The organism is Labrys sp. Lb11 (genome assembly GCF_057554225.1).
The window spans coordinates 733,190-790,152 of the sequence record NZ_BAAJOT010000003.1; the positions used below are offsets into that span (position 1 = coordinate 733,190).

Sequence of the window (56,963 nt, forward strand, 5' to 3'; positions counted from 1 at the left end):
TTTGCTGCGACTGACCCATGCCGCCACGTCCGGAACGCGGCGGCACCCCGGTCGCAGCTGCGGCAGGCGCAGCGACGCGCGCCTCCATGTCGATGACGGGGCATCGACGCGATCCGATCGTAGGTACCGTCGCAGTCGATCCGGATGATGCGGGCGAGACCGCCATTGGCGGTGGCGACGACGCTCGCGTCCTTGTCCGAGCCGTCCAAGTCGAGGTCCCGCGTCGTCACCGCGGCGTCGCCTGGCGGCGAGATCGCGATCGCCCCGGTCCGGCCGAGCGCGCCGTCGCCGCCAGCCCGGGACTAACGGCGGAGCCGGAACGGCGGGCACGGCGTTCGTCCGCGAGGGATCGCCGCAGCCCGCCGCGATCCTCAGAACGAGCTGCAGCGCTGGCGCGTCTTCGTCACCACCGTGCCGTCGCCCCGCGTCGTCGTGCTTTCCACGGTGTCGCAGTTCTGCGCCGGCTTGTCCTCCCGGCGGCCTGCGTCCGCGGAATTGCGCTGCGTCATCCGTCGCCAGTCCTCGTCCCGCTTGGCTTGCCAGGCCCGGCTCGCCGCCGCCTGCCGGTCCGCCTCGGCGTCCCGCGTCGCGGCCGCCGTCCCCATGCACTCGGCAAGGGCCTGCGAGCCCTCGACGAAGCCCATCTGCTGGCATTGCCGATTGTCGTTGGCCATGTTGATCGCCCGCTGCTGGTCCGGCGTCACGCAGCCGGAGAGCAGGATGGCCAGGCCGGTCGCGGCGCAGGACGCGAGCAGCCGCCGCGAACGCGAAAAGTGTATCATGATACCCCCCAAAGTGTAGAGCTCCTGCACTTCGCACTTTTGTCGGAGGAGTCAAGGTTCCGATAGCCAGCCGCCGGCCTCATCCCCGGTTTTGACGCTCGCTTGCTGCCGCCGGCTGCCCGCGCCGGAGCCGACCGGCCTTCCGTCACTCGTTTCGGAGCGCCGGCCGGCACATCGACACGGTGCAGGCCCGGATCAGCCGCCGACCATCAGCTTGACGATTTCGTCCGGGTTGGTCTCGGCGATCCGCCGCTCGCCGGCCAGGCTGCCGCGGCGCAGCACGACGATGCGGTCGGCGACGGCGAAAATATCCTGCAGGTTGTGCGAGATGAAGATGATGCCGCGGCCCTGCGCCTTCAGCGTCTGGATCAGCGACACGACCTTGCGCTGCTCGGGCACGCCGAGCGCCGCCGTCGGCTCGTCCATGATCAGCACGCGGGCGTTCCAGTAGATCGCCCGGCCGATCGCCACGGCCTGGCGCTGGCCGCCGGAGAAGCGGCCGACCGGCGCGTCGAGGCGGCTGACATGGAAGTCGAGCCGCGCCATGGTCTCCCTGGCGGCCTCGGCCATCAGCGGCCGGTCGATCACCGGCAGGAAGCCGAACAGGCGCTTCGTCGGCTCGCGGCCGAGGAAGATGTTGGCGCCGATCGACAGGTTGTCGGCCAGCGCCAGGTCCTGGTAGATCGTCTCGATGCCGTGGGCGCGCGCCGCCTCGGGCGTGGCGAAGCTGACCGGCTCGCCGTCGAAGCGGATCTCGCCGCCGTCTGGCGCATGCACGCCGGAGATGGTCTTGATCAGCGTCGACTTGCCGGCGCCGTTGTCGCCGGCGAGCGCCACCACCTCGCCGGGATGCAGCGCCATGGAGACGCCCTTCAGCGCCTCGACGCCGCCGAAGCGCTTGGAGACCGAGCGGACGTCGAGGATCGGATCCTGGGAGCCTGTCACTGCCGCTCTCCGCCGAGCTTGCGCTGCGTCTGGTCGACCAGCACCGAGATGATGATGACGACGCCGACCGCGACGAACTGCCAGAACGGCTCGACATTGATGAAGACCAGGCCGTACTGGATGATCGCGATCACCAGCGCGCCGGCGACCGTGCCGAGGATGGTGCCCGAGCCGCCGAACAGGCTGGCGCCGCCGATGACCACCGCGGCGATCGAATCGAGCAGCAGCGGCTCGCCCGCCTGGGCCGCGCCGGCGGTGAAGCGCGCGGCATAGAGCACGCCGCCGAGCCCGGCGCAGATGGCCGAGAGCAGGTAGAGCCTGCGCTTGTGCCGGTCGACGTTGATGCCGGCCCGGAGCGCCGCCTGCTCGCTGGCGCCGATGGCGTAGGTGTGCTGGCCGAAGCGCGTCTGCGACAGGAGGTAATGCATCGCCAGGACGAACAGGATTGCGACGATGACGACGATCGGAACGCCGTAGAACCGGTCGTTGCCGAGCATGGCGAGCCAGGCGTTGCTGACCGGCACCGTCGTGCCGCCGGCGAGGAGATAGGCGACGCCCTTGGCCACGCCGTACATGCCGAGCGTGCCGATGAACGGCGGGACGTTGAGCTTCGAGATCAGCAGCCCGTTGACGAGGCCGGGCCCCAGGGCGATCACCAGGCCGGCCAGGACGCCGACCAGCATGGCGGCGAAGGGCGGCAGGGACTGGCCGGCGAAATTGGTAGCGTGCGCGGCGACGACCGCGGCGAGGCCCATGATGAAGCCGACCGAGAGATCGATCCCGCCGGAAATGATCACGAAGGTGGAGCCGAGCGCCAGCAGCAGCGGCGCCACGGCGAAGACGGCGATGGACTGGGCGTTGTAGCTGGAGAGCACGAAGCTCTGGCCGTAGGCGACGCGCGACCAGACCTCGAAGAAGATCAGCAGCATCGCCAGGAACAGCCACGCCTGCATGGCAGCGACATGGGCGAGCATCTGGCGCACCGGAGAGGACTTCCGGCCGGCATGCGCTTGCGTCGACGTATGGGCGGACATGCGCCACTCCGTGGGATGCGGACCATGGACGCGCCGCCGGGCTGTCCGGCGGCGCCGAGGCAGGTTCTTCCGAGCCCGCCGGTTGATCATGTCGCGCCCGCGGGCAGGGATGACCGCCGGCGTCAGGCGCGACGCGGCCGGCTCAGTCCTTGTAGATGAACTGGGCCACCTCGGGCTTGTCGATGTTGTCCTTGTCCATCACAGTGAAGCCGGTGCCGATCAGGACCGGGATCGACTGGCCGGTGAGATGGGCATAGGCCGACATGAAGCCGAAATAGCCGATCTCGGCCGGATGCTGGGCGATGGCGATGTCGACGAGGCCCGTCTTGATGTTGTCGACGATCGAGGGCGGCGCGTCGAAGGCGACGACCTTGACCTTGCCGGACTGGCCGGCCTGCTTGACGCCGTTGGCGGCGCCGAGAGCCGAGAACAGGTTGGCGCCGAACACGCCGTCGAGGTCCGGGTTGCGGGCGAACACCGACTGGAGCTGGGTCGCCGCCTTGTTGGCGTCGTCGTCGTTGTACTGGGTGTCCAGCACCTGGATGTTCGGATAGTTCTTCATCTCCTCCTTGAAGCCTTCCTCGCGCTGGTCGGTGGTGGAGATGCCGGGCTTGACGTTGGAGACGTAGACCTTGCCCTTCTCGCCGACCGCCTTGGCCAGCGCCCGCGCCGCGATGCGCCCGCCGAGCAGGTTGTCGGACGCGACATAGGCAAGCGGGAAGTCCGCGTCGCCCGCCCCGGTCTGGTACTTGCCGGTGCCGATGAAGGTGTCGACGGTGATCACCGGAATGCCGGCGGCGGCGGCCTTCTTCAGCGGCTCGACCAGTTGCACCTTGTCGGTGGGGGCGATCAGGATCGCATCCGGCTTGCGGGCGATGATGGCATCGAGCACCGGCACCTGCAGCACGGGGTTGAACTCCGGCGCGCCCTGGAACACCAGTTCGGCGCCGACCGCCTTGGCCGCGGCCTCGGCGCCCTTGCGCATGGTGATGTAGAAGCCGTCCGTGGTCAGGCCCGGGATCAGCGCGATCGTCACCTTCTTGTCCTGCGCGGCGGCCGGGCCGGCCAGGACGCTCGCCCCGAGGGCGAGGGCCGCGAGCGCTTTGACGAATTTCCTCATGGTGTTTCCTCTCGTTCGCTTCGGTTCCACGACAGTCCGGCACCCGTGCGACGCCCTTCTGCCGGGGCCGATCGCACGGATGACACCATGCCCGGCCGGACGAAGCATCCGGCTGCGGCCTGATCAGAACTCTCGCTCGAAGGAAAACGCCGCCCGAACGCCGCCGCGGCAGGGGTGGAACCGCAGGCGCTGCGACCCATCCGTCTCCGCCCGTCCTCGACCCGCAACCGTTTCGGCCGCGCCGTCCCTTCCCGTTCCTTGTTGGCAGCGAAGCCTAGAGAGGGGGTGCACATACGTCAATCCGATATTTGACGTGAGACAAATTTCGTGATCCATCGACCTCCGCCGATAGCCGGCGCCGTCTCGCCGACCGCCGGTGCAGGCGCGAGCGGTACTGCTCACCACGTCAACTTCTAAATTTTCCCGCGTAAAATCCTGTGCTAGCCTGACCGGACCGGCGCCCGACGGCACGGACGCGGGCTGGGCGCGCGCCTGCCTGCCGCAGCCGGACCGGTTCCGCTGCCCGCGGCAGGAAAGGTCGCCCGAGAAAGATCGCCAATGACCAACCGCACGATCAGGAACATGGCGGAGTTCTCGGCGCTGAGCGGCATCTCACGGCCGACCGTGTCGAAATATTTCAACGACCCCGGCAGCGTGCGCAAGTCGACCCGCGCCCGGATCGAGCAGGCCCTGGCCGAGCATGAGTACCGGCCCAATCTCTTCGCGGTCAACCTGAACAAGCGGCGGCCGAAGATCATCGGCGTCATCGTTCCCGATACCGGCGACACCTTCTTCTCCGAGCTGCTGCGCCGCATCGAGACACGCTGCGTCGAGCGCGGTTACCTCGCCCTGGTGCTGTCCTCGCGCGGCGATGCCCAGCTCGAGGCCCGCTCCATCGAGACCCTGCTCTCGCTGAAGATCGCCGGCGCCATCGTCGCCCCGCTCGGCATCCATTCCGACATCGCCCTGATGCGCAGCCTCAGGGCGCGCATCCCGATCGTCTTCCTCGACTCCCGCCTCGACGATGACACGCCCTTCGTCGGCACCGACAATTTCCAGAGCGTGCCGCTGATCACCGACTATCTCTGCCGCACCGGCGAGCGGCCGACCTATTTCGACATGCCGGCCGTCAACCACAACGCCGTCGAGCGCAAGCTCGCCTATGTCAGGACCATGGAGCGCCTCGGCCTGAAGCCCGAGATCGTCGCCGTCGCCCCCCAGAACGACTGGCGCTTCGAGGATATCGCCTTCGAGGAGGCGCGGCGCGTGCTCGACGGCCCGGGCTTCCCGACCCGGACGATCCTGTGCGCCAACGACCGCTGCGCCGTCGGGGTCATGGCCGCCGCCTATCAGCGAGGCCTGCGGATCGGCCGCGATCCCGGCTGCGACATCCGCATCGCCGGCCATGACGACCAGCCGCTCAGCCGCTATGGCTGCCCGCCCCTCACCACCGTGGCCCAGGACTTCGACCGCCTCGCCGAGAACGGCGTCGACATCCTGCTGAACCGGATCGAGGCCGACGGCGCCGTGCCGGACGACACCCGGCCGGAACTGGTGCGCCTGGAGGCCCGGCTGATGATGCGGGCCTCGGCGTGATGTCGCTGCGGCAGGCCTCGCCCGTCACGGCCTCGGCTCGAAGCCTTCCCCGGTCGGCGATGCGGCCTCGTCGCCGCGCTCGACGCGCAGCCCCCGCCTCCGTTACGCCAGCGCGTTCTTGTAGATCCGGCCATCCTTCATGATGAGTTTCAGGTTCCTCTCCGGATCGGCCAGCAGCGTGATGTCGGCGATCGGGTCGCCGTCGACCAGCAGCAGGTCGGCATAGGCGTCGGCCTCGACCACGCCGACCTTGGCGGGATAGGGATTGCGCGGACCGGACATGGCCAGCAGCTCCGCATTGGTGCCCGTCGCCATCACCAGGATCTCGTCGGGAGAATACCAGCGCCTCATCGTCGCCAGGATCGCGCCCTGGTTCTTCGTCATCCCGGGTTCGAACAGGATGTCGGTGCCCCAGGCGGTCTTGAGCCCATGCTTCCTGGCGAGTCCATAGGCCGTGTCGGTGCCCTGGAACATCGTCAGCTGCTTCATCCGGTTCGCCGACCCTTCCGGGTAAGGGTTGGCATAGGCGTTGTCGAGGAAGGGCTGGCTGGAGAACCAGATGCCCTTGTCCGCCATCATCCGGGCGGTCTGCTCGTCCATCAGTTGCCCATGGTCGATGCAGCGCACGCCGCCGCGGATGGCGGTCTGGATGGCGCGCGGCGTATAGGCGTGCACCGTCACATAGGTGCCCCAGTTCTCCGCCGCGTCGACCGCGGCGCGGAACTCGGCCTCGGTGTACTGGCTGACGTCGATGGGGTCGTAGTTCGAGGCGACTCCGCCGCCGGCCGCGAGCTTGAGCTGGCTGGCGCCGAGCATCAGTTGCTCGCGCGCCCGCTTGAGGACCTGGTCCACACCGTCGGCGATCATGCCGCCATTGACCATCTCGCCGCGGCTGAGCGGCGCGTCGGGCTGCGCCGGCACCTCGAAGGGCAGCCGGAAATCGCCGTGGCCGCTGGTCTGCGAGATCATCGCGCCCGAGGGCCAGATGCGCGGGCCTGCCGTCAGACCGCTGTCGATCGCCCGCTTGAGGCCGAAGGAGGGCCCCGCCAGGTCGCGGATACTGGTGAAGCCACGCATCAGCGTCCGGCCGGCCTCCTCGGCCGCGACGATGTTGATATAGCCGATATCGGCGGTCATCAGGTCGAGCATGCCGACCGCCGCCATCATCGAGTGCCAGTGCGCATCGATCAGGCCGGGCATCAGCGTGCGTCCGCCGCCGTCGATGACCTGCATCCCCTGGACGACCGGAGCGGATGCCGGCTCGACGGCCTTGATCCGGTTGCCCTCGACGACGACGCGCCGCCCCTCGGCCAGCCTGCCGGCCTTGCCGTCGAACAGCCTGACATTGGCGAAGGCGACAGGTCCCTGCGGCGCCGCCGGAATGCCGGCAGAGGCCCGCTCCGGCCACAGCGCCGCCGCGCCGACGGCGGCGGCCGCGCCGGCGAGGAAGGAGCGGCGCGAGAACCGGCGCTCCACCACGGCGTTGAGGCGGGCGAAGGCCGGGCTGTGGCACAGGCAGGCGAAGGCCGGCGGCTCGGTCGCGTCGGCGGGTGAACAGGTGAACATGACGATCCGGCTCCTCGCGTCGGACGTCCGGCCCGCGACCGGGATGTCACCGACGATCCGACGCGAGCCTAGCGTATCTTCGTATCCGCTTGGTTTCGCCATCGCCGCAGCCGGCGTCCCCTACCCCTTCTCCCGATGCTCCGCCGCTGCCGCGACCGCCGCCCGCTCCAGCGCCAGATGCGCCGGGCTGGCGTCGGCGAGCGAGCGGATCGTCATGATCTGCAGCGGGCCGTTCTCGGGACGGCAGGACAGGAGGCGCAGCCGTCCCGCCTTGATGTCGGCGCGGTAGAGGCGCTCCGGCACATAGGCGAGGCCGAGGCCGGCGATGGCGAGCGAGGCGGCGGTGCGGAAGGTGTTGCACAAAGTGAGGTCGCGGAAATGCACGTCGTTGGCCGTGAGCCAGGCCAGCGTCGAGCCGCGGAACTGCCATTCGCGCGATGTGGCGATGATCGGCAGCTCGCTCAGCGTCTTGGGCGTCAGCACGTCGGGAACACCGGGCAGCGAGGGGCTGCACACCCAGACGAATTCCACCGCCTCCACCGGCACCGACAGGAAACGCGACGGCGGCATCTCGCAGGCGGCGAAGGCCATGTCGAGCTCGCTGGCGTCGAGCTTGTCCTCGATCAGGTGCGACAGCGTCACCTCCAGCTCCAGCTGGATGCGCGGATGTTCGCTGCGGACGGCCCGGATCAGCGCCGGCAGCCAGGTGAGCGCCACAATCTCGGCCACGCCGAGCCGGACATAGCCCACCACCTCCTCCCGGTCGGAGCCGGCGCGCACCAGCCGCTCGGTCGCCAGCAGCACCTCCTCGGCCAGCGGCAGCAGCATCGCCCCGCGCGGCGTCAGGCGCGCCGTGCGCTGCGAACGGTCGAACAGCACCGCGCCGAGCCGCGCCTCCAGCTCCTGGATGCGCATGGACACCGCCGACTGGGTGGCGTTGAGGCGGGCCGCCGCCTGGGCGAAGCTGCCGAGCCGCGCAGCCCAATAGAAGGTCTCGACCTGGCGGTGGTTCATGGCACCCTCCTGCCGGCCCAGCGTACATCAAATTTTCTGAAGTGACCTGTCCTGAATAATTCGATTTTCCTGGAATGTCGGCTGTGAGATCGAATCCGCGAGACGGTCGGCGCGGCGGCGAGGCGCGACGGCCGGACAGATCCGATGCGAGGAACCGTGCCCGACACTTCACCCCAGATCCACATCGATCCCGCGCTCGTGGAACGCTATGTGCTCGACCTCGCGCGCTTCGGCGCCGTCGGCGAGACCGGCGTGTCGCGCACGGTCTACTCGCCCGAATGGGTCGCGGCGACCGATTGCTACGCCGCCTGGTGCGCCGAGGCCGGCCTCGGCGTGCACCGCGACGCCGTCGGCAATGTCTGGGGGCGGCTGCAGGGCAGCGAACCCGGCCCGTCGATCGCCTCCGGCTCGCATATCGACTCGCAGACGCCGGGCGGGCGCTACGACGGCGCGCTCGGAGCCCTGGCCGCGCTGATCGCGCTCAGGGCGCTGCGCGAGCAGTGCGGCCAGCCCCGGCGCACGCTCGAGGCGGTGGCCTTCTGCGAGGAGGAGTCCAGCCGCTTTCCCAATGCCAATTACTGGGGCTCGCGCGCCGTCACCGGCCGCATCGGCCCCGACGATCCCGAGCGCGTCGTCGCCTTCTCCGGCGAGACCATCGCCGAGGCCATGCGCGCGGTCGGGCTCGACCCCGCCCGCATCGGCGAGGCCCGGCGCGACGACATCGACAGCTTCGTCGAGCTGCATATCGAGCAGGGTCCGATCCTCGAGCAGGCCGGCCTGCCGGTGGCGGTCGTCGACGCCATCACCGGCATTCGTCACTACCGCGCCGAGATCCGCGGCACCCAGAACCATGCCGGCGCCTTCCCGATGGATATCCGCCATGATCCGATGGCCGGCTTCGCCGAGATCGCGTCCGGCATCATCAACACAGCCCATCGCATCGGCCGGCCGGCGGTGACCACGGTCGGGCGGGCCGTGGTCGAGCCCAACTTCCCCGGCATCATCCCCGCCCGGGTCGAATTCACCATCGATGCCCGCCATCCCGACGCCGCGGCGCGCCGCCGCCTCTACGCCATGCATGAGGGCCTGATGCGCGAGGTCGCCGACCGGCGCGGCCTGGGCATCGACTGGCAGGTGATGATCGACCACGAGCCGGCGCCCTCCGATCCGCGGATCGTCGCCACGCTGCAGCGGGCGGCGCGCGAGCAGGGCGTGCCGGCCATGACCATGGCCAGCGGCGCCGGCCACGATTCCCAGCAGATGGCGGCCATCGCCAGGGTGGCGATGATCTTCGTGCGCTCCAAGGACGGACGCAGCCACACGCCGGACGAGTTCTCGTCGGTCGAGGACATCGTCGCCGGCATCCGCGTGCTCGCAGCCGGGCTGCACGCCCTCGCCTACTGACCGACAGCCTGAGGAGGATCGCCATGCAGAGCAGAGACCTGGCCGGATATGGCCGCAACCCGCCCGATCCGAAATGGCCGGGCGGCGCCCGCCTCGCCGTGCAGTTCGTCATCAACTACGAGGAGGGCGGCGAGCATTCGGTGCTGCACGGCGACCGCCACTCCGAGGCCTTCCTCACCGAGGAACCGACGCCGGCCTTCGCCAACATCCGCAACGTCAATGTCGAGTCGCAGTACGAGTATGGCAGCCGCGTCGGCTGGTGGCGGTTGCATCGCCTGTTCACGGAGCGGCGCCTGCCGGTGACGGTGTTCGGCATCGCCGCCGCCCTGCAGAAGAGCCCGGAGGCGGTCGCGGCCATGAAGGAGTCCGGCTTCGAGATCGCCAGCCACGGCCTGCGCTGGATCCAGTATGCCGAGATGCCGGCCGAACAGGAGGCGGAGCACATCGCCGAGGCCATCCGCATCCACACCGAAGTGACGGGATCGCGGCCGACCGGCTGGTACACCGGCCGGATGAGCGTCAACACCCGCCGGCTGGTCGTCGCAGCCGGGGGCTTTGCCTATGACGCCGATTCCTTCGCCGACGACCTGCCCTATTGGGTCGACGTCGACGGCCACGACCATCTCGTCGTGCCCTACACGCTCGACAACAATGACGGGCGCTACGTCAACACCTATGGCTACCAGTCGCCGAGCTTCTCCGCCTACCTGATCCAGGCCTTCGACTTCCTGCGGCGCGAGGGCGCGCGCCAGCCGCGCATGATGAGCATCGGCCTGCACACCCGCCTCGTCGGCCGGCCGGGCCGGGCCGCCGATCTCGAGCGTTTCCTCGACCATGTCGCCGCGGCCGACGACGTCTGGGTGACGCGCCGCATCGACATCGCCGACCACTGGCGGCGGGTGCATCCGCCGAAGCGGGACTGACGCCGTGGCGGTCCCCGCATCCGCGCCGGGCGCGCTGCTGGTCACCGGCGCGTCCGGCTTCGTCGGCGGCGCCTTCGCGGCCGCCATGCGCCGCGCCGGCCGCACGGTCCTCGCCCTCGACCGGCAGGCCGATGCGGCAGCCGGGGTGCTGGCCTGCGATCTCGGCGACGCCGGCCGCCTGCGCACCCTGGCCGACGGCGTCGCGATCGCCGCCATCGTCCATTGCGGCGGCATCTCGGGACCGATGCTGGCGCGCGACCGGCCGGCGCTGGTGGCGCAGACCAATATCGGCGGCACGCTCGACCTGCTGGAGCTGGCGCGCGAGCGGTCCATCCCCCGCTTCGTCTTCTGCTCCTCCGGCAGCGTCTATGGCCGGACGCAGCCCGAGACGGCGCTCGACGAGGAACGGCCGCTGCATCCGACCTCGGTCTATGCCGCGACCAAGGTGGCCGGCGAGGCGCTGGTCGAGGCCTATGCCCGCAGCTTCGGCTTCACCGGCGTCAGCCTGCGCATCGCCGCCGTGTACGGGCCCGGACGCCGCACGGCCTGCCTCGTCCGCGACATGGTCGCATCGGCGCTGGCGGGCCGCCTACTCGTCGTGCCGCACGGCCGCGACGAGCGTTACCACCACATCCATGTCGACGATGTGGTGACGGCGCTGGCGGCGGCCGTGTCCGCCGCGATGCCGCGCCGTCCCGCCTATGCGATCGCCGGCGACGACGGCCGCACGCTCGGCGCGATCGCCGATCTCGTGCGCTCGATCGTGCCCGGCGCCGCCATCGCGGTCGAGCCCGGCGAGGATCCGCTCGGCGATCCGCAGGGCCCCTGGCGCATCGCGGCCGCGGCTGCGGACCTCGGCTGGCGGCCGGCCGTTTCCCTCCGCGAGGGGATCGCGCGCTACGCGGCGTGGCTGGCGGCCCAGGATCAAAAATCCTGAAGGATCGGGATCAAATCAATTCGATTGTATGAAGTGTCGGGGAATTCGATGCTGCAGCCGCAAAAGACCGGTCCGGACGGACGAACAGGTCTGAACCGCGATCCGGCACGGGCATCGCAAGGCGCCGAGAAGCGTCCGGCCCGGCCATGACCAGGCATGCCGGGGCGATCCCGCGAACGGGACGCCCGGCGTTCAGAAGGGAACTCTCATGACGACCAACGCAAAGATCCTGAGGACGGCGGCCTTGCTCGGCGGGCTGGCCATGGCCGCGTCGCTGGCGCTCGGCGGCCCCGCGGCGGCGCTCGACCTCGACGCCCTCGCCAAGCGCATCGCCGAGCACCAGAAGCTGCCGGAATTCCAGCCGCCGGGCGCCGCCTTCGATGCCCGTGCCTGCATGAAGGGCAAGAAGGCGATGGTGGTGCCTTTCTCCAGCGCCGTGGAGTTCACCGGCGGCGTCGCCGGCCGCATGGCCGAGATCGCCAAGGAAATCGGGTTCCAGTACGACCACTACCAGACCCAGGGCCAGCCCTCGCAATGGATCCAGGGCATCAACCAGGCCATTGCCCAGAAATACGACCTCGTCGACGTCTTGATGTCCGATCCGCGCGTGCTGGTGCCCCAGGCCGTGCAGGCCGACCAGGCCGGCGTGAAGATCGTCGCCGCCCACGCCGCCGGCTTCGACACCCAGCCGCCGAAGCCCTTCCTCGAAGTGCCGATCGACTATGGCCAGGCCGGCGAGCTGATGGCGAGCTGGGCCGTCGCCAAGACCGGGGGCAAGGCCAACATCCTCGCTATCGTCGCCGAGGATTCCTTCTCCGCCAACTCGCTGATCAACGGCATCAAGCGCGTCACCGACACCTGCCCGGACTGCAAGGTGAAGTACGTCAACGTCCCCGTGACCGACTGGGCGACGCGCATGCAGTCGACCGTGCAGTCGGCGCTGCTGCGCGACCGCTCGATCAACTACATCCTGCCGATCTATGACGGCATGGCCCAGTTCGTGGTGCCGGCGGTCGAGCTGACCCAGTCGGCGGACCGCGTGAAGATCGCCACCTTCAACGGCAGCCCCTACGTGCTGCAACTGGTGCAGCAGGGCCGCGTCGAGATGGATATCGGCGAAAGCATCGACTGGGTCGCCCACGCCATCGTCGACGCCGAGATGCGCCTGGTCTGCGGCCTGCCGCCGGTCAAGGATCCGAAGGTGCCCCTCTACATCTTCGACAAGACCAATGCCGAGAGCGCCGGCGTGCCGCCCAAGATCTCGACCGGCTACGGCGACGCCTACCTCGCCGGCTATCGCAAGCTCTGGGGCCTGCCGTGACCGCGGCCGGCCGGGACGCGGGCGCCGCGGCGCCCGCCCCCAACCTGCGCATCGAGGGCCTGAGCAAGGCCTTCGGCGGGGCGAAGGCGCTGGACGGCGTCGACCTCGCCATCGCTCCGGGCGAAATCCACGGCCTGCTCGGCCACAACGGTTCGGGCAAGTCGACCTTGATCAAGATCCTGTCGGGCGTGCACGCGCCCGACGCCGGGCGCGTCTGGATCGGTGGCCGCGAACTGCCGATGCCGCTGCCGCCGGGCGACTTCAACAGATACGGCATCGCCGTCGTCCACCAGGCCCTCGGCCTGGTGCCGTCCCTGTCGGTGGTGGAGAACCTGTTCGTGCACCGGCTGGTGCGTGCCGCCAACCCGCTGATCCGCTGGGGCAAGGCCCGCGCCGAGGCGGCCGCGCTGTTTGCCGAGCACGGACTGGCGATCGATCCGGACATGCCGGTGGCGGATCTGCCGCCGGTCGAGCGGGCGCTGCTGGCGATCATCCGCGCCTTCCACGAAATCCGCGAGACCGCCGGCCGCGGCGGCCTGCTCATCCTGGACGAGCCGACGCCGTTCCTGTCGCAGGACGACGTGCACAAGCTCTTCGCCCTGGTGCGCAAGGTCGCCGAGCGCGGCACCAGCGTCATCTTCGTCTCGCACGACATCGACGAGGTCATGGAACTGACCGAGCGGGCCACGGTGCTGCGCAATGGCCGCGTCGCCGCCAGCCTCGTCACGAAGCAGGCCGGCAAGGCCGAGTTCGTCACCGCCATCGTCGGCCGCAGCCTCGACCTCAGCCGGCCGCCGCCGCGGCACCGCGGCTTCGATCCCGCCGTGACGATCGAGGGCCTTGCCGGCGGCGGGCTCGAATCGTTCGACCTGACGGTCGGCCGCGGCGAGGTCGTCGGCCTCACCGGCCTGATCGGCTCGGGCTACGACCGGGTGCCCTATCTCGTCTATGGCGCCGAGCCGGCGGCCGGCGGGCGGATCATGCTGGACGGGCATGCTGTCGCCATCTCCCGCCTCGATCCGGCAGCGGCGCTGCGCCTCGGCATGGTGCTGGTGCCCGCCGACCGCCAGGGTGCGGCGGTGATCGACAGCCTGCCGGTTGCGGAGAACGTGGCGCTGCCGATGTTCGGCCGCACCCTGCCGCATCTCGGCGTCACCGCCGGCCGCATCCGCCGCCTCGGCTCGGCGCTGGCCGAGCGCTTCGACGTGCGCCCGCGCGACCCCGACATTCCGGTGCGCGGCCTCTCCGGCGGCAACCAGCAGAAGGTCGTCCTGGCCAAGTGGCTGCAGACCGAGCCGCGGCTGATCCTGCTCGACGAACCGACCCAGGGCGTCGATGTCGGAGCGCGACACCAGGTCTACGCCCTGGTCCGCGCCGCGGCCGAACGGGGCGCCTCCATCCTGTGCGCCAGCTCCGACCATGAACAGCTCGAGACGATCTGCGACCGTGTCCTGGTGTTCAGCCGCGGCCGCGTCGTCGCCAGCCTCGCGGGCGAGGCCATCTCCAAGAAAGCCATCACCGAGCGCTGCCTCACCAGTCTCGACAGCAGCCTCGCCGTCCCCATCCCGTCGAGCCAGGAAACCAGCCATGAGTGAGGCAGCCGGCATGACCGCAACGGGCACCGACAAGACGCTGGCCAGGCCAGGGCGCCGGCCCCTCCTCGTCCAGATCGAGCGCTTCGCCCTGCTCATGGCCTGGCTCGCCATCATCGCCATCTTCGGCTGGCTGGCCCCCGACGCCTTCCTGACCTGGCCCAACTTCTCCACCATCTTCGGCTCGCAGGCCGTACTGGTGATCCTGACGCTGGGCCTGATCGTGCCGCTGACCGCCGGCGACATCGACCTCTCCGTGGCGCAGGTGCTGACCCTCTCCTCCATGGTCATCGCCGTGCTCAATGTCGGCCATGGCTGGCCGCTCGGCTGGACGATCGCCGCGGCACTGGCGATCGGCGTCGCCACCGGCCTGCTCAACGCCTTCTTCACGCTCTATTTCCGCATCCATTCGCTGATCGTGACGCTGGGGACCGGAACCTTCCTGCACGGCCTCACGCTCTGGATCAGCGAGTCCCGCACCATCGGCGGCATCGACTGGTCGCTGGTCAACGCCGTGATCCTGACGCGCCTGTTCGGCATCCCCCTCGCCTTCTACTATGCCCTGGTCCTCGCCCTCCTGCTCGTCTACGCGTCCGAGTTCACCTCGCTCGGCCGCAAGGCGCTGTTCGTCGGCCGCGGCCGCGAGGTGGCGCGGCTCTCCGGTATCCCGGTGACGCGCATGCGCCTGACCTGCTTCGTCGTCTCGGGCGTGCTCGCAGCGGTCGCCGGCGTGCTCTATGCCGGCACCTCCGGCTCCGCCGACCCGAACTCGGGCACGCAGCTGATGCTGCCGGCCTTCGCCGCCGCCTTCCTCGGCGCCACTTCGATCACGCCGGGCCGCTTCAACCCGATCGGCTCGATGATCGCGGTCTATCTCCTGGTGACCGGGATCACGGGCCTGTCCATCCTCGGCATCGACACCTTCGTGCAGGACCTCTTCTACGGCGGCGCCCTGGTGCTGGCGGTGGCCCTGTCGCAGTTGGTGCGCGGCCGCGAGGAATCGCTGACCTGAGGGAGGAGACGCCATGCCGCGCCTCGCCGGCCGGATCGCACTCGTCGTCGGCGCCGCCAGCGGCATCGGCCGCGCCGTCTGCCGGGCCTTCGCCGCCGAAGGCGCCGCCGTGATCGTCGCCGACATCGGCGAGGCCGCGGACAGGACGGCCCTGGCGGCGGAGATCGTCGTGGGCGGCGGGCAGGCTCTCGCCTGCCGCTGCGACGTGCGCGTCGAGGACGAGGTCCGCGACGCCGTCGAGACGGCGCTGCAGCGGTTCGGTCGCCTCGACATCCTGGTCAACAATGCCGGTATCGGCCTGCCGATGCGCGACTTCACCGGGATCGACTGGGCCGACTGGCAGCGCGTTCTCGACATCAACCTGCGCGGGGTCGCCTATGGCATGCGCCACGGCCTGCCGCCGATGCTGGCGCAGGGCTATGGTCGCATCGTCAACACCGCCTCCCAGCTCGCCCACAAGCCGGCCGCCGGCGCGGCGGCCTACAGCGCCTCGAAGGCGGCGATCGTGGCGCTCACCGCCGCCGTCGCGCAGGAGGTGGCCGCCGCCGGCGTGGCGGTCAACTGCGTCTGCCCTGGACCGACCGACACCGCGGCCTGGCGGGCCAGCGACGCCGGCTGGCGCGCCTGGAAGGAGCAGCAATTGCCGATCCGCCGCATCGCCCACCCCGAGGAGATCGCGCCCGCCTATGTCTACCTCGCCTCCGAGGAGGCGAGCTTCATGGTCGGCCAGAGCATCTCGCCGAACGGCGGCGACGTCGCCTGGTAACGGCGCAGGACCGCTCCTTCGGGGTGTGGTTCGAGAATGGATGCTCCACATCGAGTTCGTGCGCGCATCCTGTGGGAGAGACGCGCTCCCTCGCCGAAAATGTCCCGAAGCCTGCGTCTTCCCTCTCCCCGGGCAAGTCGGACGTATCCGGCTTGCCTTCAAAGGCGTCGATCTCGTGAACACCCGAGATCGACGGGGAGGGATAGAGGATGAAGGGCCTGCAGGATAAGGCGCGCCCTGCGCCAACGCCCTCGGCTCCGGCGCAATGGGGAGGCGGGCGAACCCGCCTCCCCGGCCTCAGGCCGCCGCGCCCTTGGCCAGGTCCATCGCCTGCCGCTCGAACAGGCCGCGATAGACGCCGCGGTCGCGCCGCACCAGCGCGTGATGGTCGCCCTCCTCGATGATCCGGCCCCGGTCGAACACCAGGATCCGGTCCATCGCCCGCACCGTCGACAGGCGGTGGGCGATGACGATGGTGGTGCGGCCGACCATCAGCCGCTCCATCGCCTCCTGGATCAGCGCCTCCGACTCCGAGTCCAGGCTCGAGGTGGCCTCGTCCAGGATCAGGATCGGCGCATCGGCCAGGAAGGCCCGGGCCAGGGCGATGCGCTGGCGCTCGCCGCCCGACAGCTTGACGCCCCGCTCGCCGACCAGGGTGGCGTAGCCGTTCGGCAGCCGCGCCACGAAGTCGTGCGCATTGGCCAGCCGGGCGGCGCGCTCGATCTCGGTCCGCGAGGCGCCCGGCCGGCCATAGGCGATGTTCTCGGCCAGCGAGCGGTGGAACAGGATCGGCTCCTGCTGCACGATCGCGATCTGCGAGCGCAGGCTCGCCTGCGTCGCCGCGGCGATGTCCTGCCCGTCGATGGTGATCCGCCCGCCGGTGACGTCGTAGAGCCGCTGCACCAGCTTGACGAAGGTCGTCTTGCCCGAGCCCGAGCGGCCGACGAGGCCGACCTTCTCGCCTGCCCGGATCGTCACCGAGAAGTCGCGATAGAGCGGATCGTGATGACCGCCATAGTGGAAGGTCACGCCCTCGAAGGCGATCCGGCCCTGCTCGACCACGATCGGCTCGGCGCCCGGCCTGTCGGCGACTCCGAAGGGCAGGTCATGCATGGCCACCAGTTCCTCCATCTCGTTCACCGAGCGCTGGAGGTTGTGGATGTGCATGCCGACATCGCGCAGATAGCCCTGCACCACGGTGTAGGCGGTGAGGACGAAGGCGATGTCGCCGGCGCCGACATGACCCTGCATCCAGAGCCAGAGCGCGCCGCCGAGCAGCGCCGCCCGCAGCACCAGCAGCGCCACGCCCTGGCCCGTGCCCGCATTGGTGCCGCGCAGCCAGGCGCGCCGCGTGCGTCCGCGCCATTTGGCCAGCACCCGCGCGATCCGCTCATCCTCGCGCTGCTCGGCGCCGAAGGCCTTGACCACGGCGTTGCACGACACGGCATCGGCCAGCGCGCCGCCGAGCCGCGTGTCCCAGCTGTTGGCCAGGCGCGCCGCCGGTGCGACGAAGTTGAGCGACAGCACCACGGTCAGCACCACGAAGGCAATCGATCCGATCAGGATGATCAGGCCGAGCGAGGGCCAGCGCAGGCCCAGCACCACCGTCGTGCCGAGCAGCACCACCAGCGAGGGCAGCAGCGCGGTCAGCACCGTGTCGTGCAGCGCGTCGAGCGCCCACATGCCGCGCGTCACCTTGCGCACGGTCGAGCCGGCGAAGTTGTTGGCATGCCAGTCGGTCGAGAAGCGCTGCAGCCGGGCGAAGGCCTCGGCCGCCACGTCGTTCATGGTCTTCAGCGTCATCAGCGTCACGCCGACGAAGCTGAGGTGCCGGAACACCACGGCGCCGAGGCCGAGCGCCAGCATGCTGCCGAGCGCCCACAGCGCGGCCGTCACCGCGCCGTCGCGGTCCGTCGCCCCGGCTGCGACCGCATCGACGAGATGCCCGGCGAACACCGGGATCAGCACGTCGGCCAGGGTCGAGGCCATGACGAACAGCACCACCGCGACCACGCGCGGCACTTGTCGGCCCCAATGGGCAAAGGTGAAGCGGAGCACGGCCACGAATGGATTGGCCCGCCCCGAAACGGGGAGATGAGACATGATTTCGATCCGGCGTCGCTGAGACGGCCGGCTCCGGAATTGAGGAGCGACGAGCCGCGCGCAGGCGCCGATGCCGTCACTCGAATGATGGATGAAAATGAAACGTCCGGCTGGGCGGTCCTCAGGCGGGCCGCGCGGGAACTAGGCCCGTGGTCGCATCGGGAACGCGGAGGTGATGAAGCTGTTCGATGCCATGCATTCCCTCCCTGGTTCCGAGGTTGAGCCGAAGACGAGGCGTCAAACTATCCGGCGTCGCCTTTGTTGACAAGATGTCGCGCCGACAAGGCTCCGGATGATGCAATTCCGCAACAGACGGGCCCTCGCGCCGACCGCTGACCCGGCCCCGGGCCAGACGGCGGCGCGGGCGCTCAACTGACGATGACGGCAATCATGATCGCGGCGAAAGCAAGGATGGTGACCGTGCCGACGATGATCGCCACCACGGCCTGGGCCGAAATATAGGTTCCGGCGACACCGCCGAGCACGCCGGGCCAGACGCTGCCGCCCTTGCCTTCCGCCAGCGGATAGCCGCAGCCGGGGCAGGCAAAGGCCTTGTCCGAGACCTTGCCGTCGCACTCGGGACATGTGGTCAGCGCCATCTCAATCTCCTGTCCCGATGATGAACTCGACACGGCGGTTCTTCTGCCGCCCATCCGGATCGTCGCTGCCGTCGGCGCGCCGGTTCGCCGCCACGGGCGCGGATTCGCCCTTGCCCGCGGTCGTCATCCGGCGTGCGCTCACGCCGAGCCGCCGCAGCCAGTCGCGGACGGACAGCGCCCGGCGCTCGGAGAGCGCCAGGTTGTAGGCGTCGCTGCCCATGGCATCGGTATGGCCGACGACGCCCACCGGCGCCTTCGGCATGGCGAGGAGCACACCGGCCAGTTGCGACAGCACGGGGCGGGCATCGGCGCGGATCTCCGACTTGTCGAAGTCGAACAGCACGTCACTCGGCAGGTTCACGAGGATGCGGTCGCCGTCCTGCCGCGCGCCGAGGGCGGTGAGCATGCTCTCGGTCTTCGCCCGCTCCTGCGAAGCCACGCCCTTCAGGACGAAGGACGAGGGCCCCGCCGTCAGCCTCGCCTCGCTTGCCTTCGGACGCTCCGCGAAGCGTGACGCCGGAAAATCGACCGGCTCGAACCGGGACGGCCGCTCGCCCGCCGGTCCGCTGCCGATCGTGAGCGTGTAGGCCGATGCAGACCCGGGCAGGGCGAGGCAGAGCGCCAGCACCGTCCCCCGCATCACTGCTTCAGTTCCAGCGGCACGCTCACCCCGGGCGCGCTGGTGTCATTGCCCGGATTGCCGGCGTTGAAGACGAGCGTCACCTTCGTGGCCTCGGCGGGAACGACGCCGGGAAAAACCAGATCGCCCTCCATCGTCTGGCCGTTCTGGATCCGCATCCACTTGTTGTCGCGGATCTGCCGCAGATGCAGCCGCTGCTCCTCACCCTCCCCCCAGGCGAGATAGGCGTTCTCGTCATCGTTCAGGTTGACACTGTTGGTCGCGTGGCTGTCGAAGCTCGCCAGGAGCCGCACGGTCGTCGCGTCCTCGCCGACCGTCACCGATTTCACCTGAACGGTCAGGCCGACGGGCACGCTGACCTGGCCGCCGGCGATCGTGAAACTGCGTTCCTCGGCGGAGGCAGCACAGGACAGAAGAAGCCCCAAAGCGACCAGAGTTGTTTTCAGCATCCCATCCCCTCTGAAGACAAAGAATATGCCTTCACTATAGGGATCTTGAACCGGAAGTGGAACATTCACCTGAGAGCACGGTCAAGGCTCTGATTGAACTGTGTTTTTCAATTTGCGCAACTATTTTCCGCGGCAGACACTCGCCACCGCGGGAAGACAGCTCCACGGGGATTGCCGCTCGCATCCGGCTGCGATTGGCATGGAGGGCCGGGGGCAGGCCAAACGACAGGGCCCCTCCCCGCGCCCGGCGAGGAGGGGCCCTGCCCCGGTCGTGCGAAGGGGACGCCCCCTTACATGTTCACCGCGATCTTGGCTCGCGCCACGTTCGGGATCTCGATGTCGATCTCCAGCGTCGACACGGCCGGGCCCCGGCTCATCGTGACCTGGACCTTGTCGCTGTCGACCGCGACATGCTTGGCGACCACGGCGAGGATCTCCTCGCGCAGGATGTTGAGCAGGTCGGGCCGGCTGCCCGTGGCGGTGCGCTCATGGGCGAGCAGGATCTGCAGGCGCTCGCGCGCCATCGGGGCCGATTTGCGCCTGTTGAAGAAATTGAGCACGTTCACGCCACCCTCCGTCCGAACAGGCCCGAGAAGAAGCGCCGGCGGTCGCTGGGGACCGTCATTTCCACCTTGTCGCCTTTCAGACGCCGGACGGCGTCGCAATAGGCCCGAGCCGGTGCGCTGGAGGGGTCGGACAGCGTGACCGGCGTCCCCATGTTCGAAGCGCGCAGCACTTCCGGGCTTTCGGGAATGATGCCGACGAGCGGGATCGACAGGATCTCGACCACGTCCTCGGTCTTGAGCATCTCGCCGCGCCCGGCCCGGACGGAGTCGTAGCGGGTCAGCAGGAGATGCTTTTCCATCTGCTCGCCGCGCTCGGCCCGCTCGGTCTTGCTGTCGAGCAGCCCGATGATGCGGTCGCTGTCGCGCACCGACGAGACTTCCGGGTTGGTCACCACGACGGCGACGTCGGCATGGCGCATCGCCAGTGTGGCGCCGCGCTCGATGCCGGCGGGCGAGTCGCAGATGATCCAGTCGAAGCGCTCGCGCAGTTCGCCGATGACGCGGGCGACGCCTTCGGCGGTCAGCGCGTCCTTGTCGCGGGTCTGCGAGGCCGGCAGGAGGTGCATGTTGTCGAGGCGCTTGTCGCGGATCAGCGCCTGCGGCAGCTTTGCGTCGCCCTGCACCACGTTGATCAGGTCGTAGACGACCCGCCGCTCGGCACCGAGCACGAGATCGAGGTTGCGCAGGCCGACGTCGAAATCGACGACGACGACGTTTTCTCCACCCTGCGCCAGAGCGGCGCCGAGCGCGGCCGTCGAGGTGGTCTTGCCAACCCCGCCCTTGCCCGATGTCACGACCATGACCTTGGCCATCGGCTTCCCCTTCTTCTCTGCGCTAGTCCAACGCCGCTATCATCATCGCATTGCCGTCGAGCCAGGCCTGGATGGGCTTGCCGCGCAGCTTCGCGTCCATGGAATCGGCCGTGCAATACAGTCCGTCGATCGCCAGCAGCTCGGCTTCGAGCTTGCGGCAGAAGATCCGCGCCTTGGCCTGGCCCGGCGCCGTGCCGGCGATGGCCCGGCCGCGCAGCGTGCCGTAGATGTGGATCGAGCCGCCGGCGACGATCTCGGCGCCCGAGCTGACCGCGCCGAGGACGATCACGTCGCCCTGCGGATAGGCGACCGTCTGTCCCGAACGCACCGGCGCCTCCAGCATCAGCGAGGGCAAGGTGCGGACGGACGGGCTGGCGGCGCGCCCCTCGATCGGCCTGGTGTCGCGGCCGCCGCTGATCGAGGGCGGCAGGGCCGGATCCAGGAGGCCGGGCGCGGCGCCTTCGATCGCCATGATGCGGATGTCGCGCTGGGCGAGATCGCCGACCAGCTTCACCAGGCCGTCGCGATCGACCTCCAGCCCCTGCAGGTCGAGGATCACCGACCGGCCGGAGAAGAAGCCCGGCGAGCGGGTGGCCATGGAATCGAGCTCCGCCAGCCAGTCGGCGAGCGGCGCAACCGGTGCGAGCACCAGCGCCAGGAACGAGCGCCCCCGGAAGCGGACGGAAGACTGTATGCGGGCCGTGGCTGTCACGATTCGATACCTTTCGATGCTCGATAAGGCGGCCGTCATGGTTAATGGGGGGTTAACACCGACGGCCGCGCCGATCGGTTTTTGCCGGGTCCCGGAACTGTCCGGTTGCCCCGCGCGATATCCAGCCGATCCGCCGCGGTTCGTGTGGCAAATCACCGATTCAGCGGTCCGAATCTGTTCGGCGAGGGAGATCCCGATGGGACGATCGCGAGCGCCGGTGGCTCGGTCGCGCAACGCACCGGCCGCCGGCAGGAGGCCGGCCCCCATGGCGCTCCCGTCCAGAAAGGAGACAGGGGTGGCGGGGCGGAGGGCCGCAGCCGCGTCCGAAGCCTCCGCCACGCGTGGTGCAATGCGCGATCGGAAGGCCCTGCCATCCGAACGATGGCGATACCGTTCGACCGGACCGCCTACAACGTGCCGATGAAGGCGGCCACCGCGAGAAGCGCCCCGGTGAGGATGTTCGCAAGGAACAGGCGAAAATTCACCTCCGGACGATCAAGGTCGATCCGCCAGGTCTGCCATGCGAGGTGCGCTGCGATCACCGACATGCCGACGGCATAGAAGCCGGACATTCCCAGCATCCAGCCGCCGAGCGACCACGCCCCGATCGCCAGCGCATAGAACAGGCCAATGCAGGTCCTGCCGCGAGCGCCGAAGAGGATCGCCGTCGATTTCAGGCCGAGGCGGGTATCGTCCTGCACATCGACATAGGCATAGACGGTATCGTAACCGATCTGCCATGCGATGGCGCCCGCCCACATCAGCACGGCTCCCCTTGGGACATGCCCGGCGATCTCGGCCCAGGCCATCAGCATCCCCCAATTGAATGCCGCGCCCAGGACCGCCTGCGGCCAATGGGTGAAGCGCTTGCAGAAGGGATAGATGAACACCAGCGGCAGCACGCAAACGGCGATCAGGCGGGTGTAGGACGTCAGGAAGAGCAGGAGCGTTGCTGCAAGAGCAAGCTGAACCGCCAGAAAGACAAGGGCTTGCAGCGTCCCGATCTGGCCGCTCGCCAGGGGACGAAACCGGGTCCGCTCGACATGGCCGTCGAACCTGCGGTCGGCGATATCGTTGATGGTGGAACCGGCGCTCCTCATCAGGAACGCGCCGAGCGTGAAGATGGCCAGCAGCCGGAGGCCGGGTATCCCATGAGTCGCCTGGATCAGTGCCGCCCAACAGGGAAACAGCGTCAGCCAGATGCCGACCGGCCGGTCCAGCCGCGCCAGCCGGGTGTAGGGCCGCCACATCGGCGGCAGCCGGCGATCGACCCAGTCGCCCCTGTGAATGTCGCTCAGATCGGGCCGGCTCAAAGTCGTCATCGAGCAATTCCCGCTCTGTCCTGGTGCGATTGGCGTGTTTTGTGCGATGACATGCGGCCGATGCAAGAGCCCGTTGCTCCGACGTCCGGATCCGGCCTGTCCGTCCCATCGCTTGCCACGCAGACAACAGGCTGTTGCGCCCTTGAATCCATGGCCGGCCTGATCCGGCGCTGAGCGCCTGCGCCTGTCCTTGTCCCCTGGCCCGCCGCCTGCCACCATCCCGGCCGGCCCGACCTGCACGAGCAGCCCATGAGACGCGCCGACCGGCTCTTCCAGATCATCCAGATCCTGCGCCGCAGCCGCCGGCCGGTCACGGCCGACGCGGTGGCGGCGGAGCTCGAGACCTCCAAGCGCACGGTCTACCGCGACATCGCCACGCTGATGGCCCAGCGCGTGCCGATCCGCGGCGAGGCCGGCATGGGCTATGTGCTTGAGAAGGGCTTCGACCTGCCGCCGCTGATGCTGACGCCGGACGAGATCGAGGCGGCGGTGCTCGGCGCGCAATGGGTGGCCGGCCGCGGCGACCCGGCGCTGGCGCGGGCGGCGCAGGATCTGATCGCCAAGGTCGCCGCCGCCGTGCCGGAGCGGCTCCGGCCCTATGTGCTGGAGCCGGCCGCCAGCACCACGCCCGCCCGGGACATCGTGCCCGACCGGATCGACATGGGCGAGGTGCGCGCCTCCATCCACGGCGCCCGCAAGATCGCCCTGCGCTACCGCGACGAGCAGGGGCGCGAGAGCGAGCGCCTGATCTGGCCGATCGCGGTCGGCTATTTCGAGACCACCCGGCTGCTGATCGGCTGGTGCGAGCTGCGGCAGGACTTCCGCCATTTCCGCACCGACAGGGTGGCCGAGGCGACATTCCTCGACGAACGCTATCCCGAGCGCCCGGCGGTGCTGCGGGCGCGCTGGCGCAAGACCCTGGCGACGCATCGGAAGGCCGGGACCGGCGCGCAGGCCCCCGCAAGCCATGCGGCGGCGACAACCCAGGACCCCGTTCCCAAATGATGTGATCCGGGGTGCGAATTCCTCTTGATTGCTACGGGCGATTCCCCTAACTCCGTTCCTGCCCATATTCGCACGTGCCTGTGGCCGCGTGCCGGTCGGTGGACATCCGGACAAGAGGCCGGACGGTCGCCAGGAGTGAATGAGGGATCGCGGATGTGATCCTTCGAGGTGGCGAAAGCCGTCGAACTCCAGACACAGATCGGCAGCCGGAGGCGACCGGTGAACCCCGTACTCCGCGGGGGACGCAGCTTGAAGCAACGACGAAGCGGGCTTTTTTGGTCTCGGCCGGTTTCCAAATCCGGCGACTGAAGAGGCTTGTTTCTCTTGCCAGGCGTGCGGACCGGGATTTTCCCCGATCCAATCCAAGGCAGTACCCATCGGCAGGCGGCAGCCCGGACATGGCTGCGGCATTGCCGGCCTTTCATCCCGTTGCGAAGCCGTTTGCGCGGCCTCGGCAACGGGCGGTTCGTCGTCTCCGCCGCTCGCGTTTCCACCGCGCGGGCGAACGGTTCGTCGCGCCGTCCTCTGCCATTCGGACCCTGGGGAGGCCCCCGCCATGACCGACCGTATCCTCGACTACATCCGACGCACCCCTTCCGATTCGCCGCGCCTCGTCGTCGACCTTGAGGTCGTCGAGCGCAATTATGGCGCGTTCGCCCACGCCCTGCCCGACACCCGCGTCTTCTACGCGGTCAAGGCCAATCCGGCCCCGGAGATCCTCAACCTCCTGGCGCGCCTGGGCTCGTGCTTCGACTGCGCCTCGGTGGTCGAGATCGAGCAGGTGCTGGCCACCGGCGCCGGCCCCGAGCGCATCTCCTTCGGCAACACCATCAAGAAGGAGCGCGACATCGCGCGCGCCTACCAGCTCGGCGTGCGCCTGTTCGCCGTCGACTGCGAGGCCGAGGTGGAGAAGATCGCTCGCGTCGCTCCCGGCTCGCGCGTGTTCTGCCGCATCCTGTGCGACGGCGCCGGCGCGGAATGGCCGCTGTCGAAGAAGTTCGGCTGCGTTCCCGCCATGGCCGCCATCGTGCTCGAGCACGCCCACGACCTCGGGCTGGAGGCCTATGGCGTCTCGTTCCACGTCGGCTCGCAGCAGGGCAACGTCGAGGCCTGGGACAGCGCCCTCGCCACGGCGGCCGGCCTGTTCCGCGAGCTGGCGGAGCGTGGCATCTCCCTGTCGATGGTCAACATGGGCGGCGGCTTCCCGGCGCGCTACCTGCGCGCCATGCCGGGCGTGCCGGCCTATGGCGAGGCGATCTTCCGCTCGCTGTCGCGCCATTTCGGCAACCGCATGCCCGAGACGATCATCGAGCCGGGCCGCGGCATGGTCGGCGATGCCGGCATGATCGAGGCCGAGGTGGTGCTGGTGTCGAAGAAGGCCGAAAGCGACGACGTGCGCTGGGTCTATCTCGACATCGGCAAGTTCCATGGCCTGGCCGAGACCATGGACGAGGCGATCCGCTACCCCATCCGCACCCTGCGCGACGGGGACGCGACCGCGCCCTGCGTCATCGCCGGCCCCACCTGCGACAGCGTCGACGTGCTCTATGAGAAGACGCCCTACGACCTGCCGGTCAGCCTGGCCGTCGGCGACAAGGTGCTGATCGAGGCCTGCGGCGCCTACACCACGACCTATTCGACGGTCGGCTTCAACGGCTTTCCGCCGCTGGCATCCGTGGTGATCTGATACCGAAGCTCAATGAGCCTGACTCATTGAGCCTTGGCTGAGCCCGAGCGGCACTTGAGCTTTTCAAGGCGCGGATGCGTCAGCATCTTCGCGACTTGGCATGAGCGCCTGCTCCGCCCTCACCGTCCCGACATCGCGGCGGCTTCGGCCGCCGCATTTCCTTTGTCTGTCGCTTCCAGAGAGGAGCAACGGCCATGATCCGTATTGTCCCGGAGACCCTGCGCCACATCGATGCCCGCGAGGTGCTGCTCGACGCCTCGCTGGCCAACCGTTTCGCCAAGACCTCGGAGCGCCTGCGCGAGAACCGCCTGCCGGCGAAGGACCTCGCCTTCGCCGCGGTCGACGATGCGGACGGCCGCCTGGTCGGCACCGTGCGCCTGTGGCACGTCTCCGCCGGCCCGGGGCGCCCGGCCCTGCTGCTCGGGCCCCTGGCGGTCGAGGCCGCGTGCCGCAGCGCGGGCGTCGGCGCCCTCTTGATGCGTCACGCCCTGGCGCGGGCGGTCCTGCTCGGCCACCGGGCCGTGCTGCTGGTCGGCGATGCAGCCTATTATCAACGTTTCGGCTTCTCGGCCGATCTCACCCGGGCGCTGTGGCTGCCCGGGCCGGTGGAGCGCGACCGCTTCCTGGCGCTGGAGCTGGCGCCGGGCGCCCTCGCCGGCGCCGCCGGCCTGGTCAACGCCACCGGCGAGCTCGCCCCGGCGCCGGACTTCGCCGCCCTCGTGGCCCGGGCGGCCGGCGAAGCCGGCTTCGCCCGCGCGGCCTGAGCCCCGGGCAGGCGGGCCGCGCGGGCCCGCCCCTCATCCTTCATCCCGGCCGTCACGCGATTGTCGCCGTCCTGGCACAAAAGCGTTGCGGCCCCTACCCTCGGCGGCCTAAGTCGACGCTGCCTTTAGAACCGACCGGAGACACCTCATGACCGATTGGCCCGTTCACGCCGAGATCAGCGGCCCCATCGTGATGATCGGCTTCGGTTCGATCGGACGCGGCCTCCTGCCGCTGATCGAACGCCACTTCACCTTCGACAAGTCCCGCCTCGTCGTCATCGACCCGAGCGACAAGGACCGCCGCCTGCTCGACGAGCGCGGCATCCGCTTCCTCCAGGTCGCGCTGACGCCCGACAATTACCGCCAGACCCTGCAGCCGCTGCTGACCGCCGGCGGCGGCCAGGGCTTCTGCGTCAACGTCTCGGTCGACACCTCCTCGCTCGACATCATGGAGTTCTGCCGCGAGCTCGGCGCGCTCTATATCGACACGGTGATCGAGCCCTGGCTCGGCTTCTACTTCGACAAGAACGCCGGGCCGGAGGCGCGCACCAACTATGCCCTGCGCGAGACCTTGCTCGCCGCCAAGCGCCGCAACCCGGGCGGACCGACCGCCGTGTCCTGCTCCGGCGCCAATCCGGGCATGGTGTCCTGGTTCGTCAAGCAGGCCCTGATCAACCTCGCCGCCGACACCGGCCATGCCGGCCCGGAGCCGACCACGCGCGAAGGCTGGGCGGCGCTGGCGCGGAGCCTCGGCGTCAAGGGCATCCACATCGCCGAGCGCGACACCCAGCGCTCCCGCAACCCCAAGCCCCGCGACGTCTTCGTCAACACCTGGTCGGTCGAGGGCTTCCTCTCCGAGGGCGTCCAGCCTTCCGAGCTCGGCTGGGGCACGCACGAGACCTGGATGCCCGAGAATGCCCGCACCCATGCGGCCGGCTGCGGCGCGGCGATCTACCTGCTGCAGCCCGGCGCCAACACGCGCGTGCGCTCGTGGTGCCCGACCCCCGGCCCGCAATACGGCTTCCTCGTCACCCACAACGAGGCGATCTCGATCGCCGACTATCTGACGGTGCGCGACGGCGACAAGGTCGTGTATCGCCCGACCTGTCACTACGCCTACCACCCCTGCAACGACGCGGTGCTGTCGCTGCACGAGGTGTTCGGCCGCGCCGGCAAGTTCCAGGAAAAGCACGAGATCCTCGACGAGCATGACATCGTCGACGGCATCGACGAGCTCGGCGTGCTGCTCTACGGCCATGACAGGAACGCCTACTGGTTCGGCTCGCAGCTCTCGGTCGAGGAAACGCGCAAGCTCGCCCCCTACCAGAACGCCACCGGCCTGCAGGTCACCTCGGCCGTGCTCGCCGGCATGGTCTGGGCGCTGGAGAACCCGGACGCCGGCATCGTCGAGGCCGACGAGGTCGACTTCCGCCGCTGCCTGGAGGTCCAGCTGCCCTATCTCGGCCCGGTGAAGGGCTTCTACACCGACTGGACGCCGCTGCAGGATCGCCCCGGCTTCTTCCCCGAGGACATCGACACCGCCGATCCCTGGCAGTTCCGCAACATCCTGGTGCGGTAAGCTGCAGGCGGCGTCCCCGCCTGCCGGAAGAACGTCAGGGCGGGCCCGAACGGGCTCGCCCTGTTCTCCTTCGAGGACTCGCGCCTGCCGGCCCGGCCTCTCGCCGGTTTGCTAAGGCGTTTTGCGATTTGACGGAATCGCGTCAAGTCGCAAAGACGCGTCGAAACAAGGCGCTAGAGCAAAGCGCGTTTCCATCAAAACCCGCTTTGCTCTAAAGCGTTTTGCGTTTTGACGGAATCGCGTCAAGTCGCAAAGACGCGTCGAAACAAGGAGTTAGAGAAAAGCGCGTTTCCACCAAAACGCGCTTTGCTCTAGCTCGGCTTCTGCGCCAGGTCTCCGAGAAAGTCCTCGATCGCCCGCCGAGCCCGCTCCGCCGACCGCGGGGAATAGACCAGCCGGGCCGCCGGATCCGTGCCGGCCTCGGGATTGTCGAAGGCATGGTGGGTCTGGCCATAGAGCTCGAAGCGGACATCGCTGCCGGCCTGATCCATCTCTTCGATGACGGCCGTGACGACGGCCATCGGCGAGACCGCATCCCGCGTCCCGTGGAGCACGAGCACCGGCGCCCGGACATGCGTCGGCTTGCCCGGCGCGGCGGTCTTCAGGAGCGCCGAGCACAGGATGATGCCGGCGATGTCGGCGCCGCTGCGGCCATAGTCCAGCGCGATCATGCCACCGGCGCTGTAGCCCAGGCAAAAGACCGGCAGGCCCGGGCGCACCTGCCGGCGCAGGGCCGCGACACAGGACCGGAGCGCCTCGACGCCTCGATCGCGCTGTTCGATCAGCCGCTTGACCATCGGGCCGACCTGCTCCGGGCTGTCCGGCGTGAAGCCGTCGCCGTAGAGGTCGGCGATCGCGACGACGCACCCCAGTCCCACGAGATGGCCCGCATGGTCGCGCGCGAGCCGACTCTGCCCGCGCCAGTCCGGCAGCAGCACGGCCGCGGCGGACGGCTCCCGCCCTGCGGCCCGCAGCAGCAGGCCGAGATAGGGCTGATCGTCGACTGTGTATGGCAAGACCGTTTCGGTCACATCGACCATGAGCGGAGCCTCCCACGACATCAAAGCCGGCCGGCGGCGGCGTGCCGCCATGAAACCACGGCGATCCCGGCGAGTCGACCCGATCGGCTGTCCTCGCCGTCGCCGAAGGCACGGCTGGTCGGTCCGCGCGCTTCGTGCAATATCAGCATACGAACATCGTCTTCGAACACGCAGATCATGGCCAGGCCACGCCCCCCGCATGCCGAATCTGCCGCGCCCGCCATTCCCGCGCCCGGCCAGGGCAAGCGCGGCGAGGAAGGCCATCTCGGCTACCTCCTTCGCCAGGCCGGCGCCGCCCATCGCCTGCGCATGGAGCGCGCCCTGGCCGACTTCGCGGTGACGCCGCCGCAATTCGTGGTGCTGACGATGGTGGCGGCCTATCCCGGACTCTCCAACGCCGACCTCGCCCGCCTGTCCCTGCTGACGCCGCAGACGCTCAGCGTGATCGTCGCCAACCTCCTGCGCGCCGGCGCCCTCGCCCGCCGGCCCCACGCCGTCCACGGCCGCATCCTGCAGCTGGAGCTGACGCCGGACGGCGAAACCCTGCTGGCGCGCTGTCGCGAGCGGGTCGAGGCGGTGGAGCAGGACCTCGTCGCCGGACTCGCCCCGCAGGAGGAACGGGCCGTCCGCCGCTGGCTGGTGCGCCTGGCCACGACGGCCGACGGCTGAGGGCGGACGCCCGGGCTCCACCCACGCTGCTGACAGGATCCGGCAGCAGACGGGTCTAGGACGGGCCGTCCCAACCCTGAGGAGGCCGCCATGCCCGCTCCCATCGTCATCCTCTACGTCGACAGCCCGGCCGCCAGCGCCGCCTTCTACGCCGGGCTTCTCGGCCGCCCGCCGCTCGAATCATCGCCCACCTTCGCCCTGTTCGACCTGGACGACGGCCCCCGGCTCGGCCTGTGGTCGCGCCACACGGTCGAGCCCGCCGCCGCGGCGGCCGGCGGGGGTGGCGAGATCGGCTTTCCCGTCGCGGCGCCGGAGGCGGTCGACGAACTCCATGCCGACTGGCGCGGCCGCGGCCTCGCCATCCTCCAGCCGCCCACCGACATGGATTTCGGCCGCACCTTCGTGGCTCACGATCCCGACGGGCATCGTCTGCGCGTCTTCGCGCCGGCCGATGCCGGCTGAAGCCGGCCGCCCTCCCCGGACCGCCCGCCCGGCCGCGACCGCAGAGTTGCAGTCGGGCGCCATCGCCGACACAATGGTCCGGCAAATGGTGAACATGGACGCGATTGCGCATCACCAATTGGAGGAAATGTATGGCTTCGGTAGCAATTCGTGACGTGCGCAAGGCGTTCGGCGCCTCCCAGATCCTGCACGGCGTCTCCATCGACATACAGGACGGCGAGTTCGTCATCCTGGTCGGACCGTCGGGCTGCGGGAAGTCGACGCTGCTGCGCATGATCGCAGGCCTGGAACAGATCAGCTCGGGCGAGATCGCCATCGGCAACCGCGTCGTCAACGACGTGCCGCCGAAGGAGCGCGACATCGCCATGGTGTTCCAGAACTACGCGCTCTATCCGCATATGAGCGTGCGCGACAACATGGGCTTTTCGCTCAAGCTGAAGGGAACCGACAAGGCGACGATCGACGAGCGCGTCAGGAAGGCCTCCGACATCCTCGCCCTCGCCCCCTATCTCGACCGCTACCCCCGCCAGCTCTCCGGCGGCCAGCGCCAGCGCGTCGCCATGGGCCGGGCCATCGTCCGCGACCCGCAGGTCTTCCTGTTCGACGAGCCCCTGTCCAATCTCGACGCCAAGCTGCGCGTCGCCATGCGGGCCGAGATCAAGGAGCTGCACCAGCGCCTGAAGACCACCACGGTCTACGTCACCCACGACCAGATCGAGGCCATGACCATGGCCGACAAGATCGTCGTGATGCATGGCGGGCGGATCGAGCAGATCGGCGCACCGCTCGACCTCTACGACGATCCGGCCAACCTGTTCGTCGCCGGCTTCATCGGCTCGCCGGCCATGAACTTCATCGAAGGCACGCTCGATTCGCAGGGCGCCTCGCCGGCCGTGGTCGCCGCCGACGGCACCCGCCTGCCGCTCAAGGCGGCGCCCGCCTCGGCCCACGGCACCAAGGTGGTCTACGGCACCCGTCCCGAGCACATCATGCTCTCCGACGACGGCCTGCCCGCCGAGGTGGTGGTGGTCGAGCCGACCGGCGCCGAGATCCAGGTCCTCGCCCGGCTTGCCGGCGTGGAGATCTCCGCCGTGTTCCGCGAGCGCCATCCCATGAAGCCCGGCGCGACAATCCACTTGAAGCCGCGCGCCGACCTGGCACTGATCTTCGACAAGGAGTCCGGCAAGCGGCTCCGCGCCTGAAGCGTTTGGCGATTGGACGGAATCAGGTCAAATCGCAGGGACACGTCGAAACCATGAACTGGAGCAAAGGGCGTTTCCACCCGGACGCGCTTGGCTCCGGGCAGCCGCGCCCCCCTCACCGCGGCGCGGCTGCCCGCAACGAATACGACAAGAGCCACGGAGGACCCCGATGACGATCTCGAGACGCGACCTGCTGGCCGGCCTCGCCGCCGGCGCGGCGATCACGCCTTTTGTCTCTCCCTTCGGCGCCGGCCCGGCCTTCGCCGAGGCCGAGCCGACCTTCACGCCGGAACCGGGCGCGACCCTCCGCGTGCTGCGCTGGTCGCCCTTCGTCAAGGCCGAGGAGGAAGCCTGGCTCGCCAACACCAAGAAGTTCACGGAAGCGACCGGCGTCCAGGTCAAGATCGACAAGGAGAGCTGGGAGGACATCCGCCCGAAGGCGGCGGTGGCCGCCAATGTCGGCTCCGGCCCCGACATCTTCTGGGTCTGGTTCGACGACGCCCACCAATATCCCGACAAGCTGCTCGACGTCACCGAGCTTGCCACCTATCTCGGCGGCAAGTACGGCGGCTGGTATCCGGGCGGCGAAAGCTATGCCAAGCGCGACGGCAAGTTCATCGGCCTGCCGCTCGCGGCGATCGGCAATGCGCTGTGCTACCGCGACAGCCATGTCAAGGCGGCCGGCTTCTCCGAGTTCCCCAAGGACACCAAGGGGTTCCTCGAGCTGTGCAAGGCCATGAAGGCCAAGGGCACGCCCGCCGGCTTCCCGCATGGCAAGGCCGTCGGCGACGGCAACAACTATGCGCACTGGCTGCTGTGGAGCCATGGCGGCAAGATGGTCGACGAGAACGGCAAAGTGACCATCAACAGCCCGGAGACGCTGGCCGCGATCGCCTACGCCAAGGAGCTTTACCAGACCTTCATTCCCGGCACCGAGGGCTGGCTCGACGTCAACAACAACCGCGCCTTCCTGGCCGGCCAGGTCTCGATCACCGCCAACGGCGTATCGCTCTACTACGCCGCCAAGAACGACCCGAAGACGGCCGAGATGGCCAAGGACATCCGCTGCGTGTCGCTGCCGATCGGGCCGGTGGGCAAGTCGGTGGAACTGCACCAGACCACCACGGCGACGATCTTCAAGTACTCCAAATATCCCCAGGCGGCGCAGGCCTACCTGAAGTTCATGTACGAGCAGCCGCAGATGGACGCCTGGATCACCGGCGCGAGCGCCTACTGCTGCCAGCCGCTCAAGGCTTTTGCCGCCAACCCGGTCTGGACCGCCGACCCGAACCACGCCCCCTATGCCAAGGCCTCCGAAACGCTGAGGCCCAACGGCTATGCCGGACCGCTCGGCTATGCTTCGGCAGCCGTGATGGCCGACTATGTCCTCGTCGACATGTTCGCCGAGGCGGTCACCGGCACCGCCTCGCCGGAGGACGCCATCGCCAAGGCCGAGAAGCGCGCGAACCGCTATTACCGCGTCTAGCGCTCCCTCCGCGCCGGCCGGCCAAGCCGGCCGGCGCTGCCGGACCCGACGGAGGCGGCACAGGGCACTGCCGGCTCCCGGCCCGCGCGCGGCGTGCGGGCCGCGACCTCACGCCGGGTGTCCGCCTCGTTTGCCGGCGTCTGCCCGCCGGTCCCGCCAACAACCCAGGAAAGAGGCCGCATGAACGCAACCCGGCCGGCACCCCGCCCCCTTCTCGAACGGCTCGGCGAAAGCCGCAACGGGCTGGGACTCCTGTTCATGCTGCCGGCGGCGGCGTTCCTTCTGGTCTTCCTCACCTACCCGCTCGGCCTCGGCGTCTGGCTCGCCTTCACCGACACCCGCGTCGGCCGGCCCGGCATCTTCGTCGGCCTGGAAAACTATGAGTTCCTCTGGGAGGACTCGGTCTTCTGGCTGGCGGTGTTCAACACCATCCTCTACACCACCGTCGCCTCGGCCCTGAAGTTCGCGCTCGGGCTCTGGCTGGCCCTGCTGCTCAACGAGCACCTGCCGTTCAAGGCCTTCTTCCGCGCGATCGTGCTCCTGCCCTGGGTGGTGCCGACGGTGCTGTCGGCCATCGCCTTCTGGTGGATCTTCGACGCGCAGTTCTCGATCCTGTCCTGGGCGCTGATGCGGATCGGCCTGATCGAGGCGCCGATCAACTTCCTGGGTGACCCCACCAATGCCCGCGCCTCGGTGATCGCGGCGAATGTCTGGCGCGGCATCCCCTTCGTCGCCATCTCGCTGCTGGCGGGCCTGCAGACCATCCCGCCCTCGCTCTACGAGGCGGCGACGCTGGACGGCGCCAGCTCCTGGCAGCGATTCCGCCACATCACCCTGCCGCTGCTCTCGCCGATCATCGCCGTGGTGATGACCTTCTCGGTGCTGTTCACCTTCACCGACTTCCAGCTCATCTACGTGCTGACCAAGGGCGGACCGGTCAACGCCACCCATCTGATGGCGACGCTGTCGTTCCAGCGCGGCATCTCCGGCGGCCAGCTCGGCGAAGGCGCGGCGATCGCGGTGGCGATGATCCCCTTCCTGCTCGCCGCCATCCTGTTCAGCTATTTTGGCCTGCAGCGGCGACGCTGGCAGCAGGGCGGCAAGGACTGAGGGAGAGCGCGCCATGTCCGCAGCCGATACCGCCGCCGTCGTCGACCACTCGACCGGCATGAGCTACCTCCACAGCCTGCCGCAGCGGCTGGTGACGATCTACCTGCCGCTGGCGGTCTTCGTCGTCGTGCTGCTGTTCCCGTTCTACTGGATGGCGATCACCGCGGTGAAGCCGAACGAACAGCTGACCGACTACGCCAACTACAGTCCGCTCTGGGTGGTCGACCCGACGCTCGACCACATCAAGTATCTCCTGTTCGAGACGTCCTATCCCGGCTGGCTGTGGAACACCGTGCTGATCTCGGTCGCCGCCACGGTGATCTCGCTCGCCTGCTCGGTGCTGGCCGCCTATGCCATCGAGCGTCTGCGCTATTCGGGTTCGCGCGCCGTCGGTCTCGCCGTCTTCCTCGCCTATCTCGTGCCGCCTTCGATCCTGTTCATCCCGCTGGCGCTGATCGTCTTCAATCTCGGGCTCTACGACACGCGCTGGGCCCTGATCCTGACCTATCCGACCTTCCTCGTCCCCTTCTGCACCTGGCTGCTGATGGGTTATTTCCGCTCGATCCCGTTCGAATTGGAGGAATGCGCCCTGATCGACGGCGCCAGCCGCTGGCAGATCCTCACCCGCATCGTGCTGCCGCTCTCGGTGCCGGGCCTGATCTCCGCCGGCATCTTCGCTTTCACCCTGTCCTGGAACGAGTTCATCTATGCGCTGACCTTCATCCAGACCTCGGAGAACAAGACCGTGCCGGTCGGCGTGCTGACCGAGCTGGTGCGCTCCGACGTCTATGAATGGGGCTCGCTGATGGCCGGCGCCCTGTTCGGCTCGCTGCCGGTGGTGATCCTCTACTCCTTCTTCGTCGAGCACTATGTCTCGTCGATGACCGGGGCCGTGAAGGAATAGCGGGATCGGCGGGAAAGCGGAACGAGACGCAAAGGACCTTCTCCGGCTTGCTCGGAGAAGGTCTTTTGCGCCCTATCTTACGACGCCTTGCCGCCGATCTCGGCCTGCGCCGTCGCCCGGCCGAAACGCTGGTCGACGAAGAGCAGCGTGTCCTCGATCGACTTCTTCCACAGCGCCCAGGTGTGATCGCCGTCGGTGACGCGGAACTCGACGCTCTGCTGGTCGGCCTGCAGGGTCTGGTAGAGGGCGATCGAGCCGCGCCACAGATTGTGGCTGTCATGGTCGCCGACCGTGAGGTAGATCGCCGGCAGCGCCGTGCCCCGCGCCACCTGCGAGGCCAGCAGCGTGAACACGTTCTGGCGATTGAAGCGGCCGGCATCGAAGGGCGCGCCGAAGGCCTTGCCGAAATGGGCGCCGTCCGGCGGCAGGTCGATGCCCGGCACCACGGTGGCGATGTCGGCGCGGCGGAAATAGGCATCGTCGCGGAAGGCGTCATAGGGCTGGGGCCCGGTGGTGGCATGCGCCACCGGCAGGTTCTGCCAGATCGCGCCCGACATGCTGGCGACGGCCGTGAACATCTCCGGATATTTCAGCGCCAGTCGCAGGGCGCCGTAGCCGCCCATCGACACGCCGGCAATGGCACGGCTCCTGGGCGAGACGGCGACCGGAAAGCGCTTCTGGATCGCCCGCGGCAGGTCCTCGATGATCGCGGTCTCATAGTCGCCCGGCCCGCCCACCTTGCCGCTGTCGACGTACCAGCTGCTGCCGCCCGCCGGCATCACCACCATCATCGGCTTGATGCGGCCGGTGCGGACCAGCCGGTCGAGCGTGGTCTGCACCCCGCCGAGGTCGAGCCAGTCCCGCTCGCTGCCGCCCAGCCCGTGCAGCAGGTAGAGCACCGGCCAGCCGCCGGGGGGCGGAGTCGATTCCGGCAGATACACCAGGACGGGCAGCTTGCCGCCGAGCGCCTTGCTCTTGACGGTCAGGCTCTTGACGCTGCTGGCCGGCAGCGGCGTGGAAGAGGCCACCAGCCCGGCCAGGGCCATGACGGCGAGGATCGGGAGAAACCGCCGGCGGAAGGTCCTGAAGAGAGAGAACAGGGCAGACATGAGCGATGTCGGAACCGGTCCGAAAGCAGGATGGGTTGATGTCGGCGCTGCCGCGGGAATCTTCCTGTGCCAGCGTCAGTCTTTCAACATCCCAATTGTTGCGACATGTCGGCAAATGCTGGGCAGGCACAATGATTTTTTGCCGCGTGGCGTTGCCGCCACAGCACCGATGCTCGCCCGCGGCGGCATCGACCTCACCCTGACCGACGCGCGCATCGGCCTCGTACGGGAAAGCGCCGACATCGAGCTTCGCCTGAGTCCGTTCGGTGCACGCCGGAAGGAGCCCGCGCCCGCTCGGGCAAAGCCGGCGCATGCCCGTTGCGGGGACCGGCACTCCATCGGACCATCGGGAATGCACCGTCGACGCCAAGACAGGGGCGGATCACGTCGCTCGTGGGAAGAGCAACGCCCTCCCGGCCATGACGCGATTGAACGGGCGAGCCCATGTCTCGGACGATCGTGTATCTTGGCGCTGACGGAAAGCCCCTCAGGGATCGGCACTCCATCGGCAGCGCGCCGCAGATCTCACATCGCTTTCGCAGTCGCGATCTTTTCCAGCGCCGCGAGCCAGTGCTCGTAATAGCGCGAGCCGTCGTCCGGTCCGGCGGCGGCGATCTCCCGGCCCAGGGCCTCGGCCCATTCGCTCCACTCGAACAGGCCCTTGGCGTGCAGCGCCAGCGCCATGGCGAAAGCCCTGGCCTCCCAAGGCTCGCGGAACACCGGCCCGTCGCGGTCGCGCGGGATGGCCGGCAGCCGGCGCAGCAGTTCGGTCTCAGGCGGGGTCAAGATAGCTCTCCCACAGGTCGGCCATCACCGTCACGCTGGGATCGGCGCCCTCGCCCCACAATTCCGCGCCGGTGAAGCGCACGGTGTACAGCCATTCCGGGTTTTCGCCGAGGCCGTGGGCATTGCTGTCGGGCAGGACGAACATGCCGTGCGCGCCGACGATCGTGCCCGCCCGGCCGAACAGGTAGCGCGGCAGGCGGGTGTGCGTGGTCTTGTAGACATGCTTGGCCCGCACCGCGGCGCCCAGGGCGAAGCCCGCCGGCCGGGTGATCTGGCGATTGCAGGGCGACCCCTTGGCCAGCGCTGCCGGCACATCGGCCGCCGCGATTACCCGTTTCACGGGCTTGCCCGGGGCGATGGCGCTGTCGCCGGCGAGTTCGTGGACAGAGACCAGGCCCGTCGAGATCAGAAGCTTGGTCAGCGCCTTGATCCAGATCTCGTAATAGGAGGAGGTGAGATAGTCGGGCGGCGGCAGCGTCTCGCGGGCATAGCGGCCGGCATCGAGCGGCCAGCTGCCGGTGGCGCCCATGGCGAGCGTCACCGCCAGCGCCCGCTTCTCCCAGGGCGCGTGGAACAGCGGCTCGTCCTTTTCCGGGGCAACGGGGCCGAACCCCATCATGCCGCCGAGATCCTGCGCGCCGTTCATGCGCCACCTCCACCTTGCCGGGCTGCGGCGACGACGCCGAAGCCTCGGCAGGTTCGCGAGAACCCGCCGGGCCGCCAGTTTGCACCGTCGGCCCGGCGGCGCAAGAGCCCCGGTCATTGCGACAGGTCGAACGCGTCCTCCAGCGTCACCTGGTCGAACTCCGAGATGAGAATGGTGACCCTGACCTGCCAGCGCCCCGCCGCGGGCAGGACCAGCCCATCCACCCGCCAGTCCGCGCCCTCGACCTGGACCGCCCGGCGGCGGATCGGCTCCAGCCCCGCTCCGGCATTGGCGAAGGTGATCGCGACCTCGCGCGCCGCCAGCGGCCCGAAATCGCCGTCGAGGATCGAGAGCGACAGGGCGACCGGCCCCGCCCGTCCCGGGGTCAGGGTCAGGTCGGCCATGGCCTGCCCGCCATGGATGTGGCGATGGATCGGCGCCACGGCTGCCGCCTGCTGCGCCAGGGCGCGCGGCGGCGGCGTGAAGCGCCAGGCGGCGACGGTGCCGAGGATGGCGACCGCCAGAACCACCTCGGCGGCAATCGAGCGCCGGAGAGCGGAAGGGGCACCCGCCACCTGCCCGCTCACCCTGGGCGTCAGCCTGAAGCGGTTCAGCGCCGCCAGGCCGAGCAGCCCGGCCACCAGCGCCAGCTTGACGGCGAGGACCCGGCCGTAGGTGGTCGTCCACAGGGCCTCGACCCGGCCGAGCTGGACCACCGCGAGCACGGCGCCGGAGCCGGCCAGCAGCAGGAGCGCATAGGGGATGATGCGCGAGAAGCGCATCAGCGCAGCTTCCGCCTCCGCGCTCCTGCCCGCCATCAGCGCGGCGAGCGGGACGAGCGCGCCGATCCAGATCGTGACGCAGGCGGCATGGACGGCGACGGCGGGCCGCATCAGCGCCTGCGGCGCTGCGGCGCTGGCGTGGCCGCTGAGGGCGAGGGCGGTGCCGACGCCCGCAAGGGCCAGCGCCGCGAGCCCGCGCCGGGCCGCCGGGCCGCGCAGCCGGCAGGCGCCGAGGGCGAGGGCGAGGACCACCACGGCCAGGAGCAGCGTCGTCGCGTAGCTCGTCGCCATCCCGGCCCGCCAGGTTACGGCGTCGAACAGGCCCGGCAGGCCGACGCCGAGAGCATCGAGGCCCTGCAGGCCGAGCGCCGGCACGATCGCCGCGAGCCCAAGGCCGAGGCCGGCCGAGACGGTTCGGGCGGCCATGGGCGGCAGCGGCGCGATCCAGGTCGCGAAGACGCTGCCGCCCACGCCGATGAAGACGCCGAGATAGAGGGCAACGCGCGTCATCCAGATCAGGACGGCGAGCAGCGGCGGCGTTGCCGATTCGGAAGCGGCCGGCACGGCCCCGGCCGCTCCGATCGAGAAGACCAGGGAGCCGCCGACCGGGTGGCCGTCGGCCGAGACCACGCGCCAGCTCAGGGCATGGCTGCCCGTCCGCAGCGCCGGCAGCGGCGCCGTCACGGTCTCGCCGCGCGCCTCGACGCCGGCAAGGTCGATCGCCGTCCCGTCCGCCTCGACCAGCCGCAGGACCAGTGGCGAGACGGGTTCGTTGAAGGCGAGCGAAAGCGTGCGGGGGGCGCTTGCCAGCACGCTGCCGTCGGACGGGTCCGAGCGCAGCAGCGAGGCATGGGCCAGCGCGGTGGCGGTGCCGGCCACCGCCAGCCCGAGGGCCAGCAGGAAGAGCGAAAGGGCTCTGATCATGACGGGGCTCCGGGCGGGAGCGGCGGCGCTTGGGCAGGGTCTCGCGAACCTGCCCGCACATGCGCGGCCGGACAGCATCGATCCTGCGCCGAAAAGCGCAAGATCAGCCGCGGCGAAAGCCGCCAGGACCTGCGGGAGCGGACGCCGCCGTTCCCGTCATTCCTGCTGCTGCTTCGGCAGCAGCTTCACGCCGGGCGCCGGTGTTTCGTAATCGTCGTCGCTCTTGCCGGCGGCAGGGATCTCGATCCAGCGGTCGACGCCGCTCTCGCACTCCTGCACCACCGGGAAATAGAGCATGGTGCCCGGCTGGAGCGTATCGGCGAGATAGCCGCGGAAGACGAACTCGTCATAGAAGTCGTCGGGCAGCCGTCCGCCGGACCAGACGACTTCCTTCACCCCCTCTTCCAGCCTGGTGCCGTAATAGTCGTAAGCCTTGTCGTACTTGCCCTTGACGGTCTCAAGCTGCCAGCCGGCCTTCGGCTGAGGTTTCACGGCGATGACGCCGTCGGGAATGCGGACACGGATCTTGACCGTCGGCGAGCCTTTGCAGCCATGCGGGACCCGCAGGATCGCCTTGTAGGATCCGCCGACCGGCGCGCTGGCGGTTTCCAGGGTGACATGCGCCGCCGCAGCCGAGGCGAGCACGAGTGAGCCGCCGAGCGCGGCGGCGAGGACGAGATGATGACGGGACATGAGGATGCACCTGCATGGCGGCGGATCGGCGTTGCGATCGCAGCCGCGTGTTTCGGACCTGACGGAATGATGCGGAGCCGGGGCTCCGGTCGTCATGCCGAGGCAGGCGGCCCGCGCGGGCGCGCCGCGACGGGGTAGCGGACGGGGACGATGCTCGCCGTCCGGACCAGGGGCGCGATCGTCGCCGGCCGGGCGAGCCGGATCGGCAGCGCGGCCGCGGCCGGCGGCAGCGCCGCGCCGCAATGGCCGAGGCCGCAGAGCGCACAGGGCGCATGCTGCGGGTCACGGGCCGGGTGGCCGGGCAGCTGCGACATGCCCCCGCCGGCCGGGGAGCAGATGGTGTAGAGCGCGGCGAGATCGGGGTGGAGGTCGACCCGTGACGGCGCCAGGCCGACGCCCATCAGGATCGTATGCAGGAGCAGCGCATGCGCGAGGACGGCCGCGACCGCGGCCCTCATCCTCGTCGCCAATGGCTGCTCTAAGGTCATGCCATTCCCCTGGAGCAAAGCGCGTTTCGGTGGAAACGCGCTTTGCTCCAACTCCTTGTTTCGACGCCTCTTTGCGACTTGACGCGAGTCCGTCAAATCGCAAAAAAGCTTCAGGCGCATCGGTAGCATGGCCGCGCCGGCGCCGACCGTGCGGCACGCCGTCGCGTCTATCGGGCGATCCTGCGGATCTCCTCCGCCAGGCGCCCGATCTCCTCGTCGTCATTGTAGCAGTGCGGCGAGGCGCGCACCATGGCCGGCAGGCCGCGCGCCGCGGCGTCGAGCAGCGTGCTGGAGGGCCGGGAGGTGCCGACATTGATGCCCGTCGCCGCCAGACTCGCCTTGACCGCGTCGGCCTCGCGGCCGGCGACGGTGAAGCTGACGATCGCCGCCGGATGCGGTCCGAGATCGCGGACCTCGACGCCGGGGATCGTCCTCAGCGCCTGGCGCAGCCCGTCGGCCAGCAGGCGGCAGCGCGCCTCGATCGCCGCGAGGCCGATCTCCAGCGCATAGGTGACCGCGACGCCGAGGCCGAGGCGGGCGGCATAGTTGTTCTCCCAGGTCTCGAACCGGCGGGCATCGGGCCGCAGCTGGTAGCGGTCCGGCGCCACCCAGGGCGCGGCGAAATGGTCGATCAACGGCGGCTCCAGCCGCTGCAGCAGTTCCCGCCTGACAAAGAGAAAGCCGGTGCCGCGCGGGCCGCGCAGGAACTTGCGCCCGGTGGCCGAGAGCATGTCGCAGCCGAGCGCGCCGACGTCGACCGGCATCTGGCCGACCGCCTGGCAGGCGTCGAGCAGGTAGGGAATGCCGTGCGCCCGGGCGACCCGGCCGACCGCGGCGGCCGGGTTGACCAGGCCGCCATTGGTCGGCACCCAGGTGATGGCGATCAGGCGCACGCGCCCGTCGATCATCCGCTCCAGCGCCGCGGGGTCGAGCACCCCGTCGGCGTCGTCGGGGACGACCTCGATCACCGCGCCGGTGCGCCGCGCCACCTGCAGGAAGGCGACGTAGTTGGCGGCATATTCGGCCCGGGCGGTGAGAATGCGGTCGCCCGGCCGGAACGCCAGGGCGTAGAAGGCCATCTGCCAGGCCACGGTGGCGTTCTCGGTCAGGGCGATCTCGTCGCGCGCCGCGCTGACCAGCCGGGCAACGTCGTCATAGACGCCGTCGAGCCGTTCCGCCGCCTCGCCGGCGGCCTCGTAGCCGCCGATCTCGGCTTCGCGGCGGAGGTAGGCGGTCATGGCGTCGAGCACCGGGCGCGGCATCAGCCCGGCACCGGCATTGTTGAGATGCACGCGATGGGCGACGCCCGGAGTGTCGGCGCGCAGGCGCGCAAGGTCGATCGTCATGCGGGGGCACCTCGGAGGGGGTGATGCCGGCGATGCTACATGATGCCGGTCGCATCAAGAATATCCCGCGTCCGGTGGCGGGTCTCGATCATGCCGCGCACCACGGCCTCGCCCTGCCCCGTCGCCGGTGCAACGGCGGCGACGTCAGGGGCCTCCGCCCGACGGCGCTTCCAGGCGCAAGGCGCCGACCACCTCCGGATGGTCGGCGCGCAGGCGCGCGATGATCGCCTCGATCCGCACCGCCTTGTTGACGCGGTCGAGGCCGCATTGGGCGCTCTTCTCGAAGCCGAGGTGGTGCAGGCCGACCAGGAAGCCCCTCGCGTCGAAGACCGCGGCACCGGATGCCCCCGGCTCGGTGTCGCAGTCATGTGTGAAGTCGGGGCCGCCGCCGGCGGGCGCGGTCGCCGGGTCCGTCGTCCAGGTTCGGAAATGGGCGGAGCGGACCTGGCAGCGCGTGCTCAGGAGCTTGGGCTGGCACTGGGCGTGATGGATGACGAAGATCGGATCGCCCTCCGCCACCGGCCGCGCCGCGATGCGTGCCCGCGTCGCCTCACCGCCGCCCAGGCCGACGACCGGCCGCACCCGGATCACCGCAAAGTCGAGGTCCCTGTCCTTGGCGACCACCTCGACGCCGCTGTACTGGCGCCGCACGCTGCCCCCGTCCCAGCTCAGGTCGACCAGGGTGTTGTCGCGAATGTCGGCATTCCAGTAGGCGGCATCGGGAATGGCGGCGGTGCCGCCGCAATGCCAGTTCGTCAGCATCAGGTCCGACGACAACATCACGCCCGAGCAGCACCACGACGCCTTGTCGCCGCCGTCGGCGCTTTCCGTGCCGGTCAGCAGCATGCCGACCGCATCGCCCGCCCGCTTCGGCCCGGCGTCGCCCGTGTCGTAGAGCGGATGCCAGGCGGCGGTCGCCCCCTGGATGGAGAAGAGCTGCACGTTCGCGCTGGCGTCGGGATAGGCCAGTCCCTCGATCACCCGGACGATGGCATCCGACGCCGGCGATGCGATCAGATCGGCCTGGACGCTCAGGGCCGGCAGGCGGCCGGTCCAGCGCCGCTGGGTCAGCGCCTGGCTGCCATCGGCGAAGTCGGACGGACCGAGGCTGGCCAGCACTCGCATCTTCTCGTCGCGCAGCACCACGGTCCAGTCGCGATCGGTGACGCCGGCATCGACAGCCAGGAGCAGGCGGAAGGATGTCGGCGTGATGCCGGTGAGACCGTGCTGGACCGGCACGCTCCAATGCCGGGCGTCGAGAGCCAGGCTCGGCGTGAACCAGCGGCCGAACGCGGTGGTCGCTTCCCGCGGGCGGCATTGCTCGGCCGCCGGCGCGGCGCAGCACCAGCAAAGGCCGAGCAGGAGACCGATCGCGCTACGGAGCCGGGCAGGCATCGGCGAGATCCTCGGACTGGGAGGGGATGAAATCCTCGACCGTGTCGAGATCGACGCTCGTGCCGTCGCACAGGGTCAGGCCGGCCTTGCCGGTCATCAGCACCGGTCCGACGCGGCCGACGGAGCCGGAATTGACGTCCTCCCCGATCTTGAACAGGTCGGTGTAGATCGACCAGTATTTCCGGCCGCCCGGGATGGTGACGCGCAGCATCCTCAGGACCTGAGCGCCCTCCAGCCGGGACACTTTGCCCTGCGCGTCCGAAAACACCATCGGCGCCGCCGGCCAGGCCTTCAGCTTGACCTCGCGCCAGCCGGTGGCGTCCTTCAGCCAGTCCTTGTTCGGGTCGAGCAGGGCCAGGATCGGATCGACCACGCCGGCAGCCAGCTTGCGCTGGTCGGCGACCGGCAAGCCGCCCACCGTGGCGGGCAGCGGCCGGCTGGTGACCTGCAGGCGGGTCTTGACCACGAAGGCCGAGCCGTAGGCATCCGGGAAATTGCCGATCATCGCCGCCGCGATTCCGGCGACATAGGCGGCCGCCTGGGAGGTGCCGCGGGCCGCGCCGATCTCGTGGGCCGAAATCCAGCCGGGAATGTCGGAGCCGCCCGGCGCCGCGACATGGACGAACGCCGCCCCCTGGCGCGAGAAATTGGCGCTGGCCATCAGCCTGGTGTCGTTGCGGTCGCAGACGCTGCAGGCGGTGACGACGACGACGTTCTCCTGGTCGCCGAAATACTGCGGCGACAGCGGCGCGACCTCGCTGATCTCATGTGGCGCGGCATTGTCGGCGACCTGCCCTGCCGCGACGATGAACAGCGGACGCCGCTTCTGGATGGCGCGCGAGACCTTGCCGGCGAAACGCATCGACGCCTCCGGCAGCGGCGCATCCCGGGACAGTCCGACCGGCAGGTCGAAATCGGCCGCTGCCAGATAAATCGGCGGCGGCGTGGCCGTGGTGTTGTCGGTGATGATGTCGGCGAGGCGCAGGCGCTCGTCGTCGGCGACGGGCAGGACGTCGACGCCGTTGGCGTCGGGCGTCGCCCAGGTGAAGGGACGCAGCTTGGCATTGGGCGCAAGGCCCGCGAAGCCGAAGGCCCCTGCCCGGCTGGCGATGATGCCGGCCAGATGCGTGGCATGGTGAAGCCCGGCCTTGAAGCTGGGCTGCCAGCGGCAGGTCCAGTGCCGGGCCTGGGCGCCGGCGGCCGCCAGGTTCGGGGACGGCGCCAGCGGCACGTCGACGATGAAGACGCTCACCGTCTCGGGTGCCGCGGGCAGGCCGGCCCTGACCACGGCCAGGGCGTCCCCGTCCGCATCCGACAGATCGGCATAGCGATAGGTGGAGCCTGCGATCGTGCCGTCGGTACACTGCGCCTGGATGTCGGTGAGCGCGGGGGCGGAGTTGAGCTTCGTCGGACCGCCGGAGGCCGAGCGCAGCACGTCGACGAAGACGTTCGGTGACTGGAAGGTGCCGAGGCGCTTGGCGAGGGCGAGGGCGATGGCGTCGTCCTTCACCGGGATGCGCAGCTCGTAGGCCTTGTACTCCACCACGACGCGGTCGGGCGTCACGTTGAGGCTGCGCGGATTGAGCTTGGCATAGGTCCTGGTCAGCCCCTGCGCGATCACCGCCTGCTGCTGGATCTTGGTCGAATAGGAATTCGCGGCCTGATAGCCCTGGATCTCGATCGCCGGCAGGACGAGCGTGTCGCCGACCTTCAGGCCGTTGCGGGAGGGGCGCGTCGCCGGGTTGAGGCTGTCCACGAATTCGGCCAGCCTGGTGCAGGGCTGGGGGTAGTGCCGCGCGTCGAGCAGGCCGCACAGGGTGTCGCCGGGCTGGACGACGTAACGTTCCGTCGGAAGCTCGTCGAGGCTGGCCGCGAGCGCGGCCAGCACCTTCGACACATTGTCGCCGACCATCCCGCCTTCGAACGATACGACGACGGCGGGAATCGGACGCTTGGCCTCGATCTCCAGGCTTCCGGCGGAGCCGGCCCAGGCCGCGGCCATGGCCAGTCCCAGCACCAGCCCGGCAAGCCGCGATTGCAGCGGATACCGCATGGCTGTCCTCGTCATTGGTAGCGCCTCCGGTGGCCCTCCCGGTCCGTGTCGGTCAGCTGCATGTCGAGCGTTCCACGCCCGCCGCAGAAGTAATGCATGACCGAATGCGGGTCGTAGGGAGTGAGCGGCGCCCAGTCGTTGTCCTCGGGCAGGCAGCCGGGAACGCCGACGAGTTGCTCGTGGCGATAGCCCAGGATGTGGCCGATCTCGTGCCGGAACACCCCGACCTTATCGAAGCCCGTCGTCAGGTAGGACGGCGCCACCACCACGAAGCGGCGGAAGGTCGGGTCGTTGGGGAAGAAGGCGGCTGCGACGAAGCCCGTCTCTTCCGGCGCGAAGGTGATGATGAAGGTGACGCGGTCGAGCGTCGGCGCATCGTCGAGGGCGGCCTCGTGCCGGAACGACAGCCCGCAGGTCGGGCAGGCGTCCACCCAGGCCTGCGCCGCCGCGGCGAAGTTGGCCGCGACGAGATCATAGGCCTGCTGCGACGGGAAGGTCTTGCGGTCGATGGCATAGGTCAGGCTGCGGTCCAGCCGGGGCCAGAAGACCGGGATGCCGTTCTCGGTCATAATCAGCAGCTCGCCGGCCCGCGGCGCAGCCGGAGCGCTGCCGGACGCGTGCGCGAACACGAAGGCCCGCACCTGCTGCGCCGTCTGCAGCATGTCCCCTTCGAGGACGTAGTAGGTGCGGCGGGCCTCGCCGTCGGCGAAGGTCGTCTTCGGCAGCTTGCCCAGGAAATCCTGGAACACCTCCTCATTGCCGGGATCGGCGATGACGCGCTCATAGTCGCTGCGATCGAGCGGCTTGGGCGCGACGGTCTGGGCCGGCGCCATCGGCGCCCAGAGACCGAGCGCGGCAAGGGCCGCAGCAATCGCCGAAAGCGTCCTGTTCATCGCCCCCTCCGTCCCTGAACGTCGCCCGGCGCGGGGCCGGGCGGACACAGGCGCCGGCGTTCAGTGCCTCTGCTCCAGGATGTCGAGCACGCGGGTCAGCGTCCCCGTGTCGACGCTGTTGGCCAGGCGCAGGGAATAGCGGCCGACCGTCAGTTCCATCCCGGCCGTCGGCGCGCCCGGCGTGCACATCGTCGGCGCGCCGCCGCCCGCCACGGGCGCGGTGGGGTTGGTCGGCAGCGGCTCCGTGGCGGGAGCGCCGGGGCCGAAGCCGTTCTGCAGCAGTGTCGTCGCCAGGGCGATGCCGCGGTCGAAGGTGATCCGGTCCACCGGCGGCTTGCGGCCGGCCTCGTGATGGAACATCGTACTGGCGACCATCCAGCGGGTTTCCGGATTGGACAGGCTGAGCTTTTCCGACCGGTCGACGAAACGGTTGAAGTAGAGCTTGGACAAGCCCGGGCTGGCCGCCGTGCCGGAATAGTCGGAGATGTAGTTGACCACGGCCGGATGCGCCACATCGGTCGTGCCGGCATATTTCAGCGCGATCTGCTCGAACGTCACCTGCCCTTCGGCGCCGAAGCCGGCCCGGTTCACCATCCAGTACCACCAGACGCCCACCCCGTCTTCATCGGTGCGGAAGGCCGGAATGATCTTGCCGAAACTGTCGCGGATCTCGACATCGCTGCGCAGGCCCGGCCACCGCTTGAGGTAGTCCGGCCAGTTCGTCATCTCGGTCTGCGGGGTGATCGCGCCGAAATTGCGGGTCCTGATCGACTTCGGCAGACTGAGATCCGCGGCCGGATCGGCCGTGCCGGGCGGCGCGACGCTAGGCGTGTCGCTGCCCGCGACCTGCGCCCCCACCTCCCGCTGGGCGTCCACGCCGAGCTGGTTGCCGGCGTTCATGGCATCCAGCCCCCATGCCTTCCGGTAGGCCGAGATCAGCGAGGTGTAGACGGGCAGGCGCACCGTCTTGCCGTCGATGGTCCGGAAGCAGTCGAAATGCAGGTGGATCGAGGTCTGGGGCTTGCGGCCGAGGATGTTCGACACCTTGCCGACGACGTCGCCGCGCCGCACGCGCGAGCCGACCTGCAGCCCGGCCGCCGCGATGCTGTCGAAGTCGAGATGGAGATAGCGGCAGGAATAGTTCGCATCCGAGCGGATCGTCAGCGTGGTGTTCTTCGTGATCCCGGTCACCACGCCGTCGTCCATGGCGAGCGCCGGCCACTTCTTGTTGTCGGGACTGGCCGGCTGGATGTCGACGCCCTGGTGGCCGGTCTTGCCCGGGCAGAGCGGCATGTCCCACGAACGCGTCTCGCAATAGGTATCGTGCCAGGGATAGACGTAGTTGCGCTTGTCGTTGGCGCTGCCGAACTGGGGGTGGATCTGGCTGTTGGCGAAGGCATGGGCGCCGTTGAAGGCGAGGCCGGCCTGGAGCGGGAAGCCGAGATCGGGCAGGTAGAGGGTGCGGTCGTTGAGACGGCCGGATCCGCTGGGGAAGACGCCGGGCGGCGCGTAGCGGAAGGCCTCCTGCGCCGCGGATGCCCCCACGGACACGACCAGGACGAAGCAGGCGGCAGCGCCGCGATGGAGCGTTCGAGCCGAAGGCGTCATGGATGCGGCTCCCCTGCGACGATGCTCAGGCGCGCCAGCAGATTGCGCTGGGCGACCTTGTCCTTGCAGAAAGCGATGCTTTCATCCTCACACTCGATCGACACCGTGTAGGGGACATTGAACCGGACGATGTCGTAGGTGATCGAGTAGACCTTTCCGGTGTTCCCCTCCTCGTCGGCCTCGTCGACCGTCGAAACCGCGTCGCCCCGGCTGTCGCCGAGTTCGTCGCGCAGGGCCTGGGGCACGGACTTTTCGGAATTGAGATCGCCGGCGACGGTCACGGTGATGCACTTGAAATCATAGACCGCGGAGTACCACGTCCCCTTCTCGTCGGCCGCGGTCTGCGGGGCGCCCTCGATCGAGGAGGCGCATGCGGGCCACCAGTTCGGCGGGGCCGGCTGCGTCGGATCGACGAAGCCGTTGGCGGTCGCCGCCGGCGCCGTGCTGGCGAAGCCGTTGCGCAGGCCCAGGGCGGGCAGCGCCAGAGGAGCCCGGAACGAGGTGATGTTGTCGCTCAGCGCGCCGGGGCTCTGCCTTTCGCGCAGATAGCGCGCCGTGGTCCCGTCGTTCCAGTCGGGCGCGATCAGCGCATTCTGCGCCTTCGCCGCGTCCGCCGCCGACAGGGATGCCAGGATTCCAAGTACCATCAGAGGAGACTTCATGGAGCACCTCTCGCAATGGAATGCGAGATGATAGGCTCTCCACGAAATGTGTAAAGCGGCATCTAGGTAAGATTTTACGCCTGTTCCGCCGGGAACAATCCGTATTTGAAAGGCCGGGGTGCCGCTGCGGGGCCGCTCAGCCCGCGCCGATCTCCTCCCGGCGCCGGGCGACATAGGCCGCCACCGCCTCGCGCACGCCCTCGTCGAGCGGCGGCGGCACGAAGGCGTCGCGGGTCTTACGCCAGATCACGGTGGCGCGCTGGGTGGCGGATCGGCTGCCGGCGTCGCGCCAGTTCTCGAAGTTCGACCAGTCCGACAGGATCGGCCGGTAGAAGGCGTGCTCGTAGCGCGCCAGCGTGTGCGGCGAGCCGAAGAAATGCCCGCCCGGCGCGATCGCCTTGATGGCGTCGAGGCCGATATCCTCGTCGGTGAAGTCGACGGGCTTCAGCAACTCCGCCCAGCCGCGCAGCAGCTCGGCGTCGACGACGATCTTTTCCAGCGAGGCCGACAGCCCGCCCTCCAGCCAGCCGGCGGCGTGGTTGATCAGGTGGCTGTGGCTCATGATCGCCGCCCAGAGCGAGAAGCCGGTCTCGTAGGCGGCCTGCGCGTCGACGCAGGGGCTGGCGTTGACGGCGCTGGTGCGCACGGGAATCTTCAGGCGCCGGCCGATCTGCGCCGTCGCCAGGGTGGCGTTGACATATTCGGGCGTGCCGAAGGCCGGCGAGCCCGTGCGCATGTCGACATTGGAGGTGAAGCCGCCCATCACGCAGGGCGCGCCCGGCCGGATCATCTGGCAGAGCGCGATGATGCCGACCGCCTCCGCGGTCTGCTGCACCAGCGCCCCGGCCAGCGTCACCGGCGCCATCGCCCCCATCAGCGTGAACGGCGTGATGACGACGCACTGGCCGTGGCGGGCCATGATCATGATGTTGTCGAGGATCTCCTCGTCCAGCCGGCGCGGCGAGTTGACGTTGGTGACCGTCATCAGGGTCGGGCGCGCGGCCAGCGCCTCGGGGTCGACGCCGTACCCGGCATCGGCGGCAAGGCCGTGCTCGATCGCCGAGAGCGCCAGCGCATCCGTCGCCTGCACGCCGCCGACGCCGCGCGCCGCCCAGACCAGGTCGGAGAGCTCGATATGGGCGCGGTACATTTCCAGGTGGCGCAGCGGCACCGGCACGTCGACCGGCTCGACCACCACCCCGCCCTGCCAGTGCAGCACGCCGAGCCCGCCGGCGACCTTGAGCACGTCGCGGAAGGCTTCGAGGTCGCCGAAGCGCCGGCCGTTCTCCTCGTCGCGGATGTTGGGAGCGCCGTTCACCGGGCCGAAATTGACGATATTGCCGCCGACATGCAGGTCGCGGTCGGGGTTGCGGGCATGCAGCACGAAGCGCTCGGGCGCCGCCTCGACGAGGCCGGCGACGATATCCCGCCCGAGCCGCACCAGGCCGGTCTCGTCCTCGACGATGGCGCCGTGGCGCCGATAGATCGCCCGGGCCTCGGCCGACCGGATCTCCAGGCCGGCCTCCTCCAGCAGGGTGAAGGCGGCGGCGAGGATGCGCTCCACCTGCTCCGCCGAGAGGATCTCGACCGGGGCCCAGCGGTTGGCGAGGCGCGGCAGCGGCCCGGTGGCGGGACCGGTCGAGCGGGCGGGCCGCTCGCGCCGGCGATGATGGGCGGGCGTGTTTTCGACGGTCATGACGGGGACGACCACCTCGACCAAGGATGCGCGTCATGGCCGGGCTTGTCCCGGCCATCCACGCGAACGCGGCGGCTGCCGGCTCGGGCGCGACCTTGGCCGGTGCCCCTTCCTGCGCCGACAATGGTCGCGTGGATGGGCGGATCAAGTCCGCCCATGACGGTCGCGGGTGGTGCAGCCGTTCCGCTCGCTGCCATCCTCATCCCCTCAGCCTTCCCCCGTTCGGGTCGTGCAGCGGGGCCTTGCGCAGGATCGCGGGGCGCTCCTGCCCGAAAATGTCGATCGCAAACATCGCGCCGTCCTCAAACGCCGCGGCGGCGACATAGCCGAGCGCGATGCTCTTGCCGACGCAATGCCCGAAGCCGCCCGAGGTGACGTGGCCCACCACCGCGCCGTCCCTGAGGATCGGCTCGTAGCCGACGACATCGGCATCGGTGTCGACCTCCAGCACGGCGAAGCGCTTCTTCGCACCCGCGTCGCGCTCGCGCAGCACCGCGTCACGGCCGGTGAAGGTTGGCTTGCCGAAATCGACGAAGGCGTCGAGCCCTGTCTCGGCCGGCGTGTAGTCCGGCCGGAAATCCTTGTTGAAGGAGCCGTAGCCTTTTTCGAGCCGCAGCGAGGACAGCGCCCGGCCGCCGAAATGGGTCAGGCCGAGGTCCTGCCCGGCTTCGAGGATGTCATCGTAGAGCCTGAGCTGGTAGTCGGGCGTCGTCCAGATCTCGTAGCCGAGCTCGCCGGTGAAGCCGGCCCGCGACAGGATCGCCGGCGCCATGCCCACCGCCGTCTCCTTCACCGCGAACAGCTTGAACGCCGCCGCCGAAAGATCCTCGCGCACCAGGCGCTGCACCAGGGTGCGCGCCTGCGGCCCGGCGACGGAGAAGCCGGTCAGGGTCGAGGCGGCCGAGCGCACATGCACGTCGTCCGGCGGGGCCTGGCGCCAGAACCAGCGCATGTGGAAGGCCTCGGCGAAGCCCGAGCCGATCAGGAGATAGCGATCCGGCGCCAGGCAGGCGATCGAGAGATCGCCGACGATGCGGCCGCGCTCCGACAGCATCGGCGCGATCGCCATGCGGCCGGGCTTCGGCAGGCGGCAGGCCAGCAGCCGGTCGAGCCAGGCCCGCGCCCCGGCGCCGCTCACCTCGTACTTGCCGTAGTTCGATGTCTCGTAGAGGCCGACGGCGCTGCGCACGGCCTGGCACTCGGCCCGCACATGGGCAAAGGCCTCGGAGCGGCGATAGGTCGGCGTCTCCACCGGCGCCACGCCCGCGGGCGCGAACCAGAGCGCATGCTCCAGCCCGAAATTGGCGCCGAACACCGCGCCCGCCGCCTCCAGGCGCTCGTAGACCGGGGTGCGGCGCAACGGCCGGGCCTCGGGCAGTTCCTCGTTCGGGAAAGCGAGGCGGAAGCGCCGGCGATAGTTCTCGACCACCTTGGCCCTGGTGTAGCGCGGCGTGGCGAAAGCCCCGAACCGGGCGACGTCCATCGCCATGACGTCGCCGCCCGGATCGCCCTCGGCCATCCAGCGCGACAGGATCAGGCCGATGCCGCCGCCCTGGCTGAAGCCGGCCATGACGGCGCAGGCCACCCAGAAATTCTGCAGGCCGCGGACCGGGCCGACCAGCGGGTTGCCGTCCGGCGCGAAGGTGAAGGGCCCGTTGATGGTCTTCCTGATGCCGGCGCGGCCGACCGCCGGGAAATGCTCGAAGCCGACCTGCAGCTCCGGCGCGATGCGGTCGAAGTCGTCTGGCAGGAGCTGGGAGGCGAAGTCGTCCGGCGTGCGGTCCACCGACCAGGGCACGCAGGCATGCTCATAGGTGCCGAGCAGCGCACCCTTGCCCTCCTGACGGACATAGATCTCGCCGGAGAAGTCGGTGGTGTTGATGATCTCGCGCTCCAGCCCCTCCAGCTCGGGGATAGCCTCGGTGACGATGTAATGGTGCTCCATCGCCAGCACCGGCAGTTCCAGGCCGACCATGCGGCCGACCTCGCGCGCCCACAGGCCGCCGGCATTGACCACGTGCTCGGCATGGATCGTGCCCTTGTCGGTGACCACGTCCCAGGTGCCGTCGCGCCGCTGGCTCAGCCCTTCCACCCGCGTGAAGCGATGGATCTCGGCGCCGAGCGTCCTGGCGGCGGCGGCATAGGCCTGCGTCGTCGACCACGGGTCGACATGGCCGCCGTCCGCCCGCCACAGCGCCCCGGTGAAGAACCGCTCCTCGATCAGCACGTTGCGGCGCTTGGCCTCGGCCACGGAGATCAGCTCGGTCTCCATGCCGAGATAGCGCGCCCGGCTGGCGACGAGGCGCAGATAATCCATCTCGCCCTCGTTCGCCGCCAGCATCAGGCCGCCGTTGAAATGGATACCGCAGGACTGGCCGGTGAGCGCCTCCAGCTCGCGATAGAGGTCGATGGTGTATTTCTGCAGCCTGGAGACGTTGGCGTCGCCGTTGAAGGTGTGCATGCCGCCGGCGGCATGCCAGGTGGACCCCGAGGTCAGCTCGTTCTTCTCGACCAGGGCGATGTCGGTCCAGCCGATCCTGGCGAGGTGGTAGAGGATCGAGCATCCGACCACGCCGCCGCCGATCACCAGCGCCCTGACCTCGGTCTTCATGTCGTGTCTCCGGCCGTGTCGACCAGGCACCCGACATCGGCCGCGCTGGCGACGAGGAATTCGAGGAAGGACTGCGCCAGCGTCGAGGGCGCCAGCAGGACGAAGCCTGCTTCGTCCATCCTGTACACGACGATCGGAATCTGAGCGATGATTGTCCGCGCAACACAATGTTGACCAAAGACCCGCTCATGCAGGTCGATGCGGCACCCTTTTGACAAGACCCAACGCGCCGCTTCGCCCGATAAACGGATCGCGACAAAGGCATGCGACCGGTCAACGATCGCCGCCGCATCGCCGACCGCCTCGACCAGGCTGGCGACCAGGCCGCCCCGGGCGCCGAGCGTGTCGAGCATCAGCCAGGTATCCGGGGCGATGCCCAGCACATGCAGCGGCCCGGCCCGCGCGCCGCGGCCCGGCGGCGGCAGGTCGAGCCCGAAATTGGTGACGCCGGCAAGGCGCAGGGCCGTGCGCGAGCCGCGCAGCGCCGCCACCTCGGCGATGTCGAAGGCATGACGCGACACGCGGATGCCGACACGGCGCGGGGTCTCCGCCGCCTCGGGCGCCGCGGCGGGCGGTTCAGAGGCCGCGGCCCCCGGCTCGCCGGGCGGGGCGGACGCCTCGGCTGCCGGCCCCTCGGGCGGCGGCTCGGCCGGGCTCGCATCCCGCACCCGGGCGTTCTCCGGATCGACCGCATGCGGCGAGGTCACCTCCACGTCGCAGGCCTCGCCCCGTACCGGATCGGCCGCGTGCAGCCGCTCGCCGATCCGGGCCGGGCCGCCGGCCAGCAGGGCCAGGCCGATGAAGCCCTCGCCTTCGCTGCGCGGGCAGGCCGCAGTGACGAAGCCCAGGCTCTCCGTCGCACCGGCCCGGGCGACGAGCAGGGCCCCGGCCCGCAGCCGCTTGCCCGGATCGAGCGCCCGGACGCCGACCAGGGCCGGCCGGGCCGTGTCGGCGAGGCCCGGCCGCTGCGCCAGGGTGCGGCCGACGAAGTCGCCGGCCTTCCTGAGCATGCGCGCCAGGCCGAGATCGGCCGCCGTGGTCTGGCCGTTGATCTCGCTGCCGGCGACATGGCCCTTCTCGATGCGCAGGAGGTTGAGCGCGTCGAGCCCGTAGGGCCGGATGCCGAACGGCGCGCCCGCGGCCAGGATCGCCTCCCACACCGCCTCGGCCCGGCCGGCCGGCACGGAGACCTCATAGGCGAGCTCGCCGGAGAAGCTGATGCGGAACAGCCGCCCCGGCACGCCGGCGATGACGGCCTCTCCCGCCGCCATGAAGGGGAAGGCCTTGTCGTCGAGGTCGCGGGCGCAGACGGCGGCCAGGACCGAACGTGCCTTCGGCCCGGCGACGGCGAACTGCGCCCATTGGTCGGAAACGTCGGTGAGCTTGACGTCGAGCTCCGGCCAGACCGTGTGCAGATGGAACTCCATGTGCTCCAGCACGGCGCCGGCATTGGCCGTGGTGGTGGTGACGAAGAAATGGTCCGGACCGAGCCGCGAGGTGGTGCCGTCATCGAACACCATGCCGTCCTCGCGCAGCATCAGGCCGTAGCGCGCCCGCCCGACCGGAAGGGTCGAGAAGGTGTTGGCGTAGATGCGGTCGAGGAAGGCGGCGGCGTCCCGGCCCTGCACGTCGATCTTGCCGAGGGAGGAGACGTCGGTGAGGCCGACCGCGCGCCGCACAGCCCGCGCCTCCTCGACGACCGGCCCCCAGCTCGTGTCGCCCGCGGCGGAGTAGACCAGCGGCCGCAGCCACAGCCCGATCCGGACGAACACGGCGCCATGGCGTTCGTGCCAGGCATGCAGCGGCAGGCGCCGCTTCGGCCGGAAATGCGCGCCGACCTCGGCGCCGGCCAGCGCGCCCCAGGAAACGGGCGACACATAGGGCCGGGCCGTCGGCAGCCCGACCGCCGCCACCGCTTCGCCCCGCGCCTCGGCCAGGATCGCGCTGCCGACGAGCCCGCCGGTCCGGCCCTGGTCCGTCGCCATGCCGTGGGTGGTGTAGCGCTTGGCATGCTCGACATGGGCATAGCCCTCGCGGTGCGCCAGGCGGATATCCTGCGCGGTGACGTCGTGCTGCAGGTCGACGAAGGCCTTGCCCGGCGCCTTGACCTCCCAGAAGGGCAGCAAGGACGGCACGGCATCGGCATCGGGCGCGATCCCTGCTCCCGGCCGGGAGAGGAGAAAGGGGAGAGGATTGACCGGATCGGCGGAAGGCTCGTCCGCGGACGATGCCTCGGATGCGGAAGAAGGCGCCGCGCCGGAGCCTTCCCCTTCCCTCTCCCCCGCGACCTCCACGGCCTCGTTGCCGCGCGCGACGAACGCCGCCTGCGCCTCGTCCCATGCCAGCGCCAGCCCGGCCTGGCTGGCGAGTTGGATCTGCGGGTTGAAGCCGCCGGAGATGCACAGGAGGTCGGCCTCCAGCCGCTCCACCTTGGCGGCGCCGATACGCCTCACCGACACCGCCGCCAGCGCCGGGCTCAGCATCCCGCCATGCGTGGCGAGCACTTCGCTGGCGAAGCGCACCGGCAGGCCGCCGCGCTCGGCCCGGCGCCCGGCGGCATTGGCCGGCCGCACATCGACCACCGCCGCGATGTCGACGCCCCGCCCGGCCAGGGAGAAGGCGGCGGCATAGGCCTCGTCATTGTTGAGGAAGACCACCGCGCGCTGGCCGGCGGCGACGCCGAAGCGCTGCAGATAGGTCTGCGCCGCGCCGGCCAGCATCACGCCCGGCCGGTCGTTGCCGGGAAAGGCGATCAGGCGCTCGACCCGGCCGGTCGCCAGCACGATCCGGCCGGCACGGATCACCCATTGGCGCTGGCGCACCATGCCGGTCAGCGGCTCGGCGAGATGGTCGGACACCCGCTCCACCGCGCCGACCACGTTGTGGTCGTAGAGGCCGAAGGCGGTGGTGCGGGTCAGGACCACGACATCCGGCCGCGCCGCCAGGGCGGAGAGCACGCCCCGGCGCCAGTCCGCCCGCTCGGCGTCGAGCAGGGTGGCGCCGCCGGCCTCGAAGTCCTGCTCCAGCAGCATCACCCGCCGCCCGGCCTCGGCCGCGGCCAGCGCCGCCGCGAGCCCGGCGGCGCCGGAGCCGACCACCAGCACGTCGCAATGGGCGTGCACGGTCTCGTAGCGGTCGGGATCGGCTTCGCCGGCGGCCCGGCCGAGGCCGGCGGCCCGGCGGATCAGCGGCTCGTACAGACGCTCCCACAACCCGGACGGCGCCATGAAGGTCTTGTAGTAGAAGCCGGCCGGCAGCAGCGGCGACAGCCTGTCGGCCGCCGCTCCGAGGTCGAAGGCGAGAGAAGGCCAGCGGTTCTGGCTCGCGGCCTCCAGCCCGTCGAACAGTTCGACCGTGGTCGCCGGCAGGTTGGGCTCGCGCCGGGCGCCGCCGCGCAGCTCGACCAGGGCCGAGGGCTCCTCCGGCCCGGCGGTGAAGATGCCGCGCGGCCGGTGATACTTGAACGAGCGGCCGACCAGCCGGACGCCGCTCGCCAGCAGAGCCGAGGCCAGGGTGTCGCCGGGATGGCCGGCATGGTCGCGGCCGTCGAAGCGGAAGCGCAGCAGGCGCGAGCGGTCGATGCGGCCGCCGGCGGGCAGGCGGTGCGGCCCGCTCATCGCTCCCCCTCCCCCGGCGCGCCGGACGAGGCATCGCCGGGCTCGCCGACATGGGCGACGGCATGGGTGAGCGTGTGCCGCGTGACCTTCAGCGTCCGCCGGCAGCCGCCGACATGCTGCCACCACTCCGCCGTCCAGCCGCGCGGATTGTCGCGCTCGTAGACGTAGGCGAGCATCGCCGCCATGTCCGCGCCGCCCTCCGGCCGCGCGACGCCGGCATCGCCGCGATAGCGGAACTCGACCTCGTCGCGCACGCCGCAATGGGGACAGGCGATCCGCAGCATCAATGCGCCCAGGGATAGGGGCCGACGCCGCGCTCGTCGATCGTGCGGCCCTCGGCGAAGCGGCCGAGGCCGAAATGCGCGATCAGCGGATGCGGCTCGCCGGTGGCGAGAAGATGGGCGGTGCAGAAGCCGCCGGCCGGCACCGCCTTGAAGCCGCCATAGCACCAGCCGCCGTTGACGAAGAGGTTCCGGACCGGCGTCGGGCCGATGATCGGATTGCCGTCCATGCTCATGTCCATCACCCCGC

The 56,963-nt window shown here is 69.8% G+C and carries 51 protein-coding genes and 1 pseudogene (2 of these 52 running past the window's edge); 18 read left to right on the forward strand and 34 right to left on the reverse strand.

Going from position 1 to position 56,963, the window contains the following annotated elements; all coding sequences use genetic code 11:
• The 5 genes from AC27L4_RS13155 to AC27L4_RS13175 all read right to left on the reverse strand — a co-directional run.
• Positions 1–230 carry the 5' portion of a hypothetical protein gene (locus AC27L4_RS13155; protein WP_487142632.1) on the reverse strand. It extends 61 nt beyond the left edge of the window, so 230 of the gene's 291 nt are visible here — the first part of the coding sequence; its start codon is at positions 228–230; the stop codon falls past the left edge of the window.
• Between the two features lie 141 nt (positions 231–371).
• The gene (locus tag AC27L4_RS13160; protein WP_487142633.1) at positions 372–782 is read right to left on the reverse strand and encodes a hypothetical protein; all 411 of its coding nucleotides are present in this window, start codon (positions 780–782) and stop codon (positions 372–374) included.
• A gap of 195 nt (positions 783–977) precedes the next feature.
• Positions 978–1,727, reverse strand: coding sequence for an ATP-binding cassette domain-containing protein (locus tag AC27L4_RS13165; protein WP_487142634.1), 750 nt, complete (start codon positions 1,725–1,727; stop codon positions 978–980).
• On the reverse strand, positions 1,724–2,761 hold the full coding sequence (locus AC27L4_RS13170) for an ABC transporter permease subunit (RefSeq protein WP_487142636.1): 1,038 nt from the start codon (positions 2,759–2,761) through the stop codon (positions 1,724–1,726). Before AC27L4_RS13170 ends, AC27L4_RS13165 begins: the two co-directional genes overlap by 4 nt.
• Positions 2,762–2,903: 142 nt before the next feature.
• Positions 2,904–3,881, reverse strand: coding sequence for an ABC transporter substrate-binding protein (locus tag AC27L4_RS13175; RefSeq protein ID WP_487142637.1), 978 nt, complete (start codon positions 3,879–3,881; stop codon positions 2,904–2,906).
• Between the two features lie 558 nt (positions 3,882–4,439).
• Here AC27L4_RS13175 and AC27L4_RS13180 point away from each other — a divergent pair.
• The gene (locus AC27L4_RS13180; protein ID WP_487142638.1) at positions 4,440–5,477 is read left to right on the forward strand and encodes a LacI family DNA-binding transcriptional regulator; all 1,038 of its coding nucleotides are present in this window, start codon (positions 4,440–4,442) and stop codon (positions 5,475–5,477) included.
• A gap of 102 nt (positions 5,478–5,579) precedes the next feature.
• Here the strand turns inward: AC27L4_RS13180 and AC27L4_RS13185 are convergent, their stop codons facing one another.
• The gene (locus AC27L4_RS13185) at positions 5,580–7,043 is read right to left on the reverse strand and encodes a metal-dependent hydrolase family protein (protein ID WP_487142639.1); all 1,464 of its coding nucleotides are present in this window, start codon (positions 7,041–7,043) and stop codon (positions 5,580–5,582) included.
• 120 nt (positions 7,044–7,163) lie between these two features.
• Positions 7,164–8,057: a LysR family transcriptional regulator gene (locus AC27L4_RS13190; protein ID WP_487142640.1), complete on the reverse strand. Its 894-nt coding sequence runs from the start codon at positions 8,055–8,057 to the stop codon at positions 7,164–7,166.
• 144 nt (positions 8,058–8,201) lie between these two features.
• Here AC27L4_RS13190 and AC27L4_RS13195 point away from each other — a divergent pair, with 144 nt between their 5' ends.
• The 7 genes from AC27L4_RS13195 (at position 8,202) to AC27L4_RS13225 (ending at position 16,012) form a co-directional block, all read left to right on the forward strand.
• Complete coding sequence (locus AC27L4_RS13195; protein ID WP_487142641.1) at positions 8,202–9,461, forward strand: hydantoinase/carbamoylase family amidase; 1,260 nt, start codon at positions 8,202–8,204, stop codon at positions 9,459–9,461.
• Between the two features lie 23 nt (positions 9,462–9,484).
• Positions 9,485–10,384, forward strand: coding sequence for an allantoinase PuuE (gene puuE, locus AC27L4_RS13200; RefSeq protein ID WP_487142643.1), 900 nt, complete (start codon positions 9,485–9,487; stop codon positions 10,382–10,384).
• A gap of 4 nt (positions 10,385–10,388) precedes the next feature.
• Entirely contained in the window at positions 10,389–11,321 is a 933-nt protein-coding gene (locus tag AC27L4_RS13205) for an NAD-dependent epimerase/dehydratase family protein (protein ID WP_487142644.1), read from the forward strand.
• Positions 11,322–11,529: 208 nt separating this feature from the next.
• Entirely contained in the window at positions 11,530–12,642 is a 1,113-nt protein-coding gene (locus tag AC27L4_RS13210) for a sugar ABC transporter substrate-binding protein (RefSeq protein ID WP_487142645.1), read from the forward strand.
• Complete coding sequence (locus AC27L4_RS13215) at positions 12,639–14,237, forward strand: sugar ABC transporter ATP-binding protein (RefSeq protein ID WP_487142646.1); 1,599 nt, start codon at positions 12,639–12,641, stop codon at positions 14,235–14,237. The genes AC27L4_RS13210 and AC27L4_RS13215 overlap by 4 nt, the downstream gene beginning before the upstream one ends.
• Positions 14,230–15,246: an ABC transporter permease gene (locus AC27L4_RS13220; protein ID WP_487142648.1), complete on the forward strand. Its 1,017-nt coding sequence runs from the start codon at positions 14,230–14,232 to the stop codon at positions 15,244–15,246. The genes AC27L4_RS13215 and AC27L4_RS13220 overlap by 8 nt, the downstream gene beginning before the upstream one ends.
• 13 nt (positions 15,247–15,259) lie before the next feature.
• Entirely contained in the window at positions 15,260–16,012 is a 753-nt protein-coding gene (locus tag AC27L4_RS13225; protein ID WP_487142650.1) for an SDR family NAD(P)-dependent oxidoreductase, read from the forward strand.
• Positions 16,013–16,309: 297 nt separating this feature from the next.
• On the opposite strand, the gene AC27L4_RS13230 is transcribed toward AC27L4_RS13225, so the two are convergent.
• From AC27L4_RS13230 to ubiA, 8 genes are all read right to left on the reverse strand, one after another.
• Complete coding sequence (locus tag AC27L4_RS13230) at positions 16,310–18,115, reverse strand: ABC transporter ATP-binding protein (protein ID WP_487142651.1); 1,806 nt, start codon at positions 18,113–18,115, stop codon at positions 16,310–16,312.
• A gap of 368 nt (positions 18,116–18,483) precedes the next feature.
• Positions 18,484–18,714: a hypothetical protein gene (locus AC27L4_RS13235; protein WP_487142653.1), complete on the reverse strand. Its 231-nt coding sequence runs from the start codon at positions 18,712–18,714 to the stop codon at positions 18,484–18,486.
• Between the two features lies 1 nt (position 18,715).
• On the reverse strand, positions 18,716–19,354 hold the full coding sequence (locus AC27L4_RS13240) for an OmpA family protein (protein WP_487142654.1): 639 nt from the start codon (positions 19,352–19,354) through the stop codon (positions 18,716–18,718).
• Entirely contained in the window at positions 19,354–19,803 is a 450-nt protein-coding gene (locus AC27L4_RS13245) for a hypothetical protein (RefSeq protein WP_487142655.1), read from the reverse strand. Before AC27L4_RS13245 ends, AC27L4_RS13240 begins: the two co-directional genes overlap by 1 nt.
• A 290-nt stretch (positions 19,804–20,093) precedes the next feature.
• Positions 20,094–20,369 (reverse strand): cell division topological specificity factor MinE, encoded by a 276-nt coding sequence (gene minE, locus AC27L4_RS13250; protein ID WP_487142656.1) that lies wholly within the window; start codon positions 20,367–20,369, stop codon positions 20,094–20,096.
• Entirely contained in the window at positions 20,366–21,181 is an 816-nt protein-coding gene (gene minD / locus AC27L4_RS13255) for a septum site-determining protein MinD (protein WP_487142657.1), read from the reverse strand. Before minD ends, minE begins: the two co-directional genes overlap by 4 nt.
• Before the next feature lie 22 nt (positions 21,182–21,203).
• Complete coding sequence (minC, locus tag AC27L4_RS13260) at positions 21,204–21,893, reverse strand: septum site-determining protein MinC (protein WP_487142658.1); 690 nt, start codon at positions 21,891–21,893, stop codon at positions 21,204–21,206.
• A 407-nt stretch (positions 21,894–22,300) separates the two neighbouring features.
• The gene (gene ubiA, locus AC27L4_RS13265) at positions 22,301–23,215 is read right to left on the reverse strand and encodes a 4-hydroxybenzoate octaprenyltransferase (RefSeq protein WP_487142937.1); all 915 of its coding nucleotides are present in this window, start codon (positions 23,213–23,215) and stop codon (positions 22,301–22,303) included.
• Positions 23,216–23,464: 249 nt separating this feature from the next.
• Here ubiA and AC27L4_RS13270 point away from each other — a divergent pair, with 249 nt between their 5' ends.
• From AC27L4_RS13270 to AC27L4_RS13285, 4 genes are all read left to right on the forward strand, one after another.
• Positions 23,465–24,220 (forward strand): helix-turn-helix transcriptional regulator, encoded by a 756-nt coding sequence (locus AC27L4_RS13270; protein WP_487142659.1) that lies wholly within the window; start codon positions 23,465–23,467, stop codon positions 24,218–24,220.
• Between the two features lie 556 nt (positions 24,221–24,776).
• Positions 24,777–25,907: a type III PLP-dependent enzyme gene (locus AC27L4_RS13275; RefSeq protein ID WP_487142661.1), complete on the forward strand. Its 1,131-nt coding sequence runs from the start codon at positions 24,777–24,779 to the stop codon at positions 25,905–25,907.
• A gap of 194 nt (positions 25,908–26,101) precedes the next feature.
• Positions 26,102–26,671 carry a GNAT family N-acetyltransferase gene (locus AC27L4_RS13280; protein WP_487142662.1) on the forward strand — a complete coding sequence of 190 codons (570 nt, stop codon included), beginning with the start codon at positions 26,102–26,104 and terminating at the stop codon, positions 26,669–26,671.
• Positions 26,672–26,819: 148 nt separating this feature from the next.
• Positions 26,820–28,250, forward strand: a complete 1,431-nt coding sequence (locus AC27L4_RS13285; protein WP_487142663.1) for a homospermidine synthase — start codon at positions 26,820–26,822, stop codon at positions 28,248–28,250.
• A gap of 311 nt (positions 28,251–28,561) precedes the next feature.
• On the opposite strand, the gene AC27L4_RS13290 is transcribed toward AC27L4_RS13285, so the two are convergent.
• Both AC27L4_RS13290 and AC27L4_RS13295 read right to left on the reverse strand, forming a co-directional pair.
• A complete protein-coding gene (locus AC27L4_RS13290; protein ID WP_487142665.1) occupies positions 28,562–29,266 on the reverse strand; it encodes a dienelactone hydrolase family protein in 705 nt (234 codons plus the stop codon).
• A gap of 44 nt (positions 29,267–29,310) precedes the next feature.
• Positions 29,311–29,469 carry a hypothetical protein gene (locus AC27L4_RS13295; RefSeq protein ID WP_487142666.1) on the reverse strand — a complete coding sequence of 53 codons (159 nt, stop codon included), beginning with the start codon at positions 29,467–29,469 and terminating at the stop codon, positions 29,311–29,313.
• Between AC27L4_RS13295 and AC27L4_RS13300 the strand changes: the two genes are divergently transcribed.
• The 6 genes from AC27L4_RS13300 to AC27L4_RS13325 all read left to right on the forward strand — a co-directional run bounded on the left by AC27L4_RS13300 (position 29,468) and on the right by AC27L4_RS13325 (position 35,123).
• Complete coding sequence (locus AC27L4_RS13300; RefSeq protein WP_487142667.1) at positions 29,468–29,959, forward strand: MarR family winged helix-turn-helix transcriptional regulator; 492 nt, start codon at positions 29,468–29,470, stop codon at positions 29,957–29,959. The two genes, AC27L4_RS13295 and AC27L4_RS13300, sit on opposite strands and share 2 nt — an antisense overlap.
• A 90-nt stretch (positions 29,960–30,049) precedes the next feature.
• Complete coding sequence (locus tag AC27L4_RS13305; protein WP_487142668.1) at positions 30,050–30,421, forward strand: VOC family protein; 372 nt, start codon at positions 30,050–30,052, stop codon at positions 30,419–30,421.
• A gap of 131 nt (positions 30,422–30,552) precedes the next feature.
• Positions 30,553–31,623, forward strand: coding sequence for an ABC transporter ATP-binding protein (locus AC27L4_RS13310; protein WP_487142669.1), 1,071 nt, complete (start codon positions 30,553–30,555; stop codon positions 31,621–31,623).
• Between the two features lie 169 nt (positions 31,624–31,792).
• On the forward strand, positions 31,793–33,109 hold the full coding sequence (locus AC27L4_RS13315) for an ABC transporter substrate-binding protein (protein ID WP_487142670.1): 1,317 nt from the start codon (positions 31,793–31,795) through the stop codon (positions 33,107–33,109).
• Positions 33,110–33,289: 180 nt separating this feature from the next.
• Positions 33,290–34,219 carry a carbohydrate ABC transporter permease gene (locus AC27L4_RS13320; protein WP_487142672.1) on the forward strand — a complete coding sequence of 310 codons (930 nt, stop codon included), beginning with the start codon at positions 33,290–33,292 and terminating at the stop codon, positions 34,217–34,219.
• Between the two features lie 13 nt (positions 34,220–34,232).
• Positions 34,233–35,123, forward strand: coding sequence for a carbohydrate ABC transporter permease (locus AC27L4_RS13325; protein ID WP_487142673.1), 891 nt, complete (start codon positions 34,233–34,235; stop codon positions 35,121–35,123).
• A 77-nt stretch (positions 35,124–35,200) separates the two neighbouring features.
• Here AC27L4_RS13325 and AC27L4_RS13330 read toward each other — a convergent pair whose 3' ends face one another.
• The 17 genes and pseudogenes from AC27L4_RS13330 to AC27L4_RS13410 form a co-directional block, all read right to left on the reverse strand.
• Entirely contained in the window at positions 35,201–36,232 is a 1,032-nt protein-coding gene (locus AC27L4_RS13330) for an alpha/beta hydrolase (RefSeq protein ID WP_487142675.1), read from the reverse strand.
• Positions 36,233–36,760: 528 nt separating this feature from the next.
• Positions 36,761–37,021 (reverse strand): annotated as a pseudogene (locus AC27L4_RS13335) (nitrile hydratase accessory protein); the annotation flags it as partial.
• Complete coding sequence (gene nthB / locus AC27L4_RS13340; protein WP_487142676.1) at positions 37,005–37,664, reverse strand: nitrile hydratase subunit beta; 660 nt, start codon at positions 37,662–37,664, stop codon at positions 37,005–37,007. The pseudogene AC27L4_RS13335 and the gene nthB, both read right to left, overlap by 17 nt.
• Positions 37,665–37,777: 113 nt before the next feature.
• The gene (locus AC27L4_RS13345; protein ID WP_487142677.1) at positions 37,778–39,370 is read right to left on the reverse strand and encodes a copper resistance CopC/CopD family protein; all 1,593 of its coding nucleotides are present in this window, start codon (positions 39,368–39,370) and stop codon (positions 37,778–37,780) included.
• A gap of 156 nt (positions 39,371–39,526) precedes the next feature.
• Positions 39,527–40,063, reverse strand: a complete 537-nt coding sequence (locus tag AC27L4_RS13350) for a YcnI family copper-binding membrane protein (RefSeq protein WP_487142678.1) — start codon at positions 40,061–40,063, stop codon at positions 39,527–39,529.
• A 92-nt stretch (positions 40,064–40,155) separates the two neighbouring features.
• Entirely contained in the window at positions 40,156–40,521 is a 366-nt protein-coding gene (locus tag AC27L4_RS13355; RefSeq protein ID WP_487142679.1) for a DUF2946 family protein, read from the reverse strand.
• Positions 40,522–40,718: 197 nt separating this feature from the next.
• Positions 40,719–41,897, reverse strand: coding sequence for an aminotransferase class V-fold PLP-dependent enzyme (locus tag AC27L4_RS13360; protein ID WP_487142680.1), 1,179 nt, complete (start codon positions 41,895–41,897; stop codon positions 40,719–40,721).
• Positions 41,898–42,041: 144 nt separating this feature from the next.
• Positions 42,042–43,292, reverse strand: a complete 1,251-nt coding sequence (locus AC27L4_RS13365) for a trypsin-like serine peptidase (protein ID WP_487142681.1) — start codon at positions 43,290–43,292, stop codon at positions 42,042–42,044.
• Positions 43,273–45,345 (reverse strand): S8/S53 family peptidase, encoded by a 2,073-nt coding sequence (locus AC27L4_RS13370; protein ID WP_487142682.1) that lies wholly within the window; start codon positions 45,343–45,345, stop codon positions 43,273–43,275. The genes AC27L4_RS13365 and AC27L4_RS13370 overlap by 20 nt, the downstream gene beginning before the upstream one ends.
• 11 nt (positions 45,346–45,356) lie before the next feature.
• A complete protein-coding gene (locus AC27L4_RS13375) occupies positions 45,357–46,238 on the reverse strand; it encodes a zinc metalloprotease (protein ID WP_487142684.1) in 882 nt (293 codons plus the stop codon).
• Between the two features lie 60 nt (positions 46,239–46,298).
• Complete coding sequence (locus AC27L4_RS13380) at positions 46,299–47,846, reverse strand: M23 family metallopeptidase (RefSeq protein ID WP_487142685.1); 1,548 nt, start codon at positions 47,844–47,846, stop codon at positions 46,299–46,301.
• The gene (locus AC27L4_RS13385; protein ID WP_487142686.1) at positions 47,843–48,508 is read right to left on the reverse strand and encodes a hypothetical protein; all 666 of its coding nucleotides are present in this window, start codon (positions 48,506–48,508) and stop codon (positions 47,843–47,845) included. Before AC27L4_RS13385 ends, AC27L4_RS13380 begins: the two co-directional genes overlap by 4 nt.
• Before the next feature lie 136 nt (positions 48,509–48,644).
• Positions 48,645–50,204, reverse strand: coding sequence for a trimethylamine methyltransferase family protein (locus AC27L4_RS13390; protein ID WP_487142687.1), 1,560 nt, complete (start codon positions 50,202–50,204; stop codon positions 48,645–48,647).
• A 199-nt stretch (positions 50,205–50,403) separates the two neighbouring features.
• Positions 50,404–52,815 (reverse strand): GcvT family protein, encoded by a 2,412-nt coding sequence (locus tag AC27L4_RS13395; protein WP_487142688.1) that lies wholly within the window; start codon positions 52,813–52,815, stop codon positions 50,404–50,406.
• Positions 52,812–56,432 carry a sarcosine oxidase subunit alpha family protein gene (locus tag AC27L4_RS13400; protein WP_487142689.1) on the reverse strand — a complete coding sequence of 1,207 codons (3,621 nt, stop codon included), beginning with the start codon at positions 56,430–56,432 and terminating at the stop codon, positions 52,812–52,814. Before AC27L4_RS13400 ends, AC27L4_RS13395 begins: the two co-directional genes overlap by 4 nt.
• Positions 56,429–56,716 (reverse strand): sarcosine oxidase subunit delta, encoded by a 288-nt coding sequence (locus AC27L4_RS13405; protein WP_487142690.1) that lies wholly within the window; start codon positions 56,714–56,716, stop codon positions 56,429–56,431. Before AC27L4_RS13405 ends, AC27L4_RS13400 begins: the two co-directional genes overlap by 4 nt.
• Positions 56,716–56,963, reverse strand: the end of a protein-coding gene (locus AC27L4_RS13410) for a sarcosine oxidase subunit beta family protein (protein ID WP_487142691.1). 1,024 nt of this gene lie beyond the right edge of the window; only the last 248 of its 1,272 coding nucleotides appear in the window; its start codon lies beyond the right edge, outside the window; its stop codon occupies positions 56,716–56,718. The genes AC27L4_RS13405 and AC27L4_RS13410 overlap by 1 nt, the downstream gene beginning before the upstream one ends.

Bases quoted from the DNA above. Each gene is read 5' to 3' on its own strand.
- AC27L4_RS13240 (WP_487142654.1), bottom strand. From the start codon at position 19,354: ATGCGGGGGACGGTGCTGGCGCTCTGCCTCGCCCTGCCCGGGTCTGCA.
- AC27L4_RS13285 (WP_487142663.1), top strand. From the start codon at position 26,820: ATGACCGATTGGCCCGTTCACGCCGAGATCAGCGGCCCCATCGTGATG.
- AC27L4_RS13245 (WP_487142655.1), bottom strand. From the start codon at position 19,803: ATGCTGAAAACAACTCTGGTCGCTTTGGGGCTTCTTCTGTCCTGTGCT.
- AC27L4_RS13375 (WP_487142684.1), bottom strand. From the start codon at position 46,238: ATGAACAGGACGCTTTCGGCGATTGCTGCGGCCCTTGCCGCGCTCGGT.
- AC27L4_RS13235 (WP_487142653.1), bottom strand. From the start codon at position 18,714: ATGGCGCTGACCACATGTCCCGAGTGCGACGGCAAGGTCTCGGACAAG.
- AC27L4_RS13365 (WP_487142681.1), bottom strand. From the start codon at position 43,292: ATGCCTGCCCGGCTCCGTAGCGCGATCGGTCTCCTGCTCGGCCTTTGC.
- AC27L4_RS13310 (WP_487142669.1), top strand. From the start codon at position 30,553: ATGGCTTCGGTAGCAATTCGTGACGTGCGCAAGGCGTTCGGCGCCTCC.
- AC27L4_RS13330 (WP_487142675.1), bottom strand. From the start codon at position 36,232: ATGTCTGCCCTGTTCTCTCTCTTCAGGACCTTCCGCCGGCGGTTTCTC.
- AC27L4_RS13220 (WP_487142648.1), top strand. From the start codon at position 14,230: ATGAGTGAGGCAGCCGGCATGACCGCAACGGGCACCGACAAGACGCTG.
- AC27L4_RS13275 (WP_487142661.1), top strand. From the start codon at position 24,777: ATGACCGACCGTATCCTCGACTACATCCGACGCACCCCTTCCGATTCG.
- AC27L4_RS13320 (WP_487142672.1), top strand. From the start codon at position 33,290: ATGAACGCAACCCGGCCGGCACCCCGCCCCCTTCTCGAACGGCTCGGC.
- AC27L4_RS13405 (WP_487142690.1), bottom strand. From the start codon at position 56,716: ATGCTGCGGATCGCCTGTCCCCATTGCGGCGTGCGCGACGAGGTCGAG.
- AC27L4_RS13380 (WP_487142685.1), bottom strand. From the start codon at position 47,846: ATGACGCCTTCGGCTCGAACGCTCCATCGCGGCGCTGCCGCCTGCTTC.
- AC27L4_RS13295 (WP_487142666.1), bottom strand. From the start codon at position 29,469: ATGATCTGCGTGTTCGAAGACGATGTTCGTATGCTGATATTGCACGAA.
- AC27L4_RS13345 (WP_487142677.1), bottom strand. From the start codon at position 39,370: ATGATCAGAGCCCTTTCGCTCTTCCTGCTGGCCCTCGGGCTGGCGGTG.
- AC27L4_RS13300 (WP_487142667.1), top strand. From the start codon at position 29,468: ATGGCCAGGCCACGCCCCCCGCATGCCGAATCTGCCGCGCCCGCCATT.
- AC27L4_RS13305 (WP_487142668.1), top strand. From the start codon at position 30,050: ATGCCCGCTCCCATCGTCATCCTCTACGTCGACAGCCCGGCCGCCAGC.
- AC27L4_RS13395 (WP_487142688.1), bottom strand. From the start codon at position 52,815: ATGAAGACCGAGGTCAGGGCGCTGGTGATCGGCGGCGGCGTGGTCGGA.
- AC27L4_RS13400 (WP_487142689.1), bottom strand. From the start codon at position 56,432: ATGAGCGGGCCGCACCGCCTGCCCGCCGGCGGCCGCATCGACCGCTCG.
- AC27L4_RS13270 (WP_487142659.1), top strand. From the start codon at position 23,465: ATGAGACGCGCCGACCGGCTCTTCCAGATCATCCAGATCCTGCGCCGC.
- AC27L4_RS13390 (WP_487142687.1), bottom strand. From the start codon at position 50,204: ATGACCGTCGAAAACACGCCCGCCCATCATCGCCGGCGCGAGCGGCCC.
- puuE (WP_487142643.1), top strand. From the start codon at position 9,485: ATGCAGAGCAGAGACCTGGCCGGATATGGCCGCAACCCGCCCGATCCG.
- AC27L4_RS13280 (WP_487142662.1), top strand. From the start codon at position 26,102: ATGATCCGTATTGTCCCGGAGACCCTGCGCCACATCGATGCCCGCGAG.
- AC27L4_RS13190 (WP_487142640.1), bottom strand. From the start codon at position 8,057: ATGAACCACCGCCAGGTCGAGACCTTCTATTGGGCTGCGCGGCTCGGC.
- AC27L4_RS13175 (WP_487142637.1), bottom strand. From the start codon at position 3,881: ATGAGGAAATTCGTCAAAGCGCTCGCGGCCCTCGCCCTCGGGGCGAGC.
- AC27L4_RS13210 (WP_487142645.1), top strand. From the start codon at position 11,530: ATGACGACCAACGCAAAGATCCTGAGGACGGCGGCCTTGCTCGGCGGG.
- AC27L4_RS13315 (WP_487142670.1), top strand. From the start codon at position 31,793: ATGACGATCTCGAGACGCGACCTGCTGGCCGGCCTCGCCGCCGGCGCG.
- nthB (WP_487142676.1), bottom strand. From the start codon at position 37,664: ATGAACGGCGCGCAGGATCTCGGCGGCATGATGGGGTTCGGCCCCGTT.
- minD (WP_487142657.1), bottom strand. From the start codon at position 21,181: ATGGCCAAGGTCATGGTCGTGACATCGGGCAAGGGCGGGGTTGGCAAG.
- AC27L4_RS13170 (WP_487142636.1), bottom strand. From the start codon at position 2,761: ATGTCCGCCCATACGTCGACGCAAGCGCATGCCGGCCGGAAGTCCTCT.
- AC27L4_RS13325 (WP_487142673.1), top strand. From the start codon at position 34,233: ATGTCCGCAGCCGATACCGCCGCCGTCGTCGACCACTCGACCGGCATG.
- AC27L4_RS13180 (WP_487142638.1), top strand. From the start codon at position 4,440: ATGACCAACCGCACGATCAGGAACATGGCGGAGTTCTCGGCGCTGAGC.
- AC27L4_RS13355 (WP_487142679.1), bottom strand. From the start codon at position 40,521: ATGAGGGCCGCGGTCGCGGCCGTCCTCGCGCATGCGCTGCTCCTGCAT.
- AC27L4_RS13225 (WP_487142650.1), top strand. From the start codon at position 15,260: ATGCCGCGCCTCGCCGGCCGGATCGCACTCGTCGTCGGCGCCGCCAGC.
- AC27L4_RS13160 (WP_487142633.1), bottom strand. From the start codon at position 782: ATGATACACTTTTCGCGTTCGCGGCGGCTGCTCGCGTCCTGCGCCGCG.
- AC27L4_RS13185 (WP_487142639.1), bottom strand. From the start codon at position 7,043: ATGTTCACCTGTTCACCCGCCGACGCGACCGAGCCGCCGGCCTTCGCC.
- AC27L4_RS13350 (WP_487142678.1), bottom strand. From the start codon at position 40,063: ATGTCCCGTCATCATCTCGTCCTCGCCGCCGCGCTCGGCGGCTCACTC.
- AC27L4_RS13385 (WP_487142686.1), bottom strand. From the start codon at position 48,508: ATGAAGTCTCCTCTGATGGTACTTGGAATCCTGGCATCCCTGTCGGCG.
- AC27L4_RS13360 (WP_487142680.1), bottom strand. From the start codon at position 41,897: ATGACGATCGACCTTGCGCGCCTGCGCGCCGACACTCCGGGCGTCGCC.
- ubiA (WP_487142937.1), bottom strand. From the start codon at position 23,215: ATGACGACTTTGAGCCGGCCCGATCTGAGCGACATTCACAGGGGCGAC.
- AC27L4_RS13230 (WP_487142651.1), bottom strand. From the start codon at position 18,115: ATGTCTCATCTCCCCGTTTCGGGGCGGGCCAATCCATTCGTGGCCGTG.
- AC27L4_RS13195 (WP_487142641.1), top strand. From the start codon at position 8,202: ATGCGAGGAACCGTGCCCGACACTTCACCCCAGATCCACATCGATCCC.
- AC27L4_RS13370 (WP_487142682.1), bottom strand. From the start codon at position 45,345: ATGCGGTATCCGCTGCAATCGCGGCTTGCCGGGCTGGTGCTGGGACTG.